Genomic DNA, 57,671 nt, shown 5'->3' on the forward strand with positions numbered 1-57,671 from the left:
CCCTCGGCGACTCACCGGCCGGCCTCGCGGCGTGGATCATCGAGAAACTGGAATCCTGGTCCGACGACTCGGCCTTCACTCCGGACGAGCTTCTCACCTGGGTCACCGCCTACTGGGTCACCGGCACGATCGGCACCTCCTTCACCACCTACGTCGAACCGGCCGCCCTCCCCGACCGGATCGACACGCCGACCGTGCTCTCCGTGTTCCCACGCGACCTCAAACCGGAGCCGCGAAGCTACGCGCAGGCGTTCCTGAACGTCCGCGATTATGTGGAACACCCTGCCGGNGGCCACTTCGCAGCCTGGGAACAGCCCGAGGCCTACGCCGACGACGTCCACCGCGCAGTCAAACTGGGCGGCTGAAACGGAGCCCGCGACACCGTGGCACCGCTTCGCCTCGTCCACCGCGACACCTCGTCCACCGCGACACCGCTTGCCGCGGACCCGTCAGGCTGCGAGCGAGAGCGCGCGCTCGGCCATCCCGATCAGCCGGGTGCGCGCCGCGATGCCGATGTCGCTGTACTTCGTCGAGTTCAGCAGCCCGAAGATCGCGTGTACCTCGATCTGGGCCTGCCGCTCGGTGAGACCGGGCCGCAGGGCGCGCAGGGGCGTCACCCACAGCCGGGTGTAGGCGAGCTGCCGGGACCTGACCTGGTGGGCGGCCTCGGCCGACAGGTTCGCCATGTCCCGGTCGTGCACCCTGATCAGGTCGGGCTCGCTGGTGGCGAAGCCGGCGTGACAGGCGATGAGCTGGCGCAGCGCGTCCGCGTCGTCGCCCGCGGCCGCGACGGCGGCCTGCCCGCTGTCGAGCATCCGCTGGCCGATGTCGATCAGCAGCTCGGCGAGCACCTCGTCCTTGCTGCCGAAATGCTTGTACACGGACGGCCCGCTGATGCNGGACGCGGCGCCGAGATCGTCGATGGACGTCCCGTGGAACCCGCGGGTGGCGAACATCCGGGCGGCCTCGAGCAGCAGCCGCTCGCGCGTCCNCTGGGCGCTCGGTCGCACCGCGCCGCCTCTACTCACCCGCGTCCTCCCTCGTTCCCCGCCCACCGCGGCACCCGACCGACCAGGGCACCCGACCGACTGCGACGCCTGATGGCGTGGCCTCGTGCCAGGCTAACGCCCCCTAACCGGCGCGGAGCGTCCGGACCAGCGGATCCGGATGGACCAGGAGACGTGTCTGCTCGACGCGGTGCTGGCCGCCACGGCCCTGCCGCTCGAATTCGACACGCCCTCGCCGAGCTGTGAGCACTCGCCCGGGGGCTGCTGCCTGCCGCCCGCGCCACCGAGGGACTCGGCCCGGCGCGGCGGGAACTCGTCGGCCGCCACCAGGTCGGCGCACGCACGAACATCGCCGCGTCCGGGCCGTCATCACCTACCTCAACCACAGCGGCTGATGCGCTTGTTGTTCGTCAAGCTGCCAGGAAGGAGCAACAGCGCTGTTGGGTTCCCATGTCCCTGTAGTTGATCCGCTGCTGTTCGCAGTGATTTAGCCTCACATTGGTGGCCGAGGCTGCCATCAGTGCCGTGTGGCCGCCGGGCCGTGTTCCGGCTGAATCATTCGACTTCGCGGCCTTTACCGGGCCGAGCCAGCATGAGGAGAGACGTGGCTGAGCAGCGCGATGGCACCCCGGACCCGGTGGACCATCCGAAGATCGACGTGACGACGCCGCATTCGGCCCGGATCTGGAACTACTGGATGGGCGGCAAGGACAATTACCCGGTGGACCGCGAGGCGGGCGACGCCTACATCAAGGCGTTCCCGGGAATCGTCACCCTGGCCAAGGAATCCCGACGTTTCCTCATCCGGGCCGTCGGNCACCTCGCCGGTGAGGTGGGCGTCCACCAGTTCCTCGACATCGGTACCGGCCTGNCGACCATGCAGAACACCCACGAGGTCGCCCAGCGTCTCGCCCCCGAGTCCCGCATCGTGTATGTCGATAACGACCCGCTCGTGCTGGCNCACGCCCGCGCCCTGCTGGTCAACACCACGCCGGAGGGCGTGACCACCTACGTCGACGGTGACCTCCACGAACCCGACCAGATCATCGCCGACGCCAGGAACGTGCTGAACTTCTCCAAGCCGATCGTCGTCATGTTCATGGGAATCCTCGGCCACCTCGCCGACTTCGACGAGGCGCGCGCGGTCGTGGCGCGGGTGGTGGAGGCCGTCCCTGCCGGCAGCTATCTGCTGCTGTGGGACAGCACCAACACCAGCGAGGGATTCGACGAGGCGCAGCAGGGCTACGACGACACCGGCGCCGTCCCCTACATCCTGCGCAGCCCGGATCAGGTCGCCCGTTTCTTCGAAGGCCTGGAACTCCTCGAGCCGGGCCTGGTGTCGATCTCGCAGTGGCGACCGGACGCCGAGGGCGCCGCGGCAGTCGACGGCTACGGCGCGGTGGCCCGCAAACCATAGGTCCAATCATCCCAATGCTTACGGGTCTCAGGTGATGCCCTGTCAGGGATCAAACGTCGGCTACGGCCCAGGGGTGACGGTCGGGCGCGTGCCGCGGTCGTCCACTCGATGAGCATCGCATCTGGACGACCGCGAACGTCCTGCCGCGGACAGAGGCCGCCCACGCCGACGGCGTCCCCCTCGAGCTGCAGGCGCCTGGGCCCGAGGCCGCCCCAGGCACGGGCCTCGGGCCCAAGTGGCCCTGCCCGAGCACCCGCGCCGCGCCCGAACCCACCCGCTACGCTGTAGGCACTCGACGCTCCAGCACTGCCGGACGCCCGGGGACCAGGCTCAGGGGGCGGTAGCTCAGCCGGTTAGAGCAGCGGACTCATAATCCGTCGGTCGTGGGTTCGAGCCCCACCCGCCCCACCCACTCTGACCTGCACGTTTGCTGCTCTTCGGCTGCTCTGAAGATCGATGACTCGCTCTGGTGGTGCCGTGGTGGTGCCGAACTGCGGATGATCAGGTGTCGATCTTGTTTCGTCGATGACTGNGAGTGCTCNGCAGCGGGATGCCGGGCCGCGGGCCGCGTCGCGCGGTACGAGGGAGAGCATGCGGCGGTTCGAGGACGCGGCGGATGGCAACGCGATCGCTTTCAGCCGGGAGAGTGCGGCCTGCGCGAAATCAAGGGGCAGCCGCAGTGGAGATGGACGCCGGTCTCCGGGCTGAGTGAGATCGTGAAGGACCGGGGTTTGCCCTTGGCTGGTCATAGATCAAGCTCGGGACCGTCAGGCAGTGGCCTGTCAATTTCCGATTGGGTTGCTGAAGGATCCTCCTGGGACGGGGAGGCGGCGTGAGGGCGCGCGCCTGGGGGGCGACGACGAGGGACGATCTCGGCGGCGGCTTTTGCGGCGGCTCGGTCGGCGTCGGAGAAGACCGATGTGTAGACGTCTCCCGTGAAGTGGACGGAAGCGTGTCCGAGGAGCTCTGAGACGATCTTGAGGTCGCGGGTGGCGCGGTAGGTGAGACTTGCGGCGGTGTGACGGAGATCGTGCAGCCGGATCGGGGGCAGCGGGCCGAAGTCCAGCGCGGTCTCGATGGCCTCTGCGGGCATCCGGTGCCGAGTGGCGAGCTGTTCGACACTCCACCCGTGTTCGGCGTGCTCGCGGCGGACTGTGGCGAAGCGGGCGACGAGGCGTTCGAAGCGCTGGGAGATGCCGTCGGGGGTGAGCTCGCTGCCGCCGGGATGTGTGAAGACCCGGCCTGTGTCGGTCCAGGCGGTGCCGTAGACAGCGCGTTCTTCGTTCTGGAGGTTCTGCCAGGCGGCCAGGACGTCCCGGGTGGTCTCGTCCAGGCTGATGGTCCGGTGACCTCCCTCGCTTTTCGGATCCTCGTAGATGTCGATGTCGGCATCGTCGGCGCTGGAGCTGGGTCCAGGAAGGTTGTCGAGGATGTAGATGCTGTCGTCCTCAAAGTCGATCTCGGTCCAGCCGAGTGCGGCGGCTTCCCCGCAACGCAGTCCGCGGTGGGCGATGAGGTGCCACAGCGGATAGAGGCGGTCCGCTTCGGCGAAGTCCAGGAAGGCACCCGCTTGTTGCGGGGTCCAGACCATGACCGGAGAGGGTCGGGTGCCGTTGCGCTGCCAGGCGGCGACCCGTGGCGCGGTCCAGACGAGCGGGCGGACTCTTCGCGCTTTGGGTAGTTCGACGTGCTCGGCAGGGTTGTATCGGAGCTTCCTTCGTTTTACCGCGCTGTTGAGTGNGCTCACCAGGGTTGCATGCACACGGCGCAGTCGGGTGGCGCTCAGCGGTCGGCGATGTTCTGGATTGTCCCGGCGAACTTCCAGAAGCCGCGTCAAAAGCGGCNAGGGCCTCCCTTTCGGTTCCCGGCCGATCATCATGGCGGCGGCATAGAGCTTCTCGATATGGAAGTCGCGTAGATCGACCAGGCGCAGGTGCCCGAGGCCGGGCCTCAGGTAGAGACGGATGTGTTCTTCGTACGAATGCCGGGTGGAGCGAGCGAGACTTGCCTTCCCGTCGAGCCAGTCATCCAGGTAGCGTCCGACCGTGAGATCGGCACCCTCAGGTCTCCTGCCGTCACGCATCTCGGCCAGCGAAGTTGTCAGAGCCTTATTGACATCAGATTCGGTGCCGAACGGTCCACCGGTGGTGCGTCGGCGTCGACTGTCGGGCCCCGGTGGTACATCGTGGACGAACCACCAGCCGCCGTGGTCCGAGCGAGGAAGCTTGGGGCAGCTGCCGTTGAGCTTGCTTCCCGTTTCCGGATCGCGGCAACCACACCGTTTGAATATTTGGAGCACTGGCGGCTCGTTATGGAAGCCGACACCCGCCCCCACCCGCGTCGTCCGCTGGGCCGCCACAGCCAACACCGAACGCGCCGCTGAAATGATCATCGCTGGTGCCATCGCCGACGGCATCGTCGCGATCCTCGGCAGGCACCTGGCCGCAAGTGCAGACATGCACAATCACATCGAGCGTGTCCCTTGCGGTAATTTCATGCGACTTCTGGAGCACCCGTGCTGCGTTCGGACGCCCGCGGCTAACCACGGATCACCCCCCACGAGCGTGGGGAGCACATCGACCCGTTCGACGAGGCGCTGCGTACTGGCGGATCACCCCCGCGGGCGTGGNGAGCACTGCTCGCGCGTGCGGCGCTCTGACCGCTTCGACGGNTCACCTCCACGGGCGTGGGGAGCACGCCGACGACGGCACCCCCAAGCTGTCGCAGCTTCCTGAAAACTGACCCCCTGTAGGGCCACGAAAGTCGACGTCTCGCGCGGGGTTCCGCCTGGAGGGGTCCTCCCCACGTCCGTGAGGGTGATCCGGACTGGCGACCTGGCGGCGGGTCGACCGGTGGGTCCTCCCCACGCCCGTGGGGTGCATGCGACGATCTCAGCCCGGTCGGGGCCAGCGGCCCGACCGGGCGGAATGCTGGCTCCACGGTGGTGGTCGGGTGGGTGGGGTTGTAACTTCGGCTGCCGGTCGGACCTGTAGGGGAGATGCCTGAGGAAGGATCTTCCGTGCCCCCGCGTTCCGCCGTGACGCTGTTCGAGGCGTTGTTCCAGGACCATCACCTGGCTGTTCTGCGTTTCGCGCGGCGTCGGCTGGGTGAGGACGCTGCCGCGTGGGACGTGGTGTCGGAGACCTTCCTGGTGGTGTGGCGGTCGTGGGAGAAACGGCCGCCCGACGCCGCGGAGGTACTGCCATGGCTGTATGCCATCGCGGGTAACGCAGTACGCAACCGCCGCCGGTCGCAGGCGCGGGCCGTTCGGCTGACCGCCAGGCTGTCTATGACGGGTTCGGCGGCCACGGCTGATCCGACCGTCGGGGTGGATGTTGTCGCCGACGAGGCCATTCGCCGTGATCAGGCTGTGCGCGTCCTGGAACGTCTGTCGGAGGACGACAGGGAGATCCTGACCCTCGCGGTGTGGGAGGGCCTGGACGTGGCCGGGCTCGCGACCGCGCTGTCGGTCTCCCCGGCCGCCGCGAAGGTTCGACTGCACCGCGCCCGCCGTCGGTTGGAGGCCCTCATCGAGGGGCCTGTCCCCGCAGACGTTTCGCCGTCTTCTTCTGCCCTGGGAAGGTCTCGATGACATCGACCGACCACAACACCGACGGCGTCGCCGCCGAGGACGACCTGCAGGCCGTCCGGTTGATGCTGGCCGGCACGGATCCGTTTCCGCGGCGGCCGCCGACTCGTGCGCAGCGGCGGCGGGCGGCAGAGGTGTTGCGGACGATGCGGGTCTCAGCGCCGTACTCGCCTGGGTGGCGGGGCCGGATGCGGCCAGGGGCGGTGGTCGCCTCCGCGGCCGCTGTGGTGGTGCTGGCTTTGCTGCTGACCGCGGTGAACGTGATCGGTGGGCGTGACACGGCCACGGCGGCGCCGCTGCTGCCGACGCCGCTGTTGACCGCGACCGCTGGGGATCGGCAGGCGGCGGTCGGGGCGCTGCTGGCTGCCGCGCGCGATCAGCGGACCGCCCCGGTCGTGGGTGTCGGACCTGTGCGCTACACGGTGCGTCAGACCTATGGCTTGGACGTGACCGTTGNCCGGCGGAAGGCCACCACGACCGCCACCACCTACCTTGTGGCCGAATGGAGACGACCGGACGGATCGCGGCACGTCGACCGGCTTCTGCAGCAGGTCGACCGGGCCGGGCACGATGTCNGTGGCCCGCAACCCGCTCCGGCCGGGCACGGGCCGACCGAGATAGCGGCTGCGGCAGGCGAGGTTCCGTTGCCCACCGATCCCGGCCGGCTGCGCGCCGCCCTCGAGGCGCCGGTGCGGGCCCAGGGCCGCATCCCGAGCGGTACCGACGTCGCCCGTGCCGTGCTGGGGCGGCTGCGTGAGGGTGACACGAACGCCGCGCAGAACGCGGCGCTGTTCGAGGTCCTCGCCGAGACGCCCGGTGTCTTCGACGCGGGGAGGGTCACCGACCGGGCGGGGCGCGACGGGCGGGCTGTCGGTGTGCAGGTTTCGGGACCGGAAAGCCTCGCCACGGCGTTCGGTTATCTGCTGCTTTCTGACGACGGGGAGGAACTGACCGTCGAGACCGTCTACCTTCCGTCTGCGCCGCCCGGTCTGAAGCTGCCGGAACGCCCCACCGTGGCCGACTACACCCAGTTCACTGTGCAGCGGCAGGTCCCGGCGGTAGGGGAAACCCATTGATGCCCTGGGGGCCGGTCGCAGCCCGTTCGCTGCGACCGGCCCGGGATCAATCACGCCCGCACACCGTCAGGCTCAGTGAAATCTCCTTAGCAGCCCGGCGCGGGCGGGTTCGACGGGTTCTGCAGGAAGATCTGCGACGATGGGATATTGATGTTCGGCTGGCCGGTGTACGGCGCGATGTAGTGGCAGGAGCCTCCGCTGCCCCACCGCAGGTAACCCTTGCAGCTCATGCTGATGTTGTCCCAGGACCTGACTGTCCAGGGCACACTGACCCACTGAGAAAGGTTTTGCCAGTAGCCCCAGTCTCGGAATGCTAGTGCGTACCNACTATAGTTGGGGGCGTCGACGATGTAGCTGTACTTGCCCGGGGAGCAGTCGTAGCCCTGGGTAGTCGCCCCCCCGTCGGCAGTGCTGGTGTAGGCGTCCGCCTCCTTTCGGGAGTCGAAGCAGTGGACCTCGGTCGGCGTGGTCACGACGCATACCTTGGCGCCGTTCCAGGTGTCCTTGTTCCACGAGAGGACCTGACCGTTGTAATACTGAACGATCTTTCCGTCTGAGGGGGCGACCGACGCTGCCTTTGCGGGTGTGGCGGCCGCTTCGGAGATGACGGGCGCGNCGGAGGCTGGCGCAACAAAAGTGACGACCCCCAAGCCAACTATCGCTAGCAGCGAAAGAAGAAATGCGCCGAGGCGTCCAAAATTTCGAATACCAATCAAGTGTACCCCAGTGTCCTAGAGATTGAATGACGGTCCGGGGTAAGGCTAGGGGTGCGCCAGGCGTGGTGGTCGTCTCTGTGAATTATCTGTCGAGTTGCGGGAAGGTTGAACGACCCTTGCCTGCGTGTGCTAAAAATGGCCTCACTTCTTTTGCGGCATGATGNCATGCCGCATTGTTGCAGATTATCCGGTACTCAAGGGAGCCGCTTTTGCTTGCTGTTCGCTGTGCGCGTACGGCACGCCGACGTGACAGCGCCCCGGTTCTCCTGCCCGTGGCCNACCCCGTCGGGCTTCGTAGGTGATCAGCTTGCGGTCGCGTAGACTCGTGAGCGCGGCGCGTACCAGTCGGTCACTGGCGATGCCGGAGTATTCTTGGATCATCGCGACGGACAGCACGCAGGTTTGTTGCGATCTTGCCGCCGTCTCGTGCAGCACTGCTGCGAACACGCGCCACTCGGCGCGCCCGAGGGGCGGGACCGCCTTGGCTGCACCCTCCAGCACGGCTCGGATCGCTTCGTCCCAGATCTCGGACTGCCTCTGAGGATCTGTTGCCTGAACGCTCTCCACCAAGTGACGCCCCAATAGCTATGGAAATCGAATTTGGCCGACGTGGTGATCATTTAGCGATCCCCTGTCTCAGGTCCGGCTGCTCTGGGTCGGTTACAGCGGANTTCAAGATTCTTTCGCGTCGAGTTGACGATCATGTGTCCAGCATGCGGCTCGCTGAACGTTGAGACTGTCGTACGTGCGCGTTCGACGGCGNCCGCTGGAGGCCTACCACGACCAACATCACTGCTACGNCACGCTGCTGCTCATCTCGGGGACACTGCTGGCGGGCGCCGTGCCGCAATCGCGTGGCAGGCGTCATGACCTGTGACTGGAGCGCAGCGAGGAGCAAGGTCGACCCTGGCAGACTCCTGCTCGGACCAGGTCTGGCTCACAGTTGTCGCTCAGCTCGCTGATAGCGATCAGTCGGTGGAGGACCACCGAAGATTCCCAGGCCGGTGTCCGTAGGACGTGACTCCGGACCTAGTGCGCTGACCATGAATGTTTTCGGGTTGTGAGGACACGCCGGGCGGGGTGCTGGGGTTCGGGTGGTGTCGGGTGCAGCGTCGGGATCGGTGGTTGATGCCGATCTGGGAGGTGAGCCCGGTGGGAGGACAGTCGGTTCGTGCGCGGNGGCTCAGTGACGAGGAAGGTCAGCGACTGCAGGCGATCGTGCGCCGTGGGCAGCATGGTTCGATCCGGGTCCGCCGAGCCATGATCATAATGGCGTCGGCGAGTGGGACCCCGGTCCCCGCGATCGCGAACCTGGTCCAGGCCGACGAGGACACGGTCCGGGGGGTGATCCACCGGTTCAACGAGATCGGTCTGGGAGCGCTGGACCCTCGGTGGGCGGGAGNCCGTCCCCGCCTGATCAGCTCTGCCGACGAGGCGTTCATCGTCGCGACGGCCCGCGCCCGCCCAGCGAAACATGGTCAGCCGTTCACCCACTGGAGCCTGCGCAAGCTCGCCGCCTACCTGGCGGACAACCCCGAGCGGACGGTCACCGTGGGCCGGGAACGGCTGCGGCAGATCCTGCACGCCCATCGGATCTCCTTCCAGCGGACCCGGACGTGGAAGGAGTCCACCGACCCGGACAAGGACGCGAAACTCGACCGGATCGAGTACCTCACCGCGGTCTGCCCCNACCGCTGTTTCGCGTTCGACCAGTTCGGACCNCTGTCGATCCGCCCGGCCCACGGAGTCGGCTGGGCAGATCAGGGGCATCCGGACCGGCTGCCCGCGACCTACCGGCGCACCCATGGGATCCGCTACTTCCACGGCTGCTACTCCCTCGGCGACGACCAGCTGTGGGGCGTCACCCGCGAACGCAAGGGCGGCCAGAACACGCTGGCCGCCCTGAAATCGATCAGAGCCGCCCGCCCCGACGGCGCCCCGGTCTACGTCATCTGCGACAACCTGTCCGCGAACACCACCCCGAAGATCCGCCGCTGGGCGGCACGGAACAACGTCGAGCTGTGCCTGACCCCGACCTACGCGTCGTGGGCGAACCCGATCGAGGCCCAGTTCGGACCCCTACGCACCTTCACCATGAGCAACTCGAACCACCCGAACCACCCGAACCACCCGACNCTCGCCCACCGACTGCAGGACTACCTGCGCTGGCGCAACACCTACGCCCGCCACCCCACCGTCCTACAAGCCCAACGACGCGAACGCGCCCGCAGCGAACGCCAACAACACTGGGGACGACCCCGAACCCAAGCCGCCTGACCAACCCGAAAAAGATCGTGGTCAGCGCAATAGTGGACACGGCGCTCGGTGGGGCGCGTGTCGATGTCTGAAGACGTCTGCACTGATGTCTGGACTTGCGTGCACGGTGAGCCTCGGTGGCGCGGGCAAGTCCCGGGACGCGGCCGGAATCTTGCCTGTTCGTTCCGCTGTTCCTCGAAGGGTGGAGGATGGTGCGCGCACCGTGGCTGTCCTGGTGCGTACGGCGGTCGGATCGGGGGAGATGGATGACGGGGATTGAGGTGGCGGTCGGGGTGCTGGCCGCGTGGGCGCTACGTAAGGCCCGCCGGGTCGGCGGCCGGGTCGACGCCGAAACCGATCGGGTCGTCGATGCCGGTCTTGACCGGGTCCACGATCTGGTGAGCCAGGCGTTGGGCGAGGGCGACCCGGTCCTGGCCCGCGTCGCCGAAGAAGCCCAGAACACAGGGGAGTTGTCGGCGCGGACCCGGCAGCGTCTGCAGTTGGCGTTGGAAGACGCCACCGACCACGACCCCGCTTTCGCCGCCGCGCTCGCCGAGGCGGTGGAGCAGGTCCGGGCCGCCGCCAGCACCAGCGGCGGGCACACCCTCGCCGGGAATCTGTTCACCGGGCCTGCCGCGATCCAGCAGGGTGATCACAACCAGCAGACCAACACCTTCGGTGCCTGGCCCGCGTGACGGGCACGCCATTCCCCGGCCCCGACCAGCCTGACCGGCCCGGTCAGCCTGACTGGCCAGGGCAGTCTGTTCGGCCCGGGCCGGGCAACGTTTTCGTCGGCCCTGCCGCGATGCAGCAGGGCGACGGCAACACCCAGCACAACTACTTTCCGGGCCGGCCGGCGCCGGTGTGGCCGGTCCTGGTGGGGCGGCCTCCGGCGTTGGCGTCGGCATTTCAGCCCCGGAAGGAGCTGCGGGANCAGGTTGTGGCTGCCCGTCGCCGTGGTGAGGACGTGGTCCTGGCCCAGGGTGATACCGGACGCGCCGGCGCGGGTCCGGGCACCCGGGTGCTGGCGGGNGGGGGNGGGGNCGGGAAGTCGCAGCTGGCGGCGTGGTTCGCCCACGACGCCTTGGGGCAGGGCGCGGACCTGGTGGTGTGGGTGGCCGCCGGTCAGGTCATCGACATGTACGCCCGGGCGGCGGTGCGGGTCGGTGCGCCCGGCGCCGACCGGCGCTGACCTGGTTGCGGACGCCGGGGCGTTGCTGGAGTGGCTGCGCACCACCGACCGCAGCTGGCTGGTCGTCCTCGATGACCTCACCGACCCGGCCGACCTCGCCGACCCGACCCGCCATGGCGGCTGGTGGCCGCCGCACCGGCCTGGCGGATGGACCTTGGTCACCACCCGTCTGCGCGACGCCGCGCTGGCCAGTTCCGGGCGGCGGCAGGTCGACGTCGACGTGTACGCCCCGGGCGAGTCGGTGGCCTATCTGACCGACCGGCTCACCGACGCCGGCCGGCCCCATCTGCTCGACGCGCGCGCCGCCGACCTGGCCGCGGCGGTGGGGCACCTGCCGTTGGCGTTGTCCCACGCCGCCGCCTACATGATCAACCAAGAGGAGGGGTGTACGGCCTACCTGGTCCGCTATGCCGCTGGCGGGCAGCGGCTGGACGCGTTGATGCCGGCCGGCCGGGGTGCCGGCCCGGATGGCTACGACCGGCCCGTGGCCGTCACGCTCCTGCTCGCCCTGGACGCCGCCGACCTGGTCGAGCCCGTCAGGCTGGCCCGCCCCGCGCTGGCGTTGGCCGCGGTCTGCGACCCGGCCGGTCATCCCGAGGCATGGTGGGCCACGCCCGCGGTCACCGGCTACCTGTCCGCGCACCGTACCGGCGGCGACGGCCAGCCCGTCACCGCCGATCAGGCACGCAAGCCCCTGCGGCTGCTGCACCGTTACGGCCTGCCGGGACGGCAATACCCGTTGCCGACAAGCAAGATTGTCGAATGGCGGCAATGGATGTTGCCGGACAGGCAACGGTGCTTGTCGTTCACCGCCTTCCGGTGGCCGTCTCCCCACCAGGGCGNCGACCGCCGAGGCGGTGCGCNGACTTGCGGCGATACTCGTCCTGCTGTTAACCCCTGGTGCGGGCGGCCACGACGCTAGAAGTCCCTGTTACGCAGCTAGATGAGATATTGGTGGCTGCCTCACCGCGCGGCGGTCGAGTTGCGCAGTGCGATGCGCGTTTGCCAAGGTGTGTCCTGTTCCGTGACTATGTCGTCATGCCTTACGACAGCACACCGCCGCCGGGCCGTGCGCATGCGTGGTCGGTCGCCCCGGAGCTTCTGNCCACCCGCAGACAGATCTCCCAGTGGGCGGGGGTCAGCCGAGTCGCGGTGACGAACTGGCAGCGTCGCCATCCGGACTTCCCCCAGCCGAAAGACGACGGTGGGATGGAGCGATTCTCCCTCAGCGAGGTACTGGCCTGGCTGTCCGCTCGCCGTGTGCCCGCCGCCCAGCGCCGCGGTGGTGAACCCGAGGGCATCACCTACGCCGACCGGGTACGCCGCGCGGTAAGGCCGGGCACCTCGCAGGACAGCACCACCCCACGCCACGGCGGCGAATCCGAGGGCACCACCGACGCCGGCCGGGTACGCCGCGCGGTAGAGCCGGGCACTTCGCGGGGCAGCACCACGGAGGAGATCCTCACGGAGTTGTTCGGCCCGCTGGGACGCCGTGTCCGTGGGAGCGCTTCCGCCGCGGTCTACCTGCATCTCGTGACCGGCCTGCTGTTCCTGCGCCACAGCGATCCTGCGTCCTGGGCCGGGCTGCGCGACGACGTCCACGCCGCCAGCGACAGGCAAAGCGACCCGCAACGGCTGATACGCAGGATCGGGGGGCGCATCGAGGCGGCCCGCGCAGCCCAGGGTCTGCCCTCAAGCCCCGGGAAAGCCCGCACGAGCTTCGCTGCGCTCGGCGGGCCGGCCGCGGAGGACCTCGGGCAGATCATGCGACGGTGCGAGGACCTGCCCCGCACCGTCTTCGGTGACCTGCTCCGCCACTACGAACTGTGGGACACGCACAGCGGCCCGCCCGCCACCACTCCACGCTCCCTGGTGGAGCTGATCATGGCTCTGTTCGTCCGTGCGGGCGACCAGGTTCACCTGCACGACCCGTACGCGCGGGCAGGGGAAATGCTCCTCGGCGCGTGGAAGGCGGCCGGGTCGGTGAAACGCTGTCCGGCAGCGGCGCGGACCCGGACCTGTGNCGGCTGGCCGAGATGGGTATCCGCCTCAGTGGCGGCCAGGCCCGGCTGACACCGGGTTCGCCGACGCCCTGGCGGGAGGCACCCGCGGCGCTCGCGGATCTGATCGTGACGAACCCGCCGTTCAACGCGACCTCCACCCGCGCCCCGTACGACACCTGGCTGTTCGATCCGCCACCCGCGCACAACGACAACTACGCCTGGCTCCAGCATNTGCTGGCATCACTGGCTCCCGGCGGGAAGGCCGGCGTCGTCATGCCCAACCGCGCGGCCGCCTCCGACGACGACCGGGAACAGCGCCTGCGCCAGCACATGCTCGACACCGGCACGGTCGAGTTCATCGTCGCGCTGCCGCGGCAGCTATTCGCACCGACACGGGTCGCGGCGATGCTGTGGGGACTGCGTGCCCCCGGCACACGGCCTGGTGACGACGTGCTGTTCCTCGAGGTGCACGGCCGCGNCCAGGTGTCGGGGCAGCAGNGGATCCTCACCACCGCGGAGATCAGTACGGTCGTCGCCTGCCTGGAGCAGTGGCGCGCGTGCCCCGCGGACCTGACCGGCCCCACCTGCGTCACGTACGAGGGTGTGTCGGCCCGCGCCGTGCCGCGAACCGAACTCGCCCAGCACGGATACTCCCTAGACCCCGCCGACCACCTCGCGGCCCGCACCGCCCCAGACCGGCCGGCCTCGACACCGCACCGGCCGATCAGAATGCTGGAAGAACAGCTGTGGCTGGCCGAACGCNCCGACGCGAAAGTCCAGGACATCAGCGTCGATCCCGGCGTCACCACCGTCGGGGATCATCCCCCTGGCTGGTCCACCGTCCCGCTGAAAGAGCTGTGCGACCTGCAGTCCGGCCCCTCCCACCAGACGGCACGCCGGCTGCGTGACACCGAGCGGGGCCTCGGGCTGGTCGCGCCCCGCGACCTGGTGGACCGCCGGGTGCGCACGGACACCACCCGGCGGATCCACCCGGAGCAGACCGACGGAATGAGCCGCTTCACCCTGNGCGAGAACGACATCCTGTTCGTGCGGACCGGCACGGTCGGACCGCTCGCGCGCGTGGACGCCGCCCANCAGGGATGGCTCCTGGGCACCAACCTCATGCGCCTACGCGNCCACGACGGTGTGGACCCCGCCTACCTGCTCGCGGTCCTGTCCGCCCGAGCCGCCCAGAGCTGGATCGCCCGACGTGCACAGTCAGCGACCGCGATCCCCTCGATCAGCACCAGCACCCTCGGATCGTTGCGACTGCCCCGCCCACCACTGAGCGAACAGCAACGCATCGGTGCGGTCCTCACCGACCTCGACAACCAGATCATCGCCCACCGCGNCCTGGCCGACGCCGCCGACCGACTACGCACCGACCTCGCCGACCACCTCACCACCGGCCTGCTCACCACAACGGAACTGCGATGAGCAGCGCCCCACCACACCAGCCAAGAACCACCCGCATCCTCCTGACCCTGATCGCGGTCCTGCTCGGCGTCATCGCCGCGCTGACCGGGACCCTCCTACAAATAGCCGATCACGCATCCGTCCCGGCCGCGATCCAGTGCGGCGCATGCGCCTTCGCCGNCACGGTCATGCTGGCCCTCACAGTGCTCCACTTCCTGACCGACAACGGCATCTGACCCCCGGGCCACGCATGACCGACGACAACGCTCCCGTTTTTGATCTTTTCGGGGAGACGAAGATTTCTCGCGCAAGATCGCATGTTCTGGTCGTCAGTGGGTGTGATGAGCGGGCCAGGGGTCGTCGGGGGGCTGGTCATGGCGGACCTGGTGGTCGGCGAGACGGGTGTGCAGGCGAGGGTGAAGGAGTTCGGGTGGGCTGTAACGGGGCGGAGGGCGGCGGTCCCAGGGATCGTCGGAGAGTACGGGCAGCCATGCGTCGCTGGCTGGTGTCGGGGGTGGGGCTGGTGGGGGGAGGAAGCGGTTCCAGCGTTGGCGGGCACCTTGGCGGGNGCGACCGGTGGCCCGGCCGATCTGTGCCCAGTCGGCGCCGGCGGTGACGGCGGCGAGGACGGCACGGTCGAGTTCGCCAGCGAGGGCCTGCTGGGCTCGGGTGAGCGCGGTCAGGTAGTCCAGGGCGCCGGCATGGGGGTCCTCGGTGGCCGGGTGCGCGGCGAGTAGTTGCCAGACGGCGTCGAGATCACCCACGGCGGGGACGATAACCGGCCTCGCGGAGGCGGCAATGACAGTTGCCCCGGCGGGGGACAAATGTTGTCGTGCCGAGAGAAAACCTGTCCGGCGACCGGCCGCGTAAGGCAGGCAATCACGGTTGTCGCATTTTCCACGCTCCGCGGGGACAACGCGAAACGACCACTGTTTTCGCACCGTCACCACTACTCGTGGTGACACGCACTCACTGCTATTGACAACGTCCGTTGTCGCTGGCAGCGAGTGCGCCGTGCGGGCCGGCGAGGGGGCACCAGAAATCGGACACCGCCACTAATGGGAGTGTCCGATTTCTGGTGCCCGCCTCCGGTCTCGCAGCGGCGAGCGCCACGACCCACTGGGCTGGTGGCAACTTCGATTGCCGAACAGTCGGCAATCGAAGTTGCCGCCCGGTGAGGGTTGCCGTCCCCGTTTCCCGCTCCCGTGCACCCCACCGCCCCCAACCGGCCCGGGTGCCATGGNCATGCCGTGGCATACCCAGCGGGAGGCGAGCCCCAGGTACCCCGCCTTCCCCCGGCGGGTGCCCGCACTGGCCGCGGCTGCCCGGCCCTCGCTTGGCCGGCCGATGACAGTGCGCGCAGGACAGCCATGAGCACCGTCGCCGCCGGCATGGCCGCGCCCCCGGCCCTGATCGCCGTCGTCCTGGTCCTGCGCTACCTACCCGACGCGGTCCTGACCCTGCTCGCAGGAATCACCGCCCTGTTGAGTCGCAACCCCGTACGCGTCCGCCGCGCGATGGCCGTCCTACGTCTCCTGCGCGCCCGAGACGACGAATCCCCCGAACCACCATCATGATCACGCGGAGGGGATTGGACGATGCCGGCGAGAGCATTCAGGCCTGTCAAAAATCAACCGGTCTCCGGCAAGATCCATTAGGTGGCCGGGGAAGATGCCCCCGCCGAGACCTCATAGAATCTGCAGCGCCGTGGGGGAAGCGCGGCGCTTGGCGCGATCAAGGCGTCGGGCAACCTCGTGCCCCTCGGGAGTGCTCCGTGCACATCGGCCTCACGGTCGTCCTCGCAGCGACGGCGATCGTCGCCATCTCCGTCGTTNCCGGCTTGATGAACGGCATCCTGCATCGCGCCGACGGGGCCAACCTNCCGGCCGCGGTGCGCGCCGGCGGCCGGGCTGGATTCGCCGTCCTAGTGGCCGTCGCCGGTGTCGCGGGGGCCTGACTAGCCCTGTAACTTCCCCGACCCGGTGTCCGCCGCAGACCCCCGCAGGGGTGCGGGAGGCCCGCAGCGTCGCCAGCACGTCCAGCGCGGTGGCGGCGGCCTGGGCGAGCTGGACGTGGACCGCGGGCTCCGGCACGGCCCCCTCCGGCTGTCGCGGACAGTGGGATGCCATGAGCGGAGGTGTCACGTCGTTGCGTCAACGGCCAGGGCGGCGGCGAGGGCGTCTGGGCGTTGCAGCTCGGGGAAGTGCCCCGTCCCGGGCAACCGGTGGATANGGACAGAGGGGACGTGGTCGCGGAGCGTCTGCGGATCGCTGCCGCGGTGGGACCGGTCGGCGTCGCCCCACAGCAGGGTGACCGGGACGGTCGGCGCCAGGGTCGGGGCGGGGCCGTTGAGGTAGGTCTGGAACGCGGTGGCGAGGGCGAACGTCGCCCCCGCGGCGAACGCGGCGTCGCTGTGGCGGACGAGCGTGGCGGTCAGCGTGGCGTCGGCTGTGGCGGCGCGCAGCCAGGAGCGGGCGACCAGCGGCGCGCACGGCCGCAGGAGGAGCTGGCCGACCCCCGGCCAGCGCAGCGGCGATCTGCGGGCGACGGAGTCCCGCCAGGCGATCTCCTGTGCCCAGCTCGGGGCCTGCGTGAGCACGAGACGGTCGACCAGGTCGGGGCGGCGGGTGGCGATGTCCAGGCCGAGGTAGCCGAACGCGCAGGGAAACACCAGCCCCATCGGCGCGCCGCCGAGGTCGGTCAGCAAGGCCTCGACGACCCGGGCGGTCGCGGCGAAGGAGCCGTCGAAGCCGGCCGGCGGGGTTGAGAAGCCGAATCCCGGCGGTTCGAGGACGACCACCCGGTGACGCCCGGCGAGCCGGCTGATCACCTCGCTGTACGCCTCCACGGTGACCGGCGGATCCGCGACGAACACCACCGTCCGCCCCTGTCCGACGTCGCGGACGCGCAGCAGCGCACCGGCGGCCTCGACGACGCGCACCCCAGGTGTCCGGGCCGACGCGGGCAGCCCGCGCCGCAGCGGCCGAGCGAACCGCTCGTCGATCCGAGGTCCCCATCGCGTCGCCGGCACCCGTCCATGTCATCAGACTGGTGCCGGCCAGCATCGACCGGAGCTGGTAAAGGCGAAACTAATCCGACCGCCTGCGGGACTTGGCTCGTCGCGGACGCCGGCGAGANGGTCTTGTCCGCTGACGCCAGCCCCGCCCCCAGGTCCGGGCGGCCCTGCTCGACGAGGGCGTTTACCTGTATCGAGCCTGCCGGCTCGGCCGCCTCAGCGATGTCTCCTACCCGGCCGAACCGGTGTTCAGGGAATGTTCCACAGCCGTACTGTCCGGCCCAGCGGCGAGGGCAGCGGCGGCGGCCAGGTCGAGGGCGAAGGCATGGGCGTCGGGCTGGCGGTCGGCGGGNTTCTTCGTCAACGCCCGCATCACCACCTCAGCGATGCTGTCACGGTGCAGCACAACCGCCGCCGTGTGCATGGTCGGGGGNCCCCTGGTCATGGAGGCACACCGAGGGCTGAACGGGGTACGCCTCGCGAGGAGAACCTGATCCCGGCGGGGCGGCTGTGAAGCCAGGAAGGATGGGTAATCGTGCATTTCGGGATCATTCGCCGGGCGGGGCGGCGGCGGGCGGGAGCGTCGGTGTCCCGCTCCCGGCGGGTGGCGGCTTCGGCCGCGTTGGTGAGCTTCGCCGCGGTGGTCACTGTTGTACTTGCCCGGCTGATCGACCGGCCGATTGCCCTGCCGGTTTCGGTCGCCGCCGTGACGATCGCGTTGGTGGCGGGCTGGACGGCGCTGGTCGGACGGGGGCTGCGCCGCCTGATCGCGGCTGTCGTGGCTGCCGTGACACTCGGCGGCCTGATCGCCTTCGCGGGGGTGGTCGGCCTGACCACCGCGCTGGTCACCGCGGGCCTGCTCGTCACGTCGGGAACCGCGGCGCGCGGCGCCTTCGGACGACACCGACCCAAGGGGCTCATGGTCGGAGCCGCGCGGCGCGGCGTGCTGCTGGTGAACCCGCGATCCGGGGGTGGCGCCGCCGACCGCCACCATCTCGCTCAGGAGGCCGCCCGGCGCGGGATCACGGTCGTTACCCTCACGGAACACGCTGATCTCCGTTCCCTCGCCGAGGACGCCGCCGACCACGGAGCCGACGTGGTGGGCATGGCGGGCGGCGATGGTTCGCAGGCACTGGTCGCGGACGTGGCGCGGCGGCGCGGGATGGCGTTCGTCTGCGTCCCAGCCGGTACTCGTAACCACTTCGCCCTTGACCTTGGCCTCGACCGGAAGGATGTGGTGGGGGCGCTCGACGCGTTCGACCACGCCGTCGAGCAGCGCGTGGACCTCGGTCAGCTCGGTGACCGCGTGTTCGTCAACAACGTCTCGTTGGGCGTCTACGCCGAAATCGTGCAGTCCGACAGCTACCGTGACGCGAAGATGGGAACGGCGGCCGCGATGCTGCCCGACCTGCTGGGCGTGGACCNCGCACCGCCGGATCTTCGCTTCACCGGCCCGGACGGTCAGGCCGGATCGACCGCGGACGTCCTACTCGTGTCGAACAACGCCTACCAGCTGCACAGCCTTGGTGGTTTCGGTACCCGCCCCCGGCTCGACAGCGGCCGGCTTGGCGTGGCGGCGTTGCGCGTCGATCGCGCTCGCGACCTGCCCGCCCTCGTCGCGCTCGAGTCCATGGGTGCCATCAGCCGGTTCCGCGGTTTCCACCAGTGGACCAGCCCCACCCTGCGCATCGACTCCGCGCGACCGGTCAGCGTCGGTGTGGACGGGGAGGCGCTGCGCCTGCCGCCACCGTTGGATCTCCGCCTGCTTCCGGCGGCTCTACGCATTCGGATTCCCCTGCACGCGCCCGGGGTCCCGGCCGCGCGGCCGGGTGTCTGGGGGATGTTCCCCGCGCTGGTCCGCATCGCCTTCGGCCGGTCGCCGGCCTGAACCGGGCCGTGCGTATCGGCGTGGGTGTCAGGTGGTCGGCGGCCCCACGACGCCGTCGGAACGCCTGCCCTCGGGGCTCTCGGGACCGGGTCGGGTCGTGCCGGCGGCGGCAAGGACACCCAGCGCAACCAGGGTGAACAGAACTATCACCAGGACGAGGGCGACCGCTGACGGGGTCGGAGAGTTCCACAGCGCCAGGGCCAGCGCCCCGGCCCCGACGACGAGCCCGCTGATGAGGCGGCGATGCCTGGCCAACCATCGGCCCGCCGCGCCGGTGCGCACACCCACCCGGGTCGCGGCCCGACCGAGGGCGCCGGTGGCGTGGGCGGCGCCGGAGCGGACGGCGCGGGCGCCGCGTCCCGGCCCGAAGAGATAGCCAGCGACCACGATGATGATGGCTATGGTCAGCCAGGTGAGTGCGCTGTCTCGCAGGAAACGGACGAGCGTGTCGTAGATGGCCGCTGCCGCGTCCCGCGGCTGGGTGTCGGGCGGGACGGAGTCCAGATAGACCTGGCGCATGATGGCCAGTCCCACGAGCAGCACGATCATCGCCACGCCGATTCCGATGCCCGTGGCCATGAGCCCGGCGCGGTGCGAGGGCGCCAGCCACACGCCCAGCGCGGCGAGTACCACGACCGCGACCGGCAGCCAGNGGCCGAGGACGGCGAGTAGACGCAGGGCGTCCTGAGCCCCGGTCAGTTTGTCNGTCCGCAGGAGCACGATCTCTCGGTCGACGTCGGGAATCCTGCTCGCCTTCTCGAAGCCGGCGTCGGCCAACCGCTTCTGCACACTGTCGACGACCGGGCCGATGTCCAACACGATCGTGTCGTCCTTGGCCTGCACGGCGCGCCCGCCCTTACCGGTGAGAACCTTCACCACGGCGGCATGTGCCCGGCGGTTGGCGTTCTCCCATACCNCGGAGAACTGGTCACTGGTGACCACTCCCTGCACCACCTGATGTACCGCGCTGGTCAGGGCGGTCTTCAGCGCGCCGGCCAGTGTGTCGGCGTGGTCCACGACAACGGGNGGAACCCCGTTTCGCGCGAGGACGCCGTCGAGCGACGCGGTGACCTGACTGACGTCGACGTTACTGACGACTCGGTCGGTCAGACGATCGATCACCAGGTTCTGCACCGCGGGGTCGGTGGCGAGCGGGGCGACGGTATCGACGTACCGGTCCGTGTCGGAGATCGTCGTGGCCGCCCAGGCGGCGACCACGCCGAACGGCGCCAGCACGACGGCCAGCAGGACCAGCAGGGACGCCCCGACCGTGCGTAGCCGGTCGTGCCGCACCGCCTGCGCGCTGCGCAGCCGCTCGTACTCCGCCCGCTCGCCGACGGACAGGGGGCGCCTGTCGTCCGAATACGCCGGGCTGCCGGAGCCGCCGCCAGCACTGGCAACCATGGCGAGCCCTCCTGCTTTGTGCCTGGGGCGGCCGCCCCCACGGTCCCGCGGCCGCGTCTTTCCCTGCGAGGAGTAACCATAAGCTGCCGGCCGGCGAGACGGGAATGCGGCGCCGAGAAACTCCGGAAAAATAATGAAATCCACTTCCTTCGCGTCGATCCGTTGACGTCGCATGTTTGCGAGCCACCGGCCTCGGGCAGCCAACCAGGAGGAAAATTTCCTCGAAACGCATCTGGTCGAAGCAAGGGGAGAATAATGACGACACAGGCTCCTGAGCGGACGCTCGGCGCGATCGCGCACGGCGACGCACCAGTATTCGAAGAGATCGTGCAGATGCACCTGGACACGCTTGAGCGCTCNGGCCTGGACGAGCGCACCTACCATCTCGTGCGCCTGGCGGCGCTCGTCGCCGTGGACTCGGCGCCCGCTTCCTATCTGATGAACCTCGCCGCCGCCCAGGAGGCAGGCCTCACCGCCGCCGATGCGCAGGGCGTGACCACCGCCATCGCGCCGATCGTCGGAAGTGCCCGGGTCGTGTCGGCCGNGGGAAACGTCCNGCGCGCACTCGGACTGGACGAGATCCTGAACGAGAATCCGGAGTGACGAGAACCCGGAACGGCCGGAGTGACGAGAACCCGGAATGGCCAGAATGGCCGGAGTGGCCGAAATCCAGAATAACGGGAACAGTGTGAGGCAGAGCATGGTAGCGGTCCTCAGCCCGCCGCCGGTCGCGGCCGGTTCGCGGCCACGGCTGTCCGCGGGGTCCGAACAGCTCACGCCGACCGAACGCGCGGCCCGGGGAAAGCGCGCGAGGGGCCTCGCCCCGCGCCGGATCCACGGCGAGTACGCGCCGACGTCGGGCCGGGCCGATCCGGTCGACGTGATCGAGCGGCAGTCGCAAACTCGGCTGCCCGAGCTCGTCCCCCTGCGCTACCAGCGCATGCTGGAGTCACCGTTCCGGTTCTTTCGCGGTGCTGCCGCAGTCATGGCGGCGGATCTTGCCGGCACCCCGGTCTCCGGGATCGACGTTCAGCTCTGCGGCGACGCGCACATGCTCAACTTCCGTCTGCTCGCCTCCCCCGAGCGCCACCTGGTGTTCGACATCAACGACTTCGACGAGACCCTTCCCGGCCCGTGGGAATGGGACGTGAAGCGGCTGGCCGCGAGNCTGGTCATCGCAGGCCGGGGTAACGGGTTCGCGCCGGTGCGGCGGCGGGCGGCCGTCACCGCGGCGATCGGTGCGTACCGCGCCTGGATGTGCCGGTTCGCGGCCCTGACCAACCTCGACGTCTGGTACGCCCACATCGAAGTGGATCAGCTGCGGGCCCAGCTCGGGGACGTGCTGGGACGGCGCTACACCAGGCGCCTGTCTCGCGCGGCCGCCACTGCCCGGTCCCGCGACCGGCTGCGGGCCCTCGCCCGGTTGACCGAAGTGACAGACGGTCAGCCGCGTTTCGTCTCCGACCCGCCGCTACTCGTCCCGGTCCGCGAACTGCTCCGCGGAGCGCAGCGCGACCTGCTGACGGATCAGCTCACCACCATCATCGACGAGTACGGCGCCACCCTGGTGGACGACCGGCGTTCCCTGCTCGCCCAGTACCGGCTCGTCGACGTCGCACGCAAGGTCGTCGGCGTCGGCAGCGTGGGTACCCGCTGCTGGGTGGCGCTGCTGCTCGGCCGCGACCGCGACGACCCGTTGCTGCTGCAGGTCAAGGAGGCGCAGGCGTCGGTCCTGGCGGATCACCTGCCCGCGAGCCGGTACGGCAACCAGGGGGAGCGGGTCGTCGCCGGACAACGTCTGATGCAGGCCGTCGGGGACATCTTCCTCGGCTGGCAGCGGGTGGACGGCATCGACGGGCGGCGGCGCGACTTCTACGTCCGCCAGCTGCAGGACTGGAAGGGCGTCGTGGTCCCCGAACGCCTGGACCCCGACGGCCTCGCCCTGTTCGCGCGGCTGTGCGGAGCGACACTCGCCCGGGCCCACGCTCGCTCGGGTGACCGCGTCGCGATCGCGGCCTACCTCGGCGCCACAGACGCCTTCGATCAGGCGATCACCCGGTTCGCCGAGGCCTACGCCGACCAGAACGAACGCGATCACGCGGCGCTCGCCGAGGCCNCGCGGTCCGGACGGATCAGCACCGCAAGCTGACGGGCGGGGGTGGGGACCCGTGAAGNCACGTGGCGGGTTTCGGGACAGATGGCGCGGGTCCTCGGCGGAGAACCTGGCCCGCCAGTTGCGGGAGAGCGATCTGATCAACGGTGCGATGACCCTCGCCGCGCTCATCCTGATGCTGTTCTTCCCGTTCCTCATCACGCTGGCGGCGGTGTCGCCGCTGCGCCCCGGCGGCGCTGCCGAGATCATCATCAGGCGGATGGGGCTGAACCACGATGCCGCGATGGCTGTCGAGCGTCTCTTCACCCCCCACGGCGGCGGCGGCGGATCCGCCCAGTCCGAGTGGACCGTCNTCGGCGCGCTCTGGCTGACCCTGGGCGGACTGAGCCTGGCCGGGGCGGTGCAGTCGGTGTACCTGCGGGTCTTCCGGATTCCGGCGTTCGGCCTGCGCGGGGTGCCGGCTCAGGTGGTCTGGCTCGCCGGACTGATCGTCTTTCTTGCTGGTACCACCGCCACCGGGGCGGTGNTCACCGGCACGGCAGTCGGCCAGGTATGCCAGGGTCTGATTGTCGTCGCCGCGATGGGACTGCTGCTCTGGAGCGGTACCTGGATTCTCGTCCGCGGGCGGCTGGGCTGGCGGGAAATCCTGCCCACGGCCGTGTTCACCACGATCGGCCTGACCGGCCTGGGGGTGGTGAGCCGGCTGCTGTTCTCGGAATCGATCGTCGAGAACGAGCGGAACTACGGCGAGATCGGAGTCANTTTCACGTTTCTTTCGTGGCTGATCGGGTTCGGAGTCGTTCTTACCGGAGGGGCGATCGTCGGCGGTTGGTACAACGAGCAGGGCCTGTCCGTCCTCCGCGTCTTCAGGCGACGCGCGAGATCCTCATCCGAGTGATTGCCGTGTCCGCCACGGTCGACNCACCTGACCTGTTCGCCGATCCNCCCCGACACCGGGGACAGCTTCNCCCTCATCTCCCCGCCAGGACCGCGAAACGTGTGGTGACGCGCAGTTCGGGTAAGTCTTTCAAGGAGACATCGCTGGTATCCGATTTCGACCTGCGCAAGGGGGCTTCATCATGGATTATCCGCTCCTGTCGGCCTTCTGGACCATGTTGCTGTTCTTCGGGCTCACACTGTGGTTGTACCTGCTCTTCGTCGTCATATCAGACATCTTTCGCAGCAGTGACCTCTCCGGNTGGGGGAAGGCCGGATGGCTGACCGCCGTCATCATCCTCCCGCTTCTGGGCGTTCTGGCCTACACCATATCCCGTGGCGATTCGATGGGTGAGCGGGCAATGGCGAACCGGCAGCGGCAGCAGGCCTTGTACCAAGGGTTCCAGCCGTCCGCTGTGCAGTCCCAGGGGGTTGCCGACGACATGGCGAAGCTGNTCGACCTCCGGAGGAATGGTGAGATCAGCGAGGAGGATTTCCAGCGAGCGAAGTCCCGCGTTCTGACCTGAGCCCCGACCCCGAGCGAGATCAGTCAGTCGTGCGGGTTGACCTCCGGCCGGCCGCCCGCCGGCGAGTCGGCCCCGGAGGTGGTCCGGGACATCAGCGCGGCGACGACCAGGCCGACGACGCCGAGGACGGCGAGGGTGGCCATGGCGGTGGCGTAGGCGTTCGTGGTCAGGCCGGCGACGAGGATGGTGCCGGCGATGGCGGTGCCGAAGGAGGAGCCGAGGTTCGAGATGCTGCGGGAGAGGCCGGAGATCTCGCCCTGGCGTTGTTCGGAGAAGGCGGACTGGACGACGTTGACCGAGGGGGTGAGCATCACGCCGAGGCCGAGACCGAGCAGCAACAGCCCGGGAACGAACGCCCACGGGCTGCGTGATCCGGCGACCAGNCCGATCAGGAGGACGATTCCGGCGACGGCCAGGGCGAACCCGGCCGTGATCAGAGTGCCCTGGGAGCGACGTTTCGCGAACCGTTCGGCGGCAAGCGACGAGGCGAGCAGACCGACAGTGGCCGCCGTGAAGATGAGGCCGGTCCTGATGGCGTCGTAGCCACGCACCACCTGGAGGTACGTGGCTACGGTGAAGGACGAGCCCATGAGCAGCAGCCACTGGATGTTCTGGGTGACGAGGCCGAGGTTCGCGTTTCGGTTGCGGAACAGACTGGTGGACAGCAGCGGTTCCCGGCCGGCTCGCTCCTCGACGCGCACCCAGTGCAGGAATCCGGNCAGCACGAGCATGCCGGCGGCCAGGAGGGCGGCCGTGCGGGCCAGGCTGTCGTCGGCGGCGAGGATGCCCATGACAACGAGGGTGAGGCCGCCCGCGGACAGGACCGCGCCGGGGATGTCGAAGTGACGGTGCGGGTCCGGCGGAAGCGGGTCGGGGACGGACCGGCTCAGCGCGATGATGAGCNCAATGACCAGGGCCTGGAAGGCGAAGGCCGCGCGCCAGCTGATCGCGGAGGTGATCAGGCCGCCGATGAGTGGCCCCGCCGCCGCCCCGAGGCCGCCAGCAGCCATGATCATTCCGAAGGCGTGGGCGCGGGCGGTGAGGTCGGTGAACAGCAACGTGGTGAGGATGTAGACCGGGGGGATCAGCAGGGCGGTACCGACGCCTTCCAGGATCGAGTTGCCGACGAGCAGCACGCCCACACCTGGCGCAGCGGCGCTGAGCACGGCCCCTGTCCCGTACACCGCGAGCCCGATGAGGAAGCAGCGTTTGCGGCCCAGCAGGTCGGTCAGCTTGCCGCCGGGGATCATCAGCGCGGCCATGACCAGGAGGAAGACCGTGATGACGACCTGAACGGCCTGGACGGTCGTGTCGAGGTCGCGACTGATGTCGTTGATCATCACATTCATGTTCGACCCGGCGAAGCTGCAGATGAACTGCGCGAGCGCGAGCGGTGCCAGGACTCGTCGGTCGGTGCCGGCCGACCGTGGCGGGGTGCGGGGACCTGCGTCGGGCGTCTNCTCGGTCATGGTCGCCGCGTACCTCGCTTCCCGTCGCGCTGCCGGCGGTCAGCGAGCCGGGCGCTCGGCGCGGTCGAGCTCCTCGTCGAGGGCGATGGCGGCGTCGATGAGCGCGAGNTGCGTGAAGGCCTGGGGAAAATTGCCGAGCTGTTCACCGGACGGTCCGATCTCCTCGGCGAACAGGCCGACATGGTTGGCGTAGGTGAGCATCTTGTCGAAGGCGTAGCGGGCCTGGTCGAGGCGCCNGGCGCGGGCGAGGGCCTGCACATAGAGGAAGCTGCAGAGGTTGAAGGTGCCCTCGGAGCCCCGCAGGCCGTCGGGGGACGCGGCGGGGTTGTAGCGGTAGACGAGGCTGTCACTGACGAGTTCGTCGCTCATGGCGTCGAGCGTGCTCAGCCAGTCGGGGTCTTTCGGGTCGATAAAGCCGACGCGGGGCATGAGCAGCAGGGAGGCGTCGACGACGTCGGTGTCGTAGTGCTGGACGAACGCACGGCGCTTGTCGTTCCAGCCACGGTCGATGATCTGCCGGAAGACCGTGTCGCGGGCCGTCTGCCAGCGGGTGAGGTCGGCGGGACGGGAGTAGGCGGTCGCGAAGCCGATGGCCCGGTCGAAGGCGACCCAGGTCATGAGTCGGCTGTAGGTGAAGTTCTGCCGGCCGCCGCGAGTTTCCCAGATACCTTCGTCCGGGCGGTCCCAGTGGTCGGTGAGCCAGTCGATGACGGCGGTGAAGGCGTTCCAGCCGCGGATTCCGCCGATGTCCCTCGCCTCGGCGAGGGCGTAGGCGGCCTCGCCGTAGATGTCGAGCTGAATCTGGTCGGCGGNGGCGTTGCCGGCTCTGACCGGCGCGGAGCGGCGGTAGCCCTCCAGATGGTCGAGGATCTCCTCGGTCAGGTGGGGTTCCCCGTCGACGCGGNACATGATCTGAAGCGGTTCACCGGACGCGGTCCAGCCGGCGTCGAGGCGCTCGCGTAGCCAGCGGCGGTAGGCGTTCGCGTCGTCGGTGAAGCCGAGAGTGGTCAGGGCGTGGACCGACAGGGAGGCGTCGCGGATCCAGGTGTACCGGTAGTCCCAGTTGCGTTCGCCGCCGATCTGCTCGGGCAGACCCATCGTGGCGGCGGCGATGGGAGCGCCGGTGGGAGCGTAGGTGAGCAGTTTCAGGGTGATCGCCGAACGGGTGACCATCTCCTGCCACCGGCCTCGGTAACGGGAGGCGCGCAGCCAGGTCAGCCAGAAGGCGCGGCAGGCGTCGAAGGAGGCGGTGATCGCCTGCATGGTGGGCGGCGGACCGCCGGGGCGTCCGTCGCGGGCGGCGGCGTCACCGCTGTCGCTGGTGAGGACGACCGCGGCCAGCTCGCCGGCGTCGAGGGTGAAGCGCGCGGAGACGTCGTGGCCGTCCGGATGGAACGCGATCGGGGCGGTCGCCTGCACGTGCAGATCCATGTCAGGACCGTGGAACACCACCGATCCGTCGTCGAGCTGGCGCAACGTGTGGGACGCGCGACCGTAGTCGAACCGCGGCCGGCAGACCAACTCGAAAGGCAGACTGCCGCGAACCACCCGGGCGACCCGGATCAGCCGATGCCGCGCCGACGGGGTGGTCGAGGGGTCGGGCTCCATGAAGTCGAGCACCTCGCCCACCCCGCCCGGGGCCATGAACCGGGTGACGAGCACGGCGGTATCGGTCAGGTAGAGCTGCCGGACGCCGGCCTCGTGGGCCTGGCCGAGATCAGCGGCCAGGCGGCAGTAACCGCCCCGATCGCTGTCGAGCAACGAGGCGAAGACACTCGGNGAGTCGAACCGCGGGGTGCACCNCCAGTCCAGGGTGCCGTCGGCGGCGACCAGCGCCGCGGTCTGCAGGTCGCCCACAAGCCCGTGATCCGCGATCGGTGGGTAGTCGTCCATGGTGGTTCCTCCCGCGGTCGTCACAGACCATGAGCAGGCCCGACGGCCCCAACGTCCATCCTCCGTCCCGTGGACCACCACCGCACCTTCACCGCAGGTGGCAGGGACGGCCGCCATGACAACCGCCGGACGGCGCCACCGAGAAACCGGGGCAGCTGCACTCTGCTTACCCGGGCTGCTGTGGTCGGAAGGGGCACTGGTGTGGCGTGTCGGTGATGACGAGTGCCGTGGACGGGGGTATCTCCCGCCACACCCCCGGTAGCTCGCTCAGCGGCTCCGAAAGGACTGCGCGAGCGTGGGCGGGTATGCGCCGCAGACGTTCGTGCTCGGGGTAGAGCATCCGGATCGCGTCGACGCTCTCAGACATGTACAAAGTGTTGACCACCGGCCCGCTGGCGTATCTGGNGGCGAACAGTGTCTCGCCGTCGGNCAGTCCGACCGTCATCTGCAGGGGCTCGGCAACCCCCGCGGCGGCTCCGGCGCTCTCGACGAAACCGGCCATTCGTTCCAACCCCCCGACGGGGTCTTCCTCCAGCCCGAACGTCAGAGCAAGGTGGAACATCACCTCGGAATCCGTGGAGCCCTTTATGTTGGCGAACAGGTCAGGGCGGACGGCCATCAGCAGGTCGCGGCGAAGCAGGTCGAAGCCGTCGATGTATCCGTTGTGCACGAAAAGCCACTTCTGGTAGCGGAACGGATGGCAGTTCGTCTTCTGTACCGGCGTTCCGGTACCCGCCCGCACGTGCGCGAGGAACATCGGGGAATAGATCTCGTCGGCCAGTTCCCGAAAGTTCTCATCACCCCACGCGGGTGAGTCGCTGTGGAAGATGGCCGGGGTCCTGCGCCGGCTGTACCAGCCCAGACCGGTCCCGTCGCCGTTCGGTTCGAGCAGGTCCGGACCATGTCTGACACTCTGGGCAATCAGCGATCTTTCAGGCTCGTACAACAACACCCGTGGGACGATCGGCTCGCCCCGGTNCCCCATCCNCCTGCACATGTAGCCCTCCCGTCTGCTACGGCAGAGGTGCCCACGCGGCGTCGAGGCAACCGCCGCTTTTACAGCCAGTACAGATCTTGAATGGTCGGGTTCTGGCTACAGGCATTCGGGATCGAGGGCCGGGCCGGTTTGACCGAGGAGGCGGATGGTGCTCTCGGGTTGGTGCTGAANGACGTTCGAGCAGGGTCCTGATCGTCTTGCGGACCTACTCGATCGCCCACACTATGGTCGCGCAGTTGCCGCCGGACGGGAGCACAGCATTGGACTCCGCAGTCGCGGTCGTGGCGGTGACGCTGATGGCCTACGCGCTGGTGGATCAGCGCCTGGGGCAGACGCCGATCAGCGGCGCGTTGGTGTTCACCGCGGCCGGCCTGCTGGCCAGCGAACAGGTCGCGGGACTGATCACCTCGTCCGTCGGTGAGCACGGCGTCGGCGCCGTCCTGGAACTGACCCTCGTCCTCGTGCTGTTCACTGACGCCATGGGGGCCGGCCTGGGTTCCTGGGTGACGGAGGCGCCGCTGCCCGGCCGGCTGCTGGGAATCGGGTTCCCACTGACCATCGCCGTCGGCTGGGTGCTGGCGTCGGTGCTGTTCCCCGGCCTCGGCGTATGGGAGGCGGGGCTGCTGGCGGCCATACTGGCGCCCACTGACTCGGCACTTGGGCTGCCGGTCATCAACAACCAGCGGGTTCCTCCGCTGATCCGACATGCACTGAATGTCGAAGGCGNCCTCAACGATGGCCTGGCCCTTCCGTTCGTGACCATCTTTCTGGCCCTGGCGCAGGAGGAAGAACAGACCGCCGGCCGCGGACACGCCGCGTCGGTGTTTCTGCGCGCCCTGGTGGCCTCCGGCGCCATCGGGGTGGCACTGGGCGCCGGTGGCGCCCTGGCCCTACGGTGGTCGATGAACAAAGGCTGGTCCAGCCGGCCGTGGCAGTCGGTCGCGCTGCTGGCCACGGCGACGCTGGCCTACGTGCTGGCTGACCTGATCGACGGCAGCGGCTTCATCGCAGCATGGGCCGCCGGCCTCGTGGCCGGCCTGATCGCGCGCGAGAGCCTGGCCGCGGCGCAACAGATGCCGCAGGATGTCGCCCAGCTCGGTGTCTCCGTGAGCTTTGTGCTGTTCGGCGCCCTGTTCCTGGCACCCGCCCTCGAACACACGACCTGGACGGTGGTCATCTACGGGCTGCTCAGCCTGACTGTCATTCGGATGATTCCGGTCGCCGTCTCGTTGTGTGGATCGAAGGTCGCACCCCAGACCGTGGCGTATGTCGGCTGGTTCGGGCCACGCGGGCTGGCGTCGATCGTCTTCGCGGACCTGGTCGCCACCAGTGGTCTGCCCGAACAGCACCAGATCGTCCCGGTGGTGATGCTGACTGTTGGTATGAGTGTGGTTCTGCACGGCCTCACCGCGCCGTGGGGCGCTCGGCGCTACGGACGCTGGTACGCGGCCGCGACAGCTCGCCATCCTGAGATGCGCGAAGCCAATGGATGATCTTTCTGGTTCGGTCCTTACTCTGCATCGTCCCTGGTCGGGAGCCGCGTGGAGACCCGGCGACGGCAATTTCGGGGCCTACAACCAAGATCGGTCGGAACTGCGTCCATGACCGGACGGGATACGGGCCGAACCGATCCCCGGCAGATATGACGAGATCAACTCGCGCCTATTTTCGCTCNCACAATTCCAACGAGTGGCCAACCTAATAACGACGCAACGACCACGGTAATCACAACCAGATCCACACTCTGGTCGCGCCGCACCCGTAGCGATCCCCCCTGGGCGGCTGCTCGACCAGTCGTGCTGGCGCCCGAGGCGGTCCGACTGCAAGATCGAGGGCAGTTCCGATTCGTGACTCCTCTTGACACGGAGCGACACGCGGACTAGAAGTTCGACGTGGATGCGGNTCGATTACCGTCGATGTGGCCGCATCTGCGGACCTNGTGCAGCGNCGCACAACCCGCGTTCCCCCCTCGGACTTTGTCCTTCCGGTGTGNATGGGCGCATCTGCCCGCACCACACCCCTGACGCGAAGGTTGACGTGAGAGCACATCTGTCCGTGCGTACGCGCACAGCGGGAACCGTCCTCGTCCTGGGTGCCGCGTTGGCCGTGGCCATCCCGACCGCGGCGTACGCCAACACCGTGGCTGTCACGGTGAAATCACCTGGAGCTACCAGTGGTCCCTCGACCGCGAACTCAGAGATCTCGACCCACGCGGACTGCAGCAGCGGCCTGATCTCCGGAGGTGGGATCAACCAGGCCACCGNCACCGGCAACGGCAACCATGTGATGGGTACTTCGCCCAGCTCGGACGGTACCTCCGAGTACACCGGTTCCACCGGGGTCGTCGGCACCGACGTGACCCACTGGCTCGGGATCGGTGGAAGCGGCGGCCAGGCCGACAGTTCCTTCTCCACGACCCCCTTCGCGGTGTGCTTCACCAGCAGTCTGATCAATCACACCCAGGTGGTCATGAACAAGGTCAACGCACCCACCGCGGCGACGACGGTGGGTCGGGTTACCGCCACCTGCCCGGCGAACACGATCCTGCTGGGCGGNGGTGCGCGTGCCACTCCGGCCAGTGTCGGCGACTTCAAGCCGATCGCCAGCTTCCCGACCTTCAACAACTCCGCGCATGACTTCGGGCTGAAGGCCGCGGCCAATGGCGAGACCAATCCCGACTCCTGGACCGCCGTCGGGTGGGCCAACGGCACCAACAGCACCAATGAGACCTATGTCTACGCGATCTGCAGCGGAAGTAACATCAACATCAGTGGTGTCACCGTGAAGGTGCACTACAGCGAGGCGAGCGGTCCGACGGCGGGGAGCACGGGCCAGAAGGTGACGGTCAACTGCCCCAGCGGGGACGGCAAGTTGATCAGCGGGGGCGCTGCCATCAGCGGGGGTAGCGTCACCACGACCGACTTCACCGGACCAGGCTCAGGCGGCGACCACCTCAACGGAAGCTTCCCCAGCGACTCGAGCGGTAATCCGGTGAGTAACGGGACCACCACGGCGGCGTACTGGACGGCCTTCACCCACACCGGAGGCATGAGCTCACCGAGCACCTACTCCGACGTCTGGGCGCTGTGCGCCAACGACGGCGTCTGAGGACACCCAACCTCGTGGTCCGCGGGCGGCGGCCCCGGCTCCGAAGCGCCGCCGCCCGATGCCCTGTCGCATGAGGGCACCCGCGGTCTCAGAACCGTGGAACGGATCGTCCGCCGACCGGTGTCCCACCGTCGCCCGACCCTGGACGGTTACCGAGGACACCGTCAGCTCCTCGTCTGCGTCTGACTGAGCGACCGACGACCTGGAATGGCATCGCGCGGGACAGCCGGTGCCGTTTCGGGCCGGCGACCTTCCCGCGAGGAATGCGGCGCGCCGATCAGACCGCACCGTGTGCGTATCCGGTCTGACAAAAACAATTCTGGCCCCTGGAGTCTGTTTCGGGGTGCATAGCTAAGAGGGTGCTTGAACTTGGCAGGTTTTCTTGGATCGCGAACACGCTGTCGACGGAGACGCATAGTCCCTACCACGTCGTCATGTCGTCGCGTGGTCCGTTTCGGTGCTGGGCATGGTGCTGAGTCTGGGGCTGACCGGCTGCGAACCTTCTTCGCCGTCGCCGTGTGGGAAATCGGGTGTCCTCAGCGGGACGACGTGCACCTACAACACGGTCGGGTCGGACACCTTCACGATCCCCACGGGTGCACGGTGGGTTCAGATCACGGCGGTCGGCGCCCAGGGCGGCCACTATTTTGTTGCCGGTGACGCTGCTCACGGTGGCTCGCCGGTGGGAGATGTCACCGGCCGCGCCGGTGGGGGCGGCGGCCAGGNGTCCGGCACGATCACGGGTCTGCCGTCGGGCCGGGTACTGCAGGTCGACGTCGCCGGCAAGGGCGCCGACGGCACCGCTGCCAGCCGCTCGGGCGGAAAGAACAACGGGCCGTCCGGAGGGCAGGGTGCCGTGGGAGGTTTCGGCGGCTCCAACGGAGGTGTGGCCAGCGTCAAGGGGGACGCTGGCGGCTCCGACGGCGGGACCGCGAGTAACAACGGCGGCAACGGCGCCGGCGGCGGCGGTTCCTCGGATGTCCGGGTCGCCGCTGCTGGCTGCGCGGCACTGACGTGTGGTCTGGCGGATCGAGTGCTGGTCGGCGCGGGCGGCGGCGGCGGTGGCGGCACGGGTGGCCAGGGCTACGCGCTGGGCGGCGCGGGCGGCGCTGGTGGCGGTGCTGCCGGCGCTGCTGGTGGTGCCGTCGTCGACGGTGGCCATCCGGGGGCTCCTGGGGGCGGTGGCGGCCAGACCGCGGGCGGGGCCGGGGGGCTCAACCCTGGACGGCACGCGACGCCGCCTCCCCCCGATCCCAACGATCCGCGTTTCGGCGGTGACGGCGCTGATGGCGCCGCCGGCACGGGCGGCGTCGGAGGCGTGGGAAACCAGGCCTGCCTGGGTGAGCACAACCCGCCCTGCCGGAACCCTGATGACACGGAATCGGGCGGTGGCGCTGGTGGCGGCGGCGGTGGCGGGTACTTCGGCGGCGGTGGAGGTTCGGGCGGCGGTGGCACCAGCATCGGTGGCGGCGGCGCGGGTGCCGGTGGCGGTGGCGGCAGCTCCTTCACGTCCGCTGCGGTGACCTCTGCCGTTCTGACCACCGGTGTCAACACCGGGACCGTCAACACCGGGAACGGCCAGGTCACCATCAGCTGGGGTACCTCTGCGTCGCCCAGCCCCACCCCGTCGACCAGTCCCTCCGCGTCGCCTACGTCCCCGACGTCGACTCCGACGTCGACTCCGACGTCGACTCCGACCTCGGGGCCGACGCAGGGCCCTGGCACGAAGCCGGCCGCGGCCACTGCTTACGTGATCAACAACACCGGTAACACGGTGACGCCGATCGACGTCACCACCAACACCGCTGGCACCCCGATCAGGGTCGGCGCGAGCCCCAGAGGGCTTACCGTCACGCCTGACGGCAAGACGGTTTATGTGACGAACCGGGCCGACAACACGGTGACGCCGATCGACGTCGCGACCAACACTCCCGGTACGCCGATCCCGNTTGGGCGGTTCCCGTTCGGAGTCGCGGTGACTCCCAATGGCAGGACCGCCTACGTCGTGGACAACGCCAGCAATGACGTGACGCCGATCGACGTGGCCACGGGCACTCCCCGCGCCCGCATCCCGGTGGGTAACGACGCGCACGGTATCGTGATCACGCCCGACGGTCGGACCGCCTATGTCGCCAACGCCGCAAGCAACACGGTGACGCCGATCGACGTGGCCTCCAACACTGCCGGCACGCCGATCCCCGCCGGGAACAACCCGCAGTGGGTTACGATCACACCCGACGGAAAGACCGTGTACGTCACCGACAACGCCAACGCAGGCAGCGCCACGGTGACGCCGATCGACGTGGCCACCAACACCGCAGGAAAAGCAATTCCGGTGAGCGACCGCCCCGTCGGAATCGCGATCACGCCCGACGGCAGGACTCTGTACGTCACCAACGAACGGGACAACGTGGTGACGCCGATCGACGTGGCCACCAACACCCCTGGCGCTACAATTTCGACAGGGGGTGTCGAGCCGTTCGCCATTGCGGTCACACCGGACGGCGTAGCCGCCTACGCCGTCAACCGCGACAGTAATTCGGTGACGCCGATCGACGTGGCCACCAACACCGCCGGAGCCCCCATTTCCGTCGGTGAACGACCGGTGGGAATTGCGATCGCCCCCGCGCCGGCCGTACCAGCCGGACCGGTGTGTGGGAAGACCGGTGCGCAGTCCGGCACGACAACCATGACCTGCACCTATGACACGGTCGGATCGGACACCTTCACCGTGCCCGCGGGTGTGAGCTCGGTCGAGATCACGGCGACCGGCGCCCAGGGTGGGCACTACTTCATCGCTGGTGACGAGGCACACCCGTCCCCCGCGGGGGACATCACCGGGCGTCCCGGCGGCAGCGGTGGCCAGGCGACCGGGACGCTGACGGGTCTGACCGGCGGCCAGGTCCTGCAGGTGGACGTGGCGGGTAGAGGCGCCGATGGAACGGCGGCGTCACGCTCGGGCGGGATGAGCAACGGCCCGTCCGGCGGATCGGGAGCACTCGGCGGGTTCGGTGGGTCCAACACCGGCGTGTCAGGTGGGCCCGGTGACGCCTCCGGTGCGAACGGCGGAACCGCGTCCAACGGTGGCAACGGCTCCGGCGGCGGCGGCTCCTCCGACGTCCGCGTCACCGCCGGTGGGTGTGCCACGCTCGCCTGCGGCCTCTCCACCCGCGTGCTGGTCGCCGCCGGCGGCGGCGGCGCCGGCGGCGTCGGCGGTCAGGGCAACGCGCTCGGCGGGGCCGGGGGCGACGCCGGCACCGACGCCGGGGCGACCGTGGATGGTGGTAACGCCGGAGTTCCGGGCAAGGCCGGCACCCAGACGGCCGGAGGCAGCGGGGGACTGAACGCGTGCCGCCATGGCGCAGGAAATCCCGCGCCCAGCGACCCGCTGACCGATCCGCGCTGCGGCGGCGACGGTACTGACGGCATCTCCGGAGCCGGCGGGACCGGCGGAGCCGGAAACAAACCCTGCAACGGCACGTACACCCCCGCCTGCTCGAACCCGACCGCCACCACATCCGGTGGTGGCGCGGGCGGCGGCGCGGGCGGCGGGTACTTCGGTGGTGGTGGCGGCGCCGGGGGCGGCGGCACCTTCGGCGGCTACGGGGGCGCCGGCGCCGGGGGCGCCGGCGGGAGCTCGTTCGCCGCGTCGAGCATCGTGAACCCAGCCCTGGCGACCGGAGCCAACTCCGGCACCGTCAACGGCGGCAACGGTGAGGTCACGATCACGTGGACCACTTCCGGGACCTCGGTTCCGACTCCGCTTCCGGCGCCGGAGCCGACTCCCGTACCGTCCCCCACGCCTGCCCTGGAGCCGAAGCCCTGACCAGAGACAAGACAGACCCTCAGCAGTAACGCATTCCAACAACGCAAGAGCACGACCCCGCACTCGGCCGGTGGCTGACACAGCCACCGGCCGAGCCGGCGCTCTGCGCAATGCCCTCCCTGTCAGTCTCGGGTGAGACATCCGCCGGGTGCGGGTTGGCTGCGGGCTACCCGGCCGCGCGGTTCTCGGAGACGGCCTCGCGCGGCGGAGCGCCGGTGACATCGTGGGCGGCGACGTCAGGAGGGGCGGACCCGCCCAGCGGTTCGCCATGCCACTGAACGAGGTTCCAGCCGGTCGAGGAGTCGCCTTCGAGCGTGACCATCCCGGTGTTCGCGAGCCACCGATCCTCGACGGACCCACCATCGCCGACCCGTNTGCCGACCCAGGTTCGGATCGCGGAACCGTGACTGACGAGCAGGATGGCGTCGNGCTCGCCATGCGCGGCCGCGATGTTCGCGATCGCGGTGTCGTAGCGGGCGACGAACNGGTGACCGTTCTGCCCACCCGGCATCGCCCGGTCCAGATCGCCGTGGATCCAGGCGGCGTTGACGTCGAGGTAGGTCGCGATGGACGTCCTGTCGCTGCGCAGCTCGAGTTCGCCCGCGGCGATCTCCTCGATGCCTTCCACGACGCCGACTCCCAGCCCCCGTGCTTCGGCAAGGGGCGCCGCGGTGAGCTGAGTGCGAACCAGGACCGAGGCGTAGATCGCCGAGATCGTCTCACCGCGGAGTGCGTCGGGCAGCCTACGTGCCTGCGCGTGGCCCAGGGCGGTCAGCGCGGCTCCCGGCCGCCCTGTGTCGAGGGCGCCGGCGACGTTGGAGGGGGTTTGGCCGTGTCGGAGCAGCATCAGGCGCATCGGCACAGAGTCTAACGGGCCGGTACGGGTGGGGAGTCGACACTCGTTCGCCCTGCCCGAGGTGACCGGGAGCATTCCGGGGATCGCGTGGAAGAGGACGGAAGAGGTTCGCGGTGCCGCCGAACGGGACAGGCCATCCGTAGTGAGGAAGGAGCACTGCCTGATGCAACCGTCCCCGTCCCCGTCCCCGATCAGTGGTCGCAGCGCGGCCGATGTCGACCACACCGTCCCGCCTGCGGTCCACCCGTCGGCGTCCGAGCGCGAGCTTCGGGTGCCGCCGGTAGGCGGGCCGCAGGTTTCCCGGAAGCCGGCGCGGGTCGCCGGCCACCAGCCGCAGCCGAGTCACGGCGATCCTGCCGCCGCTGCGCCCCGCGTGCTCGCCGTCGTCGACGGCCCGGACACGGCCGACTACACGGACGCGGCCGACTATGTGGCGCACACCGCGACGCTGCGAGGAGTCGTCCGGCAGCGGCTGGTCAGCCGCGCACTGATCGGGCATCTGCCGCCCGCGCCGGCGCGGCTGCTGGACATCGGCGGTGGGAACGGCGTGCAGGCGCTGGAGTTCGCCCGGCGGGGATACGACGTGACCGTCTGCGAGCCCGACCCACGGATGTTGGCCGAGACGCGACGCGGGCTGGCCGACGCCCCCGAGTCGGTCCGGCGGCGCGTGGAGCTGGTCCGGGGGGACGGCCGGGACGCCGTTGACCTGGTGGGGACCGGCTGGGACGCCACCTTCTGCCACGGCGTCATCATGTTCGTCCCCGAGCCGGCGCCCCTGTTGCACGTCCTCGTCGAGCTCACCCGGCCCGGCGGGATCATCTCCGTGGTCGGCAAGAACGGCCCGGCGCTTGCGCTGCGCGCGGGACTACAGGGTCGCTGGGGGGACACCACGGCGCTNCTCGGCGAGCCCAGGTCCGCCGGAGCCGCCAGGTCCGCCGGAGCCGCCGGAGCCGCCGGAGCCGCCGGACCGGGCCGGCAGCCGGCGGTGCAGATGCCACCCGGCGACGATCCGGCGAACGTCGCCGCGATCCTCACCGCCGCCGGAACGCGGTCGCTCGCCTGGTACGGGATCAGGACCTTCACCGATCATCTCGGCGGCATGCCGCCGGGGCCGGACGTGGACGCCGTCGTCGACGCCGAGTGGGCGGCCGGGGCGCGGGACCCCTATCGCGGGATCGCCCGCCTCATCCATCACGTTCATCGCCGGACCGGGTAGCGCGGCGGCCGCCGGCGGGTCCGACCCCGTCGCCGCGCGGATGCGATCTTCTGTCCGGTCCAGGACGTGCGGGCGGAGCGTTCATCCGATCCCCGCTTGTTCTCGCTCGGTGTCCGCGCCGGTGGCCGTTCGGGCCCGTCGCGCCAGTTCTCCGACGAGTCGCCAGGTACGCAGCCGGTCGTCGTCGGTACGGAAGGCGGCGGGGGAGATGCGCACGTCGGTCGCACCGGCATCCAGGTATCGCCGGATGCCGGCGGCGACGGCATCCTCGTCACCGATCAGGGCGAGGTCGGCGGGGTGGATCGCGCCCTCCGCGTCCAACACGGCACGGTAGGAGGGGACGTTGCCGTAGGCGGCCAGGGTTCGCTCCGCGTGGGCACGGGTTCCCGCGACATCGGCGGTGACGGCGGCCGGGACACCGACCGCGATGGTGGGGTCGGGACGACCGGCGGCGCGTGCCGCCCCGACGATGGTGGGGACGATCGACTCGGCGAGGGTGCGCGGCCCCGCCAGGTAGGGCAGCGTTCCGTCGGCCAGTTCGCCCGCGGCGCGCAGGGCCTGGGGACCCATGGCCGCGACGAGCAGCGGGATCGCAGGGGTGACGCCGGTCCGCGGACCCGTGGGTGACGTCGTGGGCAGGCGGGCGGTGACGGTCGGGCCCTGGACATCGGCGGCACCGGTCTCGAACACCGAGCGCAGGACGCGGAGGTAGTCGCGGAGGTGGCGGATGGGCCGCTCGAACGGGACGCCGAAGGCATCCTCGACCACGGCCCGGTTTCCCAGGCCGATGCCGAGCAGGAAACGGCCGTCGGTGGCGATCTGCGCGGTCCTGGCCTGGGCGGCGGTCACGAGGGGATGGCGCGGGTACATCGGTACCGCCGCGGTGCCGATCCCGATGCCGGGGACCTCCCGGCCGACGANGGCGGACACGGTGATCGCGTCGATGTCGAGTCCCTGGGAGAACCAGACGGTGTCGACGCCGGCCTCCGCCGCCTCATGGGCGCGTTCCAGGATGACACCCAAGGTGTCGCCGACGGGGGTTGCTCCTGTATGCAACGAGATCCCGAGGCCCACGGATGACCGACTCCTTCGACGACGCGTCGCGAATCCGAACATCGTTGTGGACGCTCGAGGACGCCCCACTATTCCTGGCCCTTCCCGTGCACCCATGGTGGTCTCGGTTGCCGCGGCCGAATCGCTTGACCGATACCGAGTCCTTGCGGCGGATACCGTGTGGCGCGACGTTGCCGAGGCAGAACGGAAACGGCGANCCGACCACGACTTCTGGGCAGGACATGACTTCCACCAGGCACGACGGAGACACCTGGGACCTGGCGTCCAGCGTCGGCGCGACCGCCACCATGGCCGCGGTGGCCCGGGCGATAGCGACCCGCGCGGATCGTCGGCTCATCGACGACCCGTTCGCCGCACCGCTTGTCCGGGCGGTCGGCATCGATCTCCTCACCCGGCTGGCGACCGGCGACGTGCCCCCAGACGGCCTGGTCGAGCAGGTGGCCATCGACGTGGCCAAGGTACGGGCCAGGTTCTACGACGAGTTCTTCCTCGAGGCGACGAACACGGGTATCACGCAGGTCGTGATCCTGGCCTCGGGGCTGGATTCCCGCGCCTACCGACTGCCCTGGCCGATCGGGACCGTGGTGTACGAGCTCGACCAGCCGCGGGTCGTCGAATTCAAGACCCGTACGCTGGCCGCGTTGGGCGCTGTGCCCACCGCCGACCGGCGAGTGGCCGCGGTCGATCTGCGCGACGACTGGCCCGCCGCACTGCGCGCCGCCGGCTTCGACCCGGCCCGGCCGACCGCGTGGAGCGCCGAAGGCCTGCTGGGCTACCTGCCGCCCGAGGCGCAGGACCGCCTGCTGGACACCGTCACCGAACTCAGTGCGCCGGAAAGCCGGGTGGCNACCGAGAACCGGCCCAACCCGAAACCGGGCGACGAGGACAGGACGAAGGAAGCCCTGAACCGCATCTCCGAACGCTGGCGTGCNCACAGTTTCGATCCCGACATGGCGAGGCTNCGCTATTACGGTGAGCGCAACGAGGCGGCTCCCTACCTGGCCGACCGCGGCTGGGCGCTGACCGGAATAAGCGTCCGAGACCTGCTCGCCGCCCACGGCCTTCCGCCCCTCAGGGACGACGACCTGCGCATGGGAGACGTGCGCTACGTCAGCGGCGTCCGCAACAAGACCACGAAGTAGCAGCTAGGAGCCCGCCCTGGGTCGGGGCGGCCGGGAGCCGTGCACCTGTTCCAGGATGTCGGCGGTGCGGCCGGGGGCATCGTCCGACTTCAGCTGGGCGGCGAAGCGGGCCACCCGTTCCCGCCGCCCGGGGTGCAGGAGTGGTTCCACGGCCCGGGCCAGCACCCGCTCGTTGAGGTCGGAGAAGCGCAGCGTGGCCCCGATCCCCAGCCGCTGCAGCCGGGCGCCCCAGAAGGGCTGGTCACCGAGGACCGAGCAGACGACGGTCGGCAGGCCNGCGCCGATTGACGCCGCCGTGGTGCCGGCGCCGCCGTGGTGCACCGCGACGCGGCACCGGGGCAGCACCGCGTCATGGTCGAGCGCCCCGACCACACAGACCTGACCGTCCGAGCTGATCCCCGCGGGCAGATCGGTCCATCCGGCGCTGACCAGCGCGCGGACCCCCAGGGAACGAGACACCCGCTCGATCAACGCCAGCGTGCCTCGCGCGTTGTGGATGGGCATGCTCCCGAATCCGAAGTAGACCGGCGGCTCGCCCTCGTCCAACCACACGTCGACCGCCGGGTCGAGCTTGTCCTCCCCGAGCAGCCGCCGCTGCTCCGGAGACAGTCCCAGGAATCCGACGAGTGGTCGGCGTTGGTCCCAGTGTTCCAGTTCCGGCACCAGGAAGCGGCTGAACGCCTGGATTTCGGTCGCTCCGGCCCGGGCCAGTGCGGTCGGGGTGGGTTCACGGGTCGGCGGAAGACCAAGTCGGCGGCGCAGCCGGTTGACGTCCGCGGCGATCACGCGCCAGCCGGCGAATTCGATCGGCNGATACATCATACGGTTCACCGCACCGGGGAGTCGGCGGGTGCTGAGGACGAAAAGCGGGAAGGCGCTGTTCTGGCGGAGCGGCGCGTGGTGCAGACCGACCATGGGCACCTGTCGCCATTCCGCGATACAGGCCGCCTCGTCCTCGGTGAGGATCCCGGAGACGATGAGATCCGCGCCGTCGCTGGCCTCCGCCATCGCCTCGGCGATACGGTCGGTGTTCTGGCGCTTGAAGTCCATGAAGCCCTTGATCACCTGCCGCACGTCGCCCGCGCCCAGCCAGCGCCGGACCTCCTCGGATCCCATGAACTCGAGCGGCTCCGCGCCGATCGGCGACACCTCGACACCCATTCTGATCCCGAAGCTGGCGATCTCACCCNGCAGACCCATGATCACCTCGTGTCCGCGCCGGATCAGTTCGGCTCCGAGCACGGCCGCGGGCTGAACATCACCGCGGGTGCCCACGGCGAAAATCGCGACGCGCACGACGACCCCTCTCCGGAAGGACACGAACATCGCCGAGTCGACGCCGGGGACGGGCATCCTCGTCGTCAACAACAGAAAGCACAACGGGGAGCCGACGACCCAGGCACCGCTCGACGANGGAGCGATGGCATGACCATTGTGGTGGGAATGCCCAGCCAGTCGCGGACACGATGGGCGCTACCGCCACAGGGGCCGATGGTATCGGACAGTCAAGGCATTGAGGATCTTTACTGGCGCCGGGGGCACGGGACTCATCCGCGCAGGAAGCGGAGGACCGCGAGTACGCGTCGGTGTTCGCGGTCGCCTGGTGTCAGGTCCAGTTTCGTGAAGATGGAGGTCACGTGGNCCTCGAGGGTCTTGACGGCGAGGTTGAGGTCGATGGCGATGGCGGTGTTGGAGTGTCCGGGTGCCATCAGGGGCCAGCACCGCCCGTTCCCGGTCGGTGAGTCTGCCCAGGGGGTCGTCCTGGCGACGGCGGGTGACGAGCCGGACGACCGGGTCGGCGTCGATCACCGTGCCTCCGGTGGCGACGTTGCGCAGCTCGGCGCGGAAGACCTGCAGGTCGGAGACGCGGTCCGTGGCAGAGAACCACAGGACGCCCGCCCCCGCACACCCCCGTTCCCACGTTCAGCGCGTGAGCTGAGAGGGACGTGGCGGGCGCGACTGCCTGCGCGGGAAGTCGCGTTCGCCGCGCAGTTCGTCAGCCTGGGGCGACGCGGCGACGATCGTGTTGGGCACCACTGGAAGCCCGGCAGCCCTGACCCGCGTGGCAATCAAGGGCGACGATGACGGACAGAAGCGATGCACGGTGAGGATGTCCCATAAATGACCATGCCAACCACGTTGGACACGTCGGCCCTGCTCGACCTGCTGCCGCCCCCACCACCGACATGAGCGCGTCCGCCGACCGGTTTGATCGGATCGACTACCGCGACACCTACTCCGTTGCCCTGCCCGAGCCGATGGACGCGCCGGCGTTCTGCGCCCGCATCCTCGAAGCGGCACCGCGCTGGCTGGAGATGCTGCTGTCCGCGCGGGACGTCGTCGCCGGCCGCCTAGGTTTCCAGACGCAGGAACGAAACTACGGCCGCAGCGTCCACCTTTCCGTCGGCGGAAAGTTCGGTCCGCTCGTCGTGCGCTCGATCGAGGCCGACCGTGTCGTCTGCGCGGACTCCGACCCGCACCTGGNCTTCCGCGCGATCTTCACGACCCGCGAGGGCATCGCTCCGCGCGGAAGCTTCACCACCGAGGTGCAGCTGAATGACACCCTTGGCCGCGCCTACTTCGCGGTGGTGAAGCCGTTTCACCGTCTGATCATCCCGTCGCTCGTCTCCGCGCCGTTTCCGGGGAAGGCGGTGGCGGAGTGACCGCGATCCCATGATNGACCGACGGATGCGACCACCCGGCCACCCACCACCGGCCCGACCAGAACGGGTGGTCATAGAGCCGCGGCCGGATCGCGCTATTGCTCCTTGACAACGCTGAGCAGCATGACACGGAGCCACGGGCCGCCGTACCAGTATCCGGGGCCGAGCGGGCGCAGCGTGNCCTGGCCGAGGTGCGCGGCGTACTTCCTGGCCATGGGCCAGAAGTCGGCGACGACCAGCTGACGGACCACTCCGTCACTGCCGGCGGCCGGTCGATCGGCCGTCCGTGGCCGTGGGCNGCAATCTGCTGCCAGTACCGGTCGAGGACCCCGAGCGTTCTTGCTCGACTCTCCCGTGGTATTCCTTTCCCGGCGACGGATGTAGCCGCTTGTTTATGGACTTCGCAACAGGAAATGCGGAGTACTGGTGGCGGTGGCATCCGTCCTGGATCCCGCGGTGCCTTTTCTACCTCTCCTGACTCCAGTCGGAGGCGCGGCGCCCGACCGTGTGGTCGCGTCGGCCGCGGCGACCACACCGGAATCCGGTCCAGTCAGCTCCTCCGGGGTGCTGGTTCTTCTACTCGCAGCGCAGACCGCCGTGCCGGTCGCACTCATGGTGATGTTCGTCGCGGGAGTGGTGATCAGCCCCGTCGATCTCCAGTACATGTTGGTGCTACAGGAGCGGGTTCCCGAAAGATTGTTCGGCCGGGTCACGAGTATCGCAACCACTGAGGTCTCCGGGCCGAGCCCGTTCGGGGTTTCATTGCTGACCTGGCTGATCGCGGCCTTCGGCAGTCGGAGCGCATTCGCGGTNCTTGGATGCTGCTAGGTTGGAGTCGCATTCGGACTGTTCTTCATCAGGTTTCTGCACGACCTGCGGTCAGTCTCGCCGCAGTCGACNGGCGACACCGGCGGGCCGGCCGAGGATGGAGTGCTGCCCGGATCCTCATACGCCGAGGAGGCGACGTGTCCAACAATGTCAAGTCCCTGATCACCGGTGCCTTCATGCTGGCCGCCGGGTTGATCCTCTACTTCACCACGGACGGGGTCAAGATCCCGGTCTTCACCCTGACCAAGGTCGGCGTGGTGCTTGTCTTCCTGGGCGCCCTCGAGCTGGTCATCACCACCGGCGCGATGCTTCTCCCGGACCGGAAGAGCCAGCGNCGATAGCGGAGGACGCCCGATGGACCTGGGATTCGAGCTGGTCCGGAGAAGCGCCACCTGGACGTTTCACGCCGACCGGGTGGTGATGGAGTACGCAACGAGGGGTGTTCGGCGCGTACGCGCCACATGTCCCGGTCAGCTCAACCAAGTCCATGACCGGGCACATGATCGGCACCGGGGGTGCGGTCGAGGCGATCGTGTCCTGCCTGGCCATCCGGGATGGGATCGCCCCGCCCACCATCAATTGCCTCCGTCCGCTGGACCCGGAGATGAACTTTGTCGCCGTCCGGGCGAGCACCACCACGTCGACCATGACGAAGTACCGGTCACTCGCTCGGTGACGAGCGTCCGGTCTGTTGGCCGGTGAGGAGTTGTGCGCGGCGGTGGACGTCGCGGGGGGAGCAGCGGCGGTCGAGTCGGGTCTGCAGAAGCGACTGGGCGAGGTCGGGCCGGTTGGCCTGGATGGCGCAGTAGATCGTGGTGTCCTCGACGATCTCGCGCTGGGCGGCGCTGCCTCCGAGCCGCTCGACGCCGGGCAATGCGATCAGCGCGTCGGTCGCCCGGTCGGGATCACCGTGCAGAAGGTGCATCAGGGCGTCGGCCAGCGGCGCGACGGTGTCGGTGAACACCGCGCTGCTGCGGGCGGCGGCGGACCGGCGCAGTTGCGCGAGTCGGCGGCAGTCTCCCACGGCGGCGAGGGCGATGGCCGCGTGGAGCCCGACGAAGGGCGTCGGCGGATCGACGAGCAACGCGCCGGGAACGGTCTCCAACACCGGTCCGAGTTCCACCGACGTCCAGGCGCCGGCCGCGAGGCCGCGCCACAGCAGCGACGCCGAGTCGATCAGCGCCCGGACGCCGGAGACGGCCGGCGGCGAGAGCTGGGTCGAGAAACGCGCCCGGATCGCGTTGTCGTCACCGAGGGCGAGTTCGTGCAGGGCCGCGTGCCAGGAGAAGTGCGCCCGATGCGACGAGTCCGACCCGCAGGTCGAGATCCAGGCGTCCAACCAGGCCAGTCCGGCCTCGTGGTCGCCGGTCTCGTAGTGGACGTGGGTCTTCGCGTGGACGGCGTGGCCGGCGGTCGGTTCGACGGCCAGCGACAGTGCGGCGAGTTCGGCCGCCTCGTCCCAGCGCTCCTGCTCCTGGCGGGTGAAGGCGAGCAGCCCCCGGTACCACCAGTCGTCGCGGTAGACGGCAGCCAGTCCTTCGACCAGGGCCCAGGCCTCGGCCGGGATCTCCGTGGCGCCGTTGAACGCGATGGTCGGCACGGCGATGCTGACGGCGANGGCGTCCTCCGGGTAGGCCTGGATGTAGCTGAGCAGCGCCGCCGCCGAACCGGCTCCGCCCGGCTCGTGGATGCGGGCGGCGACGACCTCGATGAAGCGCCGCTCCCGCTCGTCGGCCCGGCCGGCGTGGCGTTGAGCGTTCCGCAGCGCCGTTTCCACATCGACGTCGGCGCCCCACTCGGCACCGAGCAGCGCCAGCACCNCCTGCCCGAGGGCGAACTGGGGATCGGCCGCGACCGCCTCGGCCACCAGCGTCTCGGCTCCGGACCGCACCCGCAGGATCCGTCCGAGCCCGGCGACGTAGCGACCGGCCGCCGCCGGGCTGGCGGTGAGGGGCAGGCCGTAGGGGTCGCGCACCCGCCGGACGACCCGTGGCCCGGGCAGGGCAGTGACGACGGCGCGGGCGAGCGCAGCCGCCTGGCCGCGAAGGTCGGGGATCGCCGTGCTCTCCCACAGTTCGCCGCGCCGCAACGGTCCGATGGCCCAGATCGCCGGCCGCGGTCCGTCGGTCGCGACCAGCCGCCCGGACCCCTCGGTGGCGAAACCCAGGTCCAGGGCGTCCGGGGTCGCCAGGCCGCTGGCGAGCAGGTTCATGATGAGGGGATCATGGCTGGTCCGCACGCCGGCGCCCGCCCCGGTGCAGTTGACCACGGCCGCGGCGACCACACGGGAGCCGTCACCGAGCGAGACCTCGATGCCGGCCGCGGTGTCGGCAGCGTCGACGACGTGGGCGGCGTGCACGACCAGCGATCCCTCGGCGCGTCGCTGCTCCAGCCAGGCGTGGACGGCGGGGTCGACGCGGTGGCGCACCTGGTCCCAGCGCCGCATCGTCGTGGCGACGAAGCGCGAGCGGGCAGCGGCGTCCAGGCGTGACCACAGCTCGGCCGTCACCGGGCGCATCGCGTCCACGGCCCGCCGCCAGTCGCCGTCGGCCGCGCGGATGTGATCGAAGACAAGGCGGCGGGCCTGGGCGAGGCTCAACGGTCCGTCGGGTAGCTGGGGGGCGGCGAGCGGCGGTGCCGGGTTCGCGGCGTGGGGGAGTGGAAGCAGCCCGTGGCGCGAGGTCACGTGCAGGCGCACGCCGGCCCGGCTCCAGCGCTGGGCCATGTCGGCCATGGTCAGGCCGGAGCCGACGAGCAGCACGTCGCTGCCGGCCGGGACGCGGGGCTGGGAATCCGCCCGCCACGGATCACCGACGAACCGCGGCGAGCGGGCCAGCGCCGGGGGAGCCCACGACGTCGTCGCAGCGCCGTGCCCGAGGGCGAGGACCACGCCGTCGACCGGATGGCTGGTGCCGTCGTCGAGCGTGAGGCGCAGCCGGCGGCCGTGCCGGCGGACGTCCGTCGCGCGGGCGCGCACCCGCTCGCAGTGCACCCCGCCCGCGGCGCGCAGCGTCTCCTCCAGCGTGTGGCGGAGGTAGTCGGCGTAAAACTGGCGGGGCGCGTAGCCCCCGGCCGGAAAGTCGACCGCGACATGCCGCCGAAGCCAGCGCAGGAAGTGCTGCGGGTCATCGTCGAAGGCGCTCATCTTCGCGGCCGGCACATTGAGCCGGTGCCGCGGATCCCGGGTCCGATACGCCAGGCCCTCACCGACGTCGTCGGGTTCGACGAGCAGGATCGTGAATCTTCGGCCGGTAACCGCCACGGACCTTGCCAGCTGGGCGGTGGCGAGGCAACCGCTCGCCCCGCCCCCCANCACCGCGACGACCACCGGCGCACTCATCGGGACCGTCGACAGTATGCGTGCGGACACCTGGGCATGAAGATCTCCCTCCCCGTCCATCCTGATCGCCATCAGGTTAGGCACAGACGGGGCAGGTCGTGGCCCGGATCGACAGAACGTTACGTGGGCAGTCGCCACGTCGGCAGGTTCCAGCGTCCCTGAAGTGGTCGCGTACCGCGCTGGGCGTGTGTCTGTTCNGTGCCCGCGTTTCCCGATGACTGCCGACCTGCTTCCACTTCCGAGGGCGTGGCTCGCCCTTTCCGCGATGGTCCGCATCGACGTAGACGTCGTCGACGAATCCGAGGGCCACCGGTCGGCACGCAACGGGCGACTCCCCGCTGCCGGCCAGCCAGGGCGTGGACGCCCATGGCGACGGGCCGGAGTCAGTGGTTGGACGCGGGGCTTCGCCGGGAACGCGGGTTCGCCGACGGCACGGGCGATTCCGTCGCCGCGTCGGCCGGGATGGCGCTGTGGCCGGCGTTGGCGTCGGCGTGGGCATCGGCGTGGCGGCGGCGGTAGTTGGCGGAGGCGGTGCGCTCGCCGCAGCGCTTCATCGAGCACCAGCGCCTGGCACCCGAGGGGGAGCGGTCGTAGAAGGCGAGGCCGCAGCCCTCGCAGGAGCGCAGGCGGCTCGGCTCGCTCGTGGTCAACAGGTGGACCGCGTCGCGGGCGAGGACGGACAGCACGCCGGCCAGGTCGGGCTGCGGGACCTCGACCCGCAGCCACGCATCCCCGCGGAGGAAGAACGTCGGCGTCGGCGGCGCGGCGCAGGTGTTGAGGTGCCCGGCGTCCTCGGGGTCGGGGCTGGCGCCGGCGAGGCGGGCCTGGACGAGGCGGTCCACGGCGGCGCGCAGCGCCTGGACCCGCTCCAGGTCACGCGACGTGAACCCGGCCGCGGGGGTCGGCAGGTCGAAGGCGTCGAGCCACGCCGTCGCGTCGGCTGCCGTCTCGAGCAGGTCCGGGCCGCCCGGCGTGCGGGTGGCGACGAGGTCGAGACAGAGGCTGCCGGTGTCGACGGGCCTGGGGCGGGCGGTGGTGCGCATCGGGGCGGGCTCGGCCGCAACGGAGGTGGACACGTGACTCCTTGGGCTGCGGGACCTTGGAGGTCATCAAGGGATGATGTCATGAGATGGGGGGCGTCGCGGCGGGAAACGGCGGGTGCTTCCTGATCGAAATCATTACAACATGGGTTGACATCGCGGCCTCGGCCGGCTTTGATCGGTCCCGTGGCGATCGAGGAACCGAGGACTGGCCTGCCGCGCCTTCGCGCGCTCATGCCGCTCGTCACCCGTCGTGAGGTCGACCTCATGCGCACCGGTAGCGCTCGCTGTCGGTGAGTGACGGGGGCGCGGTCGGCGCCCCCGAGCATGAGTGCTCCAGCCACGACCCATACGTCATCTTCGCGGGACCGATTCAGGGTCGTCCGCGACACCATCCCTGACGACTCCGAGTAGTCGTCGACATCGGCGACGGGACTTCTCTCCCGTCGCCCAGCCCGTCATGCCCTTCATGCCTGTCATGCCAGTTCATGCCCGTTCATGCCCTTCATGCGACGACCGCCGGTGNGGCCACCGCGCGATGCCCGAACGATCCCCCGATCGGAGAGAAATGTTCAGAACGAGAAAGAGGCGCCTCGGCGTCCTCACCGCACTGGTGACGGCCGGCGCGCTGCTGGCCGGATGCTCGACCAGTGCGGCCGCCGGCGGGGGGAGCGGCTCGGACACGGTCCACTGGGGGACCAAGCAGATCCCGGTCGCCTGGGACCCGGTCGTCACCGGATCGACCGCGGCGACGAACTACCTCACGCCCATCTACGAGTCGCTGTTCACGCTGAACGAGAAGCGTGAGGTGAAGCCGGCTCTCGCCGAGGGCTACTCGTACAACCAGGCGGGCGACCAGATCACCATCCGGCTGAAGCCCAAGCTGACCTTCCAGGACGGGACGCCGGTCAACGCCGAGGCCGTCAAGTTCAACATCGAGCGGATCAAGACGCAGCAGAACTCGGCGCTGAAGGGCTCGTACAACAACGTCAGGTCGGCGACCGTGATCGACGACCTCACGGTGCGGCTCGATCTTGGCCAGCAGGACTACCAGATCCCCTACCTGCTGTCCGTGCGCGGCGNCATGCTGCCCAGCAAGGCGGCCGCGCAGGCGGACNCGGTCAAGCTCAGCCAGACGAACCCGGTCGGCGCCGGTCCGTACAAGGTCGTGGAGATCGTCCCCGAGTCGAAGATCGTCCTGGAGAAGTGGGACGGCTACTGGGACGCGGCGAACATCCACGTCAAGCGGATCGAGATCAACNTCGGCATCGACGCGAACACGCTCGTGCCGGGCCTGCAGTCCGGCGTGTACAACTTCGCCCAGATCGACGGGTCACAGATCCAGCAGGCGCGCGGCGCGGGTCTCGACATCCTGGCGGGGGTCAACCGCCAGTGGGGGNCGACCTTCCTGAGCCTGAACATCAACAAGGCGCCGTTCACCGACCCGAAGGTCGTCGAGGCGATCCGCTACGCCGTNAACCCCGCCGAGTTCGCCACCAAACTCGGGTTCGGTGAGGGCGAGCCCTCCCACCAGCCCTTCCCCAAGGGACACCCGGCCTACGTCGGCGCGCTGGATTCCGAGCACCCCTACGATCCCGCCCGGGCCCGGGAGATCCTGGCGAAGGCCGGCTACGCGGACGGTNCCATCTCCTTCGAGATCGCCGGCCTCGCCAACAACTTCGACCAGGTCGCGGAAGTCCTCCAGGAGCAGCTCAAGGCGGTCGGCATCCGGACGACCATCAAACTGACCGACTTCGCCAACTGGAGCAAGGGGTACTACGGCAAGACCCTCGCCGCGTCGATCTTCGGCTACGTCGGCCGTGACTCCCACGTCCAGGCGCTGACCGAGCACTACGACACCGGGGGCGTGCTCAACCTGAGCTCGCCGTACACGTCCGCGCCCTTCCAGCAGGCGCTCAAGGCGGTCCGGGCCACGCCCATCGACTCGCCGGACTACCCCTCCCGGCTGCAGGCCGCCGCCAAGGCCGGCTACGAGAACGGTTCCACGGTGTCGCTCTACACCTACGCCTCCGCNATCGCCAAGAAGAAGTCGCTCTCCGACCTGCCCGCGATCGACGGCTTCCTGAGCTGGAAGGGCGTCACGTTCACCCACGGCGACTGAGCCGACCCCGACCAACCCTGAAGACACGACCAACGCCGTTCATCGACGGGAGTAGAAGCCAGTGTCCGCACCGCCACCCGCGCTCACCGCGCCGCCTGCCGCCCGTCGCGGCGTGGTCGCCCACCGGATCAGCCGGGCGGTCGCCTCGACCGCCCGGCTGCTCGGGATCCTCGTCCCGGTGTTCCTGCTCGGCACCTTCCTCACCTACCTGCTCGGGCATCTCAGCGGGCGCAGCCCCGCCTACCTGCAGCTCGGCGACGCGGCCTCCCCGCAGGCCGTGGCGGCCATCGAACACACGTGGGGCCTCGACCGCCCCTTCCTCGTCCAGTACGGGGACTGGCTCGGCTCGCTCCTGCACGGCGACCTGGGAAAGAGCTGGTACAACGGGCTGAGCGTGGCGCACGCGCTCGGCCAGCGGGCCGCCATCACGCTCTCGGCCGCCGGGGTCGCGCTCGTCCTCGGCATCGTCTTCGGGTTTCTGCTCGGCGCGCTCGCCGCCCACTTCCACACCCGCTGGCCCGACCGGGCGATCACGACCTTCACCACGGTCATCTCGGTGCTGCCGCCGTTCATCGTGGGGATCGGGCTGGCGGCGGTGTTCGCGGTCAGCCTGCAGCTGCTGCCCGCCGCGGGCTACGTGCCGATCCAGGCCGGGCTGGGCCCGTGGCTGAGCCACCTGATCCTCCCCGCGATCGCGCTCAGCTTCGACACGGCCGCCGACGTCGCCCGGCAGCTGCGCAACGGGCTGGTGTCGGCCTACCGCGGGAACTACGTCACCGGCGCGATCGTGCGCGGCCTCGGCCCGCGCCGGATCTTCTTCGTGCACGTGCTGCGCAACGGCATTGCGCCGGCGTTGGCGGTCCTCGGCCTGAAGTTCCCCAACCTGCTGGGCGGAGCGGTGATCATCGAAGCGATCTTCGGGCTCTCCGGGTACGGCGTGTACGCCAGCCAGGCGGCGGTCCGCGGCGACGTGCCGGCCGTACAGGGCGTGCTCGTCGTCTCGGTCGTCCTCGTCGTGGTGTTCAACCTGCTTGTCAACATCGTGCTCAACCGCGTCACCCCCGACGCCAACCGGGGGGTCTGAGGCGTGATCAGAACACTGTTGCGGCTCACCAGCGCGCGGGTCGCCCTCGCCCTGCTCGCGATCATCGCCGTCGTGGCCGTGCTGGGCCCCGTCCTGGCGCCCTACGACCCGCTGAAGGGGAGCGACCGGACGCTTGCCGGCCCCTCGGCCAGCCACCTGCTGGGCACCGACTACATCGGCCGCGACGTGCTCAGCCGCATCCTCGCCGGCGCGCCNCTGAGCATCCTCAGCGCGCTGGAGGTCGCCGGGATCGCCCTGGTACTCGGCACGATCCCCGGCATCCTGTCGGTCTATCTCGGCTCGGTGTTCGAGTGGCTGAGCCTGCGGGTCGTCGACACGTTCATCGCCCTGCCGTTCCTCGTCTTCGCGGTCGCCATGACGGCGCTGCTCGGCAACGGCATCACCCAGGCCATGATCGTCGTCGGCATGCTCATCGCACCCGTGTTCTACCGGGTGAGCCGGGCGGCGACGATGTCCGTCGCCCGGTCGCAGTACGTGGAGGCGGCCTCCATCGCCGGGGCGTCGACGAGCTGGATCGTCCGCAGCCACGTGTGGTCCAAGGTGCTGCCGTCGATCGCCGTCACTCTGGCCACCACCCTCGGCATCGGGCTCGTGGTGATCTCGAGCCTGACGTTCCTCGGTATCGGGATCCAGCCGCCCACCCCGACCTGGGGCGGGATCCTCGCCTCCGACCTGGGCTACCTCGCCCAGAAGCCGTACGCACCGGTCTTCCCGACCCTGCTCATCCTCGCCGCCGTCCTGGCCTGCAACCTGCTCGCGGACGCCATCCGGGACGCCGCGGGCGAGACCGGCCGCGCCCTGACCGGCGAGAAGACCGCCCGCTCCAACCGGACCCGGCGACTCGCCGCGCTGGCGGAGCTGGCGGACCCGACAGATCCGTCCCGGCCATGACTGACGTCCCCGCCATGACTGACGTTCCGTCCATGCCTGACGTTCCGGCTGTGTTTGAGGAGCAACCGATGACGCCGAGCGTGCCTGGTCCCGCCGACCGCGACGCGGCCGGCCGCGACACGGTGCTCACGCTGACCGACGTGCGGATCCACAACGACGCCGCCGACGAGGAGCTGGTGCACGGCGTGAGCCTGCGCCTCGCCCGCGGCGGGGTCGTCGGCATCGTCGGGGAGTCCGGCAGCGGCAAGTCGTTGACCTGCAAGGCCGTGCTCGGCGTCCTGCCGAAGCACATCGAGGTCGCCGGCGGCTCGATCGAGCTGCTTGGCCGCGACGTCGCGGGCCTGTCCCGGCCGGAGTGGACGGCCCTGCGCGGCAGCTCGATCAGCGCCGTGTTCCAGGACCCGGCGTCGTACCTCAACCCGTCGATCCGGGTCGGCAAGCAGGTCCAGGAGGTGCTGCGGGTCAAGCAGGGGCTCAACCGGCCCGCGGCGAAACAGNGGGCCATCGAGCTGCTCGACGCCGTCCACCTGCGCGATCCCGCGTACGTCTACGAGCAGTACGTGCACGAGCTGTCCGGCGGGATGCTGCAACGCGTCCTCATCGCCATCGCGATCTCTCTCGATCCCGAGGTACTCATCGCCGACGAGGCGACGACCGCGCTCGACACCACGGTGCAGGCCGGCATCCTNGACCTGCTCGTCGAGCTGAAGGAGCGGATCGGGCTGTCACTCATCGTCGTCTCGCACGATCTCGCCGTCGTGGCCCAGCTCTGCGACGAGGTGCTGGTCATGCGCGACGGGCACGTCGTCGAGCAGGGCCCCACGGCCGCGATCCTGCACGCCCCGCGGCACGAGTACACCCGGCTGCTGGTCGCCGAGCACGAGCAGTACGGCCTGCGCGCCGCCGGCACCGGTTCGCGCCCGCCGGCCTCGGCGCCGGCCTCGGCGCCGGCATCGGGCTCGGCCCCGGTGCAGGCCCCGGTGCAGGTGCAGGTACCGGAGCCGAGGAGTTCGAGCGCGCCCGAGTCGCTGGAGCCGGTCCTGCGGGTCGACGGGCTCGGCGTCCAGTTCGGCCGCGGCCGCGGGCGCAAGCAGGCGCTCGAGGACGCCTCCCTGGTGATCCGCCCGGGCGAGACCGTCGGCGTCATCGGCGAGTCCGGGGCGGGCAAGTCGACCCTCGCGCGCGCGGTGCTCGGCCTGGTGCGGGCCTCGGCCGGGTCCGTGCACGTCGGCGGGCGGGACGTCACCCACCTGTCGGGGCGCCAGCGGCGGGCGTTCGGCCGCGAGGGCGTCGTCCAGTACGTGTTCCAGGATCCGCTGCGCAGCCTCGACCCGGAACACACCGTCGCCGCGTCCGTCGCGGAACCGCTGCGCATCCGCGGCGGGCTCGACCGGGCGGCGATCGCCGCCGCCGTCCGCCGCCAGTTCCGCGCCGTCCGGCTCGACGAGTCGCTGCTGGAGCGGTTCCCCGGCGAGCTCTCCGGCGGGCAGCGTCAGCGGGTGGCGATCGCCCGTGCGCTCATCGGCGAGCCGCGCCTGCTGATCCTCGACGAGCCGGTGAGCGCACTGGACTCGGCCAACCGCGTCGCGATCCTCGAGCTGCTCCGCGAGCTGCGCTCCACCCTCGACGTCGCGATGCTGTTCATCTCCCACGATCTCGGCTCGGTCGCGGGCATCTCCGACCGGACGATCGTGCTCTACCGCAGCCGGATCGTCGAGGCCGGCGACACCGCGCGCATCGTCAGCGCGCCGTCGCACCCGTACACCCGGCTGCTCGTGGAGTCGGNGCCGACCCTCACCTCCCGACCGGCCGACCGAGAGCAGCGCGAACGGCTGCGGGCCGGCCTCGCCGTCTCCTGACGTCGACGCCCCCTGACGCCGACGACCACCTGCTTCCGACGACCTCCCGCTCCCGACGACCGCAAGGAATACTCGTGACTCGACAGGTGCGACTGTGCCTGAACCTGCAGGCGACCGGCCGCCACGACGCGGCCTGGAAGACCCTGCCGCCGACGTCGGACTGGATCGCCGGCATCGACTACTACACCGAGATCGCGCGGCTCGCCGAGCGGGCCCGCTTCGATGCGATCTTCATCGCCGACCGCCTCGGCTCGCTCGACGCCGCCTCCTACCGCCGGCCGTGGCGCGGGACGGATCCGACCGTCCTGCTCGCGGCGCTGGCGCGCGAGACCGAGCACATCGGCCTGGTGTCGACCAACCCGGCGATCCACGGCAACCCGTTCCTGCTCGCCCGCTCGATCGCGACCCTCGACCACGTCAGCAAGGGACGCGCCGGCTGGAACATCATCACCAGCCAGGAGGACGTCACCCGCTCCGCGCTCGGCGTCGACGAGGTCCTCGAACCGCAGGCGCGCTACCGCAAGGCCGAGGAGTTCATCTCCGCCGTCGACGCGCTGTGGGCCTCGCTGCCCGAGGACGCCGTGGTCGCCGACGCCGCGGCCGACGTCTACATCGACGCGCGGCGCACCCGGCCCGTGGACTTCAGCGGCGAGTTCTACCGGACGTCCGGGGTGCTTCCGCTGCCCGGCGGCTACCAGGGCCGCCGCCCGGTGCTCTTCCAGGCCGGGGCGTCGAGGCAGAGCAAGGAGCTGGGCGCCCGCTGGGCGGACGCGCTGTTCACCTCACAGCGGCTGCCGGAGCTGTCGCGGGAGTTCTCGGCCGAGGTCAAGGGGCTCGCCGCGGCGAACGGGCGGAATCCCGACGACCTGCTCGTCCTGCCGGGCCTGTTCACCGTCCTCGGGGCGACCGAGGCCGCGGCCCGCGAACGCAAGCGGGAGCTCGACGAGCTGCTCGCCGTGGGGCCGCTCGTCGAGCTCCTCACCGCGCAGCTGGAGTTCGATGTCTCCAGGCTCGACCTCGACGCGCAGCTTCCCTACGCCGAGCTGGCGCAGCGGGCCGCCGCACCGGCGGTGACCGCGCGTCGCGACCAGCTCGTCGCCGAGGCGCGCCGCCGTGGGCTCACCATCCGTCAGCTGCTGTTCCACAACCTCTCCGGCGGCCAGCGGCTGATCGTGGGCACCCCGGAGCAGGTCGCCGACGACATCGTGGAGTGGGTCGACACGCGGGCGTCGGACGGCTTCGTCATCAACATCGACGTCCAGCCCGCGGGCTTCGTCGAGTTCATCGAGGGCGTGGTGACGCAGCTGCAGGACCGCGGCCGCTTTCGGCGCGAGTACGCCCACGACACCCTGCGGGGCAACCTCGGGATCGGCGGCGCACCGGCCGGCGGCCGCGCGAGCGCGGCGGGGGAGTCCAGCGGTCCGGTCCACGACGGGGAGCGACGGTAGCCATGCCCGCACGCAACGAGATCACGCGGGGAAAGCGGCAGGTCGACGCCCTCACCTTCCCGCGGACCGAGCCCGCCGAGCACGTGGACGTCCTCGTGGTCGGGGCCGGACCCAACGGCCTCGGCACCGCGCTCGAGCTCCACCGGCACGGGGTGCAGGCCGCGGTGGTGGACGCCGCGCTCGGCGCGACGCTGGTCCGGGCCGGCGCCGCGGGGTACACCTCCCGCGCGCTCGAGGTCATCCGCGGCTGGGGGCTGCTGCAGCGGATCCAGCACGCGTGGACCTTCCCGCCCGAGTGGAGCACCGGCAACCTCCTGCTCACCTCGCTCGCCGGGCACCAGCTCGCGGGGACCACCCTGCGGTCGTTCGGGCTCGGCGCGACCAGCCGGTACTCGACCGAGACCATGCTGCGCCGGCCGCAGACGGTGCTGCAGCGCGTCTTCCTCGACCGGCTCGCGGAGATCGGCACCGCGGTCTCGGGCGGCTGGCGGGTCGAGGGCCTCGCGAGCGACGCCGACGGCGTGACGACGACGGTGGTCGAGGTCGAGACCGGCCGGCGCCGCACGATCCGCTCCCGGTACGTCGTCGGCGCCGACGGTGGGTCGAGCACGGTCCGCACGCTGGCGCGGATTCCGCGTTCGGGCAGCTACGCCGACGAGCGGTACTTCCGGTTCGTCGTGCGGACCACCTCGGACACCTCGGCCGCGCTCGGGGCGTTCCCGCCCGCCACCGCGGTCATCTACAACGACCGCTACTCCGGCTTCCTTGCGGCCCTGAACGCGACCGACTGGCGGGCGTACGCCGGGCCGTACCCGCTCGATCGTGACCCGACCACCGACGAGCTGATCGCCCAGGCCCGGGCGGCGTTCGGCTTCGACGTCGACCTCGAGGTGGTGTCGCTGACCCCGTTCTTCAAGACCACGCGCATCGCCGACACCTTCTACCGTGACCGGATTGCGCTGGTCGGCGACGCGGCGCACGTCCGCACGCCGGGGGGCAACCTGTGCGAGGGCTTCGGCGACGTGGTGAACCTCGGCTGGAAGCTCGCGGCCGTGCTGCGCGGCCAGGCCGGCGAGGCGCTGCTCGACTCCTACGACGAGGAACGACGCCCGCACAACTGGCGGATCGCCGACTACGCCCTGGCGGATGACCGCCGGCACACGGCCGCCTACGAGCGCGTCCGCGCCCTCGGGGTCCCGGACGACGCCGACACCGGCCCGGACGCGGTGCGGCGGCGCGCCGAGATCGGCGCGATCCTCGGGGAGGGCCGGAGCCTGCCGCTCGGGGTCGTCTTCGACGAGCGCTACGACGCCTCGTCGGTCATCCGGTACGAGGACGGCCAGCTCGAGGCCGAGGCGCCCTGGGACGCCTACGCGTACGCCGACGACGCGCGACCCGGACACCGGGCGCCGAACGGCAACCTCGACCCCTTCGGGTTCACCCTCTACGACCGGATCGGCTCCCACGTCGCGCTGCTCGTCCTCGCCGACGACGCCGGCACCGCCGGCACCGTCGGCGCCTTCGAGACGGCGGCCGACGCCCGGGGCCTCGAGATCGAGGTCATCCACCTGCCGGATCCGGCGGCGCGCGAGCTGTACGGCGCCCCCTACGCGCTCGTCCGGCCGGACCATCACGTCGCCTGGCGCGGCGACGGCAGCGGCCTCGACGACGTCGACGCCGGCGCGGTGCTGGACCTGGTCCACGGCCGCGGCCGGCTCCCCGCCCAGCCGCCGGCCCAGACGCAGACCAAGGCCTTCGGCCAGCTAGTCGACTCCGCCGAACGGCCGCTCGTCGACCCGACCGAACGGCAGCTCGTCGACTCCGCAGAACGGTAGCTCCACCGAACGGCACAAGGCCCGCTGCTCGCGGTCCGTTCCCCGGGCGCCGGCCGGCGACCCGCACTTCACCACAATCCTGCATCGGAGGTCCTGACGGTGACCGTGGACGTGACATCGAATCCGGTGACATCGCATCCCCAGCGCGGCCTGTCGCTGTTCCTGACGATTCCCGCGGACGGCGAGCCCGCCCGCACGTACAACCAGTCGCTCGAGGTCATCCGCCTCGCGGAGGAGCTCGGCTACGAGACGGCATGGGCCGCGGAGGCGCACTTCACCCTCATCGGTCTCCCGTCCGCGCTCACCTTCCTCGCGGCGGCGTCGCAGACCACGACGACGATCAGGCTGGGAACCGCGGTGGTCCCGCTGACCTTCGACAACCCGATCCGGTTGGCCGAGACGG

The 57,671-nt window shown here is 70.0% G+C and carries 25 protein-coding genes, 1 tRNA gene and 43 pseudogenes (1 of these 69 running past the window's edge); 46 read left to right on the plus strand and 23 right to left on the minus strand.

All coding sequences use genetic code 11. The annotated features are described in order from the left end of the window. Window positions 1–449 precede the first annotated feature (449 nt). On the minus strand, window positions 450–898 hold a 449-nt coding region (locus UK94_RS52670; protein ID WP_268761366.1), incomplete at its 5' end, for a TetR/AcrR family transcriptional regulator. Between the two features lies 1 nt (window position 899). Further along, window positions 900–977, minus strand: a pseudogene (locus tag UK94_RS52675) (TetR/AcrR family transcriptional regulator); the annotation flags it as partial. Window positions 978–1,599: 622 nt separating this feature from the next. On the opposite strand from UK94_RS52675, the gene UK94_RS52680 reads away from it, so the two are divergent. The 5 genes and pseudogenes from UK94_RS52680 to UK94_RS14875 all read left to right on the plus strand — a co-directional run. Then, window positions 1,600–1,823, plus strand: a 224-nt coding sequence (locus UK94_RS52680; protein ID WP_235488015.1) for an SAM-dependent methyltransferase, incomplete at its 3' end; no start/stop codon positions are given. Between the two features lies 1 nt (window position 1,824). Next, a pseudogene (locus UK94_RS52685) lies at window positions 1,825–1,878 on the plus strand (hypothetical protein); the annotation flags it as partial. Between the two features lies 1 nt (window position 1,879). Further along, window positions 1,880–1,967: pseudogene (locus tag UK94_RS52690) on the plus strand (SAM-dependent methyltransferase); the annotation flags it as partial. Between the two features lies 1 nt (window position 1,968). Next, window positions 1,969–2,424, plus strand: a pseudogene (locus tag UK94_RS52695) (SAM-dependent methyltransferase); the annotation flags it as partial. A 334-nt stretch (window positions 2,425–2,758) separates the two neighbouring features. Continuing rightward, a tRNA-Ile gene (locus UK94_RS14875) sits at window positions 2,759–2,832 on the plus strand. Between the two features lie 337 nt (window positions 2,833–3,169). Here UK94_RS14875 and UK94_RS52700 read toward each other — a convergent pair. Next, window positions 3,170–4,015 (minus strand): site-specific integrase, encoded by an 846-nt coding sequence (locus UK94_RS52700; protein ID WP_235488077.1) that lies wholly within the window; start codon window positions 4,013–4,015, stop codon window positions 3,170–3,172. A gap of 1,428 nt (window positions 4,016–5,443) precedes the next feature. Between UK94_RS52700 and UK94_RS14885 the strand changes: the two genes are divergently transcribed. Beyond that, entirely contained in the window at window positions 5,444–6,016 is a 573-nt protein-coding gene (locus UK94_RS14885; RefSeq protein ID WP_041939702.1) for a sigma-70 family RNA polymerase sigma factor, read from the plus strand. A gap of 1,159 nt (window positions 6,017–7,175) precedes the next feature. Here the strand turns inward: UK94_RS14885 and UK94_RS33800 are convergent. Further along, entirely contained in the window at window positions 7,176–7,319 is a 144-nt protein-coding gene (locus UK94_RS33800; protein WP_157734283.1) for a hypothetical protein, read from the minus strand. Window positions 7,320–9,065: 1,746 nt separating this feature from the next. Between UK94_RS33800 and UK94_RS52705 the strand changes: the two genes are divergently transcribed. The 5 genes and pseudogenes from UK94_RS52705 to UK94_RS14940 form a co-directional block, all read left to right on the plus strand. Then, window positions 9,066–9,207: helix-turn-helix domain-containing protein (locus tag UK94_RS52705; RefSeq protein WP_313949513.1), on the plus strand; the 142-nt coding region annotated here is incomplete at its 3' end. A gap of 1 nt (window position 9,208) precedes the next feature. After that, window positions 9,209–9,494 (plus strand): annotated as a pseudogene (locus UK94_RS52710) (IS630 family transposase); the annotation flags it as partial. A gap of 33 nt (window positions 9,495–9,527) precedes the next feature. Further along, window positions 9,528–9,940, plus strand: a 413-nt coding sequence (locus tag UK94_RS52720; protein ID WP_235488017.1) for a transposase, incomplete at its 3' end; no start/stop codon positions are given. A gap of 387 nt (window positions 9,941–10,327) precedes the next feature. Next, the gene (locus tag UK94_RS14905) at window positions 10,328–10,756 is read left to right on the plus strand and encodes a chromosome partitioning protein (RefSeq protein ID WP_083866905.1); all 429 of its coding nucleotides are present in this window, start codon (window positions 10,328–10,330) and stop codon (window positions 10,754–10,756) included. A gap of 5,286 nt (window positions 10,757–16,042) precedes the next feature. Then, a complete protein-coding gene (locus UK94_RS14940) occupies window positions 16,043–16,249 on the plus strand; it encodes a hypothetical protein (protein WP_011606503.1) in 207 nt (68 codons plus the stop codon). 563 nt (window positions 16,250–16,812) lie between these two features. On the opposite strand, the pseudogene UK94_RS73925 reads toward UK94_RS14940, so the two are convergent. Together UK94_RS73925 and UK94_RS52725 are read right to left on the minus strand one after the other, a co-directional pair. Beyond that, a pseudogene (locus UK94_RS73925) lies at window positions 16,813–16,903 on the minus strand (alpha/beta hydrolase); the annotation flags it as partial. A 1-nt stretch (window position 16,904) separates the two neighbouring features. Beyond that, a pseudogene (locus UK94_RS52725) lies at window positions 16,905–17,703 on the minus strand (alpha/beta hydrolase); the annotation flags it as partial. Between the two features lie 904 nt (window positions 17,704–18,607). Here UK94_RS52725 and UK94_RS52730 point away from each other — a divergent pair. From UK94_RS52730 to UK94_RS52765, 10 genes and pseudogenes are all read left to right on the plus strand, one after another. Beyond that, window positions 18,608–19,112, plus strand: a 505-nt coding sequence (locus tag UK94_RS52730; RefSeq protein ID WP_268761378.1) for a diacylglycerol kinase family protein, incomplete at its 3' end; no start/stop codon positions are given. A gap of 2,123 nt (window positions 19,113–21,235) precedes the next feature. Then, window positions 21,236–21,339 (plus strand): annotated as a pseudogene (locus tag UK94_RS73930) (carboxymuconolactone decarboxylase family protein); the annotation flags it as partial. Window position 21,340: 1 nt separating this feature from the next. Beyond that, window positions 21,341–21,524: pseudogene (locus UK94_RS52735) on the plus strand (carboxymuconolactone decarboxylase family protein); the annotation flags it as partial. Window positions 21,525–21,680: 156 nt separating this feature from the next. After that, on the plus strand, window positions 21,681–22,147 hold a 467-nt coding region (locus UK94_RS73935), incomplete at its 3' end, for a DUF2252 family protein (RefSeq protein ID WP_268761367.1). A gap of 1 nt (window position 22,148) precedes the next feature. After that, window positions 22,149–23,096, plus strand: a pseudogene (locus tag UK94_RS14975) (DUF2252 family protein); the annotation flags it as partial. A 148-nt stretch (window positions 23,097–23,244) separates the two neighbouring features. Beyond that, window positions 23,245–23,445: pseudogene (locus tag UK94_RS52745) on the plus strand (ribonuclease BN); the annotation flags it as partial. Window positions 23,446–23,855: 410 nt separating this feature from the next. Next, window positions 23,856–23,991, plus strand: a pseudogene (locus UK94_RS52760) (ribonuclease BN); the annotation flags it as partial. Window positions 23,992–24,205: 214 nt separating this feature from the next. Continuing rightward, a pseudogene (locus UK94_RS73940) lies at window positions 24,206–24,291 on the plus strand (SHOCT domain-containing protein); the annotation flags it as partial. 1 nt (window position 24,292) lies between these two features. Next, window positions 24,293–24,484: pseudogene (locus UK94_RS73945) on the plus strand (SHOCT domain-containing protein); the annotation flags it as partial. A 1-nt stretch (window position 24,485) separates the two neighbouring features. Then, window positions 24,486–24,556, plus strand: a pseudogene (locus tag UK94_RS52765) (SHOCT domain-containing protein); the annotation flags it as partial. Between the two features lie 23 nt (window positions 24,557–24,579). Here UK94_RS52765 and UK94_RS52770 read toward each other — a convergent pair. From UK94_RS52770 to UK94_RS52800, 6 pseudogenes are all read right to left on the minus strand, one after another. After that, a pseudogene (locus UK94_RS52770) lies at window positions 24,580–24,939 on the minus strand (hypothetical protein); the annotation flags it as partial. A gap of 1,323 nt (window positions 24,940–26,262) precedes the next feature. Then, window positions 26,263–26,837: pseudogene (locus UK94_RS52775) on the minus strand (glycoside hydrolase family 15 protein); the annotation flags it as partial. 1 nt (window position 26,838) lies between these two features. Beyond that, window positions 26,839–26,929 (minus strand): annotated as a pseudogene (locus UK94_RS52780) (hypothetical protein); the annotation flags it as partial. Between the two features lies 1 nt (window position 26,930). Then, window positions 26,931–27,804 (minus strand): annotated as a pseudogene (locus tag UK94_RS52785) (glycoside hydrolase family 15 protein); the annotation flags it as partial. Between the two features lie 24 nt (window positions 27,805–27,828). Continuing rightward, window positions 27,829–27,918: pseudogene (locus UK94_RS52795) on the minus strand (hypothetical protein); the annotation flags it as partial. A 430-nt stretch (window positions 27,919–28,348) separates the two neighbouring features. Further along, a pseudogene (locus tag UK94_RS52800) lies at window positions 28,349–28,870 on the minus strand (class II glutamine amidotransferase); the annotation flags it as partial. Between the two features lie 269 nt (window positions 28,871–29,139). Between UK94_RS52800 and UK94_RS52805 the strand changes: the two are divergent. The 4 genes and pseudogenes from UK94_RS52805 to UK94_RS73950 form a co-directional block, all read left to right on the plus strand. Continuing rightward, window positions 29,140–29,641: cation:proton antiporter (locus UK94_RS52805; RefSeq protein ID WP_268761379.1), on the plus strand; the 502-nt coding region annotated here is incomplete at its 3' end. Window position 29,642: 1 nt separating this feature from the next. Next, window positions 29,643–30,408, plus strand: a pseudogene (locus UK94_RS52810) (cation:proton antiporter); the annotation flags it as partial. A gap of 3,365 nt (window positions 30,409–33,773) precedes the next feature. Further along, window positions 33,774–33,971, plus strand: a pseudogene (locus UK94_RS52815) (hypothetical protein); the annotation flags it as partial. A 480-nt stretch (window positions 33,972–34,451) separates the two neighbouring features. Next, window positions 34,452–35,849: a hypothetical protein gene (locus UK94_RS73950; protein ID WP_268761380.1), complete on the plus strand. Its 1,398-nt coding sequence runs from the start codon at window positions 34,452–34,454 to the stop codon at window positions 35,847–35,849. A 166-nt stretch (window positions 35,850–36,015) separates the two neighbouring features. Here the strand turns inward: UK94_RS73950 and UK94_RS52825 are convergent. The 4 pseudogenes from UK94_RS52825 to UK94_RS52840 form a co-directional block, all read right to left on the minus strand. Continuing rightward, a pseudogene (locus UK94_RS52825) lies at window positions 36,016–36,223 on the minus strand (histidine phosphatase family protein); the annotation flags it as partial. Between the two features lies 1 nt (window position 36,224). Next, window positions 36,225–36,277, minus strand: a pseudogene (locus tag UK94_RS52830) (hypothetical protein); the annotation flags it as partial. Window position 36,278: 1 nt separating this feature from the next. Next, window positions 36,279–36,334, minus strand: a pseudogene (locus UK94_RS52835) (hypothetical protein); the annotation flags it as partial. A 1-nt stretch (window position 36,335) separates the two neighbouring features. Next, window positions 36,336–36,780: pseudogene (locus tag UK94_RS52840) on the minus strand (histidine phosphatase family protein); the annotation flags it as partial. Between the two features lie 88 nt (window positions 36,781–36,868). On the opposite strand from UK94_RS52840, the gene UK94_RS52845 reads away from it, so the two are divergent. Then, on the plus strand, window positions 36,869–37,602 hold a 734-nt coding region (locus UK94_RS52845; RefSeq protein ID WP_235488019.1), incomplete at its 3' end, for a class I SAM-dependent methyltransferase. A gap of 400 nt (window positions 37,603–38,002) precedes the next feature. On the opposite strand, the gene UK94_RS15030 is transcribed toward UK94_RS52845, so the two are convergent. Then, a partial coding sequence (locus UK94_RS15030; RefSeq protein ID WP_235488022.1) for a TIGR03564 family F420-dependent LLM class oxidoreductase occupies window positions 38,003–38,841 on the minus strand: 839 nt, incomplete at its 5' end. Window position 38,842: 1 nt separating this feature from the next. Further along, window positions 38,843–39,091 (minus strand): annotated as a pseudogene (locus UK94_RS52850) (hypothetical protein); the annotation flags it as partial. Window positions 39,092–39,282: 191 nt separating this feature from the next. Between UK94_RS52850 and UK94_RS52855 the strand changes: the two are divergent. The 3 genes and pseudogenes from UK94_RS52855 to UK94_RS52870 all read left to right on the plus strand — a co-directional run. Continuing rightward, a partial coding sequence (locus tag UK94_RS52855) for a class I SAM-dependent methyltransferase (protein ID WP_235488085.1) occupies window positions 39,283–39,842 on the plus strand: 560 nt, incomplete at its 3' end. 1 nt (window position 39,843) lies between these two features. Further along, window positions 39,844–39,926, plus strand: a pseudogene (locus UK94_RS52860) (hypothetical protein); the annotation flags it as partial. A gap of 31 nt (window positions 39,927–39,957) precedes the next feature. Further along, window positions 39,958–40,137 (plus strand): annotated as a pseudogene (locus UK94_RS52870) (SAM-dependent methyltransferase); the annotation flags it as partial. Between the two features lie 3 nt (window positions 40,138–40,140). Here the strand turns inward: UK94_RS52870 and UK94_RS52875 are convergent. The 3 pseudogenes from UK94_RS52875 to UK94_RS52885 form a co-directional block, all read right to left on the minus strand. Continuing rightward, window positions 40,141–40,413, minus strand: a pseudogene (locus UK94_RS52875) (glycosyltransferase); the annotation flags it as partial. 536 nt (window positions 40,414–40,949) lie between these two features. Then, window positions 40,950–41,326: pseudogene (locus UK94_RS52880) on the minus strand (glycosyltransferase); the annotation flags it as partial. Between the two features lies 1 nt (window position 41,327). Further along, a pseudogene (locus tag UK94_RS52885) lies at window positions 41,328–41,490 on the minus strand (glycosyltransferase); the annotation flags it as partial. A gap of 2,275 nt (window positions 41,491–43,765) precedes the next feature. On the opposite strand from UK94_RS52885, the gene UK94_RS15060 reads away from it, so the two are divergent. Continuing rightward, window positions 43,766–43,962: DUF5708 family protein (locus tag UK94_RS15060; protein WP_268761368.1), on the plus strand; the 197-nt coding region annotated here is incomplete at its 3' end. Window positions 43,963–45,449: 1,487 nt separating this feature from the next. Here UK94_RS15060 and UK94_RS52890 read toward each other — a convergent pair. Further along, window positions 45,450–46,940, minus strand: a pseudogene (locus UK94_RS52890) (FAD/NAD(P)-binding protein); the annotation flags it as partial. Between the two features lie 411 nt (window positions 46,941–47,351). Next, a complete protein-coding gene (locus UK94_RS15075) occupies window positions 47,352–48,044 on the minus strand; it encodes an ABATE domain-containing protein (protein ID WP_011606474.1) in 693 nt (230 codons plus the stop codon). A gap of 532 nt (window positions 48,045–48,576) precedes the next feature. Between UK94_RS15075 and UK94_RS52895 the strand changes: the two genes are divergently transcribed. From UK94_RS52895 to UK94_RS52960, 16 genes and pseudogenes are all read left to right on the plus strand, one after another. Then, window positions 48,577–49,090, plus strand: a 514-nt coding sequence (locus UK94_RS52895; RefSeq protein WP_235488024.1) for an ABC transporter substrate-binding protein, incomplete at its 3' end; no start/stop codon positions are given. A 36-nt stretch (window positions 49,091–49,126) separates the two neighbouring features. Further along, window positions 49,127–49,269, plus strand: a pseudogene (locus UK94_RS52905) (ABC transporter substrate-binding protein); the annotation flags it as partial. A gap of 1 nt (window position 49,270) precedes the next feature. Next, window positions 49,271–49,407 (plus strand): annotated as a pseudogene (locus tag UK94_RS52910) (hypothetical protein); the annotation flags it as partial. Window position 49,408: 1 nt separating this feature from the next. Further along, a pseudogene (locus UK94_RS52915) lies at window positions 49,409–49,484 on the plus strand (hypothetical protein); the annotation flags it as partial. A gap of 1 nt (window position 49,485) precedes the next feature. Then, window positions 49,486–49,650, plus strand: a pseudogene (locus UK94_RS52920) (transcription antiterminator BlgG); the annotation flags it as partial. 1 nt (window position 49,651) lies between these two features. Then, window positions 49,652–50,042: pseudogene (locus UK94_RS52925) on the plus strand (transcription antiterminator BlgG); the annotation flags it as partial. A 149-nt stretch (window positions 50,043–50,191) separates the two neighbouring features. Further along, a complete protein-coding gene (locus UK94_RS15085) occupies window positions 50,192–51,214 on the plus strand; it encodes an ABC transporter permease (RefSeq protein WP_011606472.1) in 1,023 nt (340 codons plus the stop codon). A gap of 3 nt (window positions 51,215–51,217) precedes the next feature. Continuing rightward, a pseudogene (locus UK94_RS52930) lies at window positions 51,218–51,429 on the plus strand (ABC transporter permease); the annotation flags it as partial. A gap of 40 nt (window positions 51,430–51,469) precedes the next feature. After that, window positions 51,470–52,126, plus strand: a complete 657-nt coding sequence (locus UK94_RS15090) for an ABC transporter permease (RefSeq protein ID WP_268761381.1) — start codon at window positions 51,470–51,472, stop codon at window positions 52,124–52,126. Between the two features lie 68 nt (window positions 52,127–52,194). After that, the coding region (locus tag UK94_RS52935; protein ID WP_235488026.1) for an ATP-binding cassette domain-containing protein at window positions 52,195–52,623 on the plus strand (429 nt) is incomplete at its 3' end. Between the two features lies 1 nt (window position 52,624). Further along, a pseudogene (locus tag UK94_RS52940) lies at window positions 52,625–52,814 on the plus strand (ATP-binding cassette domain-containing protein); the annotation flags it as partial. Between the two features lies 1 nt (window position 52,815). Then, window positions 52,816–53,911: pseudogene (locus UK94_RS73955) on the plus strand (ATP-binding cassette domain-containing protein); the annotation flags it as partial. Window position 53,912: 1 nt separating this feature from the next. Continuing rightward, window positions 53,913–53,985, plus strand: a pseudogene (locus UK94_RS73960) (hypothetical protein); the annotation flags it as partial. Window positions 53,986–54,059: 74 nt separating this feature from the next. Further along, the gene (locus UK94_RS15100; RefSeq protein WP_011606469.1) at window positions 54,060–55,433 is read left to right on the plus strand and encodes an NtaA/DmoA family FMN-dependent monooxygenase; all 1,374 of its coding nucleotides are present in this window, start codon (window positions 54,060–54,062) and stop codon (window positions 55,431–55,433) included. Window positions 55,434–55,435: 2 nt separating this feature from the next. After that, window positions 55,436–57,268, plus strand: a complete 1,833-nt coding sequence (locus UK94_RS15105) for an FAD-dependent monooxygenase (RefSeq protein WP_011606468.1) — start codon at window positions 55,436–55,438, stop codon at window positions 57,266–57,268. Between the two features lie 126 nt (window positions 57,269–57,394). Further along, window positions 57,395–57,671, plus strand: part of the annotated coding region (locus tag UK94_RS52960; protein ID WP_235488028.1) for an LLM class flavin-dependent oxidoreductase (this coding region is incomplete at its 3' end). The annotated region continues 67 nt past the right edge of the window; 277 of its 344 annotated nt are in view.

Source organism: Frankia sp. AvcI1 (assembly GCF_001420875.1).
GTDB classification, from domain to species: domain Bacteria; phylum Actinomycetota; class Actinomycetes; order Frankiales; family Frankiaceae; genus Frankia; species Frankia alni.

What these genes read in the sequence shown, in the direction of transcription:
- UK94_RS15105 (WP_011606468.1), top strand. Translation starts at nt 55,436, where the DNA reads ATGCCCGCACGCAACGAGATCACGCGGGGAAAGCGGCAGGTCGACGCC.
- UK94_RS14905 (WP_083866905.1), top strand. Translation starts at nt 10,328, where the DNA reads ATGACGGGGATTGAGGTGGCGGTCGGGGTGCTGGCCGCGTGGGCGCTA.
- UK94_RS14940 (WP_011606503.1), top strand. Translation starts at nt 16,043, where the DNA reads ATGAGCACCGTCGCCGCCGGCATGGCCGCGCCCCCGGCCCTGATCGCC.
- UK94_RS33800 (WP_157734283.1), bottom strand. Translation starts at nt 7,319, where the DNA reads ATGAGCTGCAAGGGTTACCTGCGGTGGGGCAGCGGAGGCTCCTGCCAC.
- UK94_RS52700 (WP_235488077.1), bottom strand. Translation starts at nt 4,015, where the DNA reads ATGGTCTGGACCCCGCAACAAGCGGGTGCCTTCCTGGACTTCGCCGAA.